The organism is Ignavibacteriales bacterium, assembly GCA_015709675.1.
Taxonomy (GTDB): Bacteria; Bacteroidota; Ignavibacteria; order Ignavibacteriales; family Ignavibacteriaceae; genus H2-BAC3.
In genome coordinates, this window is the sequence record CP054182.1 from 3,171,927 (window position 1) to 3,229,597 (window position 57,671).

General features: G+C 43.9%; 43 protein-coding genes and 1 tRNA gene (2 of these 44 cut by a window edge). 25 read left to right on the plus strand and 19 right to left on the minus strand.

The genetic code is table 11. The features are described from left to right. The 4 genes in view from HRU80_12340 to HRU80_12355 are tightly spaced (at most 4 nt apart) and all read left to right on the plus strand, a layout consistent with a single transcriptional unit that may run on beyond the window. Positions 1-1,440 carry the 3' end of a HAMP domain-containing protein gene (locus tag HRU80_12340; GenBank protein ID QOJ29620.1) on the plus strand. It extends 2,436 nt beyond the left edge of the window, so 1,440 of the gene's 3,876 nt are visible here — the last part of the coding sequence; the start codon falls outside the window, past its left edge; it ends in the stop codon at positions 1,438-1,440. Continuing rightward, entirely contained in the window at positions 1,433-4,849 is a 3,417-nt protein-coding gene (locus HRU80_12345; GenBank protein QOJ29621.1) for a UvrD-helicase domain-containing protein, read from the plus strand. Before HRU80_12340 ends, HRU80_12345 begins: the two co-directional genes overlap by 8 nt. Further along, positions 4,818-5,858 carry an N-acetylmuramoyl-L-alanine amidase gene (locus tag HRU80_12350; protein ID QOJ29622.1) on the plus strand — a complete coding sequence of 347 codons (1,041 nt, stop codon included), beginning with the start codon at positions 4,818-4,820 and terminating at the stop codon, positions 5,856-5,858. The genes HRU80_12345 and HRU80_12350 overlap by 32 nt, the downstream gene beginning before the upstream one ends. A gap of 4 nt (positions 5,859-5,862) precedes the next feature. Further along, positions 5,863-7,479: a spore maturation protein gene (locus HRU80_12355; protein ID QOJ29623.1), complete on the plus strand. Its 1,617-nt coding sequence runs from the start codon at positions 5,863-5,865 to the stop codon at positions 7,477-7,479. Between the two features lie 246 nt (positions 7,480-7,725). Here HRU80_12355 and HRU80_12360 read toward each other — a convergent pair whose 3' ends face one another. After that, positions 7,726-8,688 (minus strand): OmpA family protein, encoded by a 963-nt coding sequence (locus HRU80_12360; GenBank protein ID QOJ29624.1) that lies wholly within the window; start codon positions 8,686-8,688, stop codon positions 7,726-7,728. Between the two features lie 470 nt (positions 8,689-9,158). Here HRU80_12360 and HRU80_12365 point away from each other — a divergent pair. The 3 genes from HRU80_12365 to HRU80_12375 all read left to right on the plus strand — a co-directional run bounded on the left by HRU80_12365 (position 9,159) and on the right by HRU80_12375 (position 10,681). Beyond that, a tRNA-Pro gene (locus HRU80_12365) sits at positions 9,159-9,233 on the plus strand. 67 nt (positions 9,234-9,300) lie between these two features. Beyond that, positions 9,301-9,798 carry a YajQ family cyclic di-GMP-binding protein gene (locus HRU80_12370; GenBank protein ID QOJ29625.1) on the plus strand — a complete coding sequence of 166 codons (498 nt, stop codon included), beginning with the start codon at positions 9,301-9,303 and terminating at the stop codon, positions 9,796-9,798. Between the two features lie 4 nt (positions 9,799-9,802). Beyond that, the gene (locus HRU80_12375) at positions 9,803-10,681 is read left to right on the plus strand and encodes an aldo/keto reductase (protein ID QOJ29626.1); all 879 of its coding nucleotides are present in this window, start codon (positions 9,803-9,805) and stop codon (positions 10,679-10,681) included. On the opposite strand, the gene HRU80_12380 is transcribed toward HRU80_12375, so the two are convergent. Next, positions 10,674-11,144, minus strand: coding sequence for a septal ring lytic transglycosylase RlpA family protein (locus HRU80_12380; protein ID QOJ29627.1), 471 nt, complete (start codon positions 11,142-11,144; stop codon positions 10,674-10,676). The two genes, HRU80_12375 and HRU80_12380, sit on opposite strands and share 8 nt — an antisense overlap. Before the next feature lie 97 nt (positions 11,145-11,241). Here HRU80_12380 and HRU80_12385 point away from each other — a divergent pair, with 97 nt between their 5' ends. Genes HRU80_12385 through HRU80_12395 form a run of 3 tightly spaced genes read left to right on the plus strand, consistent with a single transcriptional unit; the run spans position 11,242 to position 17,474 of the window. After that, positions 11,242-14,337 (plus strand): family 10 glycosylhydrolase, encoded by a 3,096-nt coding sequence (locus tag HRU80_12385; protein QOJ29628.1) that lies wholly within the window; start codon positions 11,242-11,244, stop codon positions 14,335-14,337. A 34-nt stretch (positions 14,338-14,371) separates the two neighbouring features. Next, the gene (locus HRU80_12390) at positions 14,372-16,567 is read left to right on the plus strand and encodes an N-acetylmuramoyl-L-alanine amidase (protein ID QOJ29629.1); all 2,196 of its coding nucleotides are present in this window, start codon (positions 14,372-14,374) and stop codon (positions 16,565-16,567) included. A 16-nt stretch (positions 16,568-16,583) separates the two neighbouring features. Then, complete coding sequence (locus HRU80_12395; protein QOJ29630.1) at positions 16,584-17,474, plus strand: hypothetical protein; 891 nt, start codon at positions 16,584-16,586, stop codon at positions 17,472-17,474. A gap of 174 nt (positions 17,475-17,648) precedes the next feature. Here HRU80_12395 and dacB read toward each other — a convergent pair whose 3' ends face one another. After that, positions 17,649-19,103, minus strand: coding sequence for a D-alanyl-D-alanine carboxypeptidase/D-alanyl-D-alanine-endopeptidase (dacB, locus tag HRU80_12400; GenBank protein QOJ29631.1), 1,455 nt, complete (start codon positions 19,101-19,103; stop codon positions 17,649-17,651). 82 nt (positions 19,104-19,185) lie between these two features. On the opposite strand from dacB, the gene HRU80_12405 reads away from it, so the two are divergent. Together HRU80_12405 and HRU80_12410 are read left to right on the plus strand one after the other, a co-directional pair. Next, positions 19,186-20,601, plus strand: a complete 1,416-nt coding sequence (locus tag HRU80_12405; protein QOJ29632.1) for a DUF5009 domain-containing protein — start codon at positions 19,186-19,188, stop codon at positions 20,599-20,601. A 36-nt stretch (positions 20,602-20,637) separates the two neighbouring features. Further along, positions 20,638-22,458 carry a long-chain fatty acid--CoA ligase gene (locus tag HRU80_12410; protein QOJ29633.1) on the plus strand — a complete coding sequence of 607 codons (1,821 nt, stop codon included), beginning with the start codon at positions 20,638-20,640 and terminating at the stop codon, positions 22,456-22,458. A gap of 53 nt (positions 22,459-22,511) precedes the next feature. Here the strand turns inward: HRU80_12410 and bshB1 are convergent, their stop codons facing one another. Further along, positions 22,512-23,234, minus strand: coding sequence for a bacillithiol biosynthesis deacetylase BshB1 (gene bshB1, locus HRU80_12415; GenBank protein ID QOJ29634.1), 723 nt, complete (start codon positions 23,232-23,234; stop codon positions 22,512-22,514). Between the two features lie 162 nt (positions 23,235-23,396). Between bshB1 and HRU80_12420 the strand changes: the two genes are divergently transcribed. From HRU80_12420 to HRU80_12430, 3 genes are read left to right on the plus strand one after another with little or no spacing between them, the layout of a single operon-like run. Continuing rightward, entirely contained in the window at positions 23,397-24,956 is a 1,560-nt protein-coding gene (locus HRU80_12420) for a T9SS type A sorting domain-containing protein (GenBank protein QOJ29635.1), read from the plus strand. An 8-nt stretch (positions 24,957-24,964) separates the two neighbouring features. Further along, on the plus strand, positions 24,965-26,047 hold the full coding sequence (locus HRU80_12425) for a T9SS type A sorting domain-containing protein (protein QOJ29636.1): 1,083 nt from the start codon (positions 24,965-24,967) through the stop codon (positions 26,045-26,047). Next, positions 26,047-27,186, plus strand: a complete 1,140-nt coding sequence (locus tag HRU80_12430; GenBank protein QOJ29637.1) for a T9SS type A sorting domain-containing protein — start codon at positions 26,047-26,049, stop codon at positions 27,184-27,186. Before HRU80_12425 ends, HRU80_12430 begins: the two co-directional genes overlap by 1 nt. 76 nt (positions 27,187-27,262) lie before the next feature. Here HRU80_12430 and HRU80_12435 read toward each other — a convergent pair whose 3' ends face one another. The 8 genes from HRU80_12435 to lon all read right to left on the minus strand — a co-directional run bounded on the left by HRU80_12435 (position 27,263) and on the right by lon (position 37,685). Continuing rightward, positions 27,263-27,994 (minus strand): hypothetical protein, encoded by a 732-nt coding sequence (locus HRU80_12435; protein ID QOJ29638.1) that lies wholly within the window; start codon positions 27,992-27,994, stop codon positions 27,263-27,265. 16 nt (positions 27,995-28,010) lie between these two features. Further along, positions 28,011-29,327: a tRNA (N(6)-L-threonylcarbamoyladenosine(37)-C(2))-methylthiotransferase MtaB gene (mtaB, locus tag HRU80_12440; protein QOJ29639.1), complete on the minus strand. Its 1,317-nt coding sequence runs from the start codon at positions 29,325-29,327 to the stop codon at positions 28,011-28,013. Between the two features lie 128 nt (positions 29,328-29,455). Beyond that, positions 29,456-31,285, minus strand: a complete 1,830-nt coding sequence (gene rpsA / locus HRU80_12445) for a 30S ribosomal protein S1 (GenBank protein ID QOJ29640.1) — start codon at positions 31,283-31,285, stop codon at positions 29,456-29,458. A gap of 97 nt (positions 31,286-31,382) precedes the next feature. Then, positions 31,383-32,279: a 4-hydroxy-3-methylbut-2-enyl diphosphate reductase gene (locus HRU80_12450; protein QOJ30546.1), complete on the minus strand. Its 897-nt coding sequence runs from the start codon at positions 32,277-32,279 to the stop codon at positions 31,383-31,385. A gap of 32 nt (positions 32,280-32,311) precedes the next feature. Beyond that, on the minus strand, positions 32,312-32,992 hold the full coding sequence (locus HRU80_12455) for a (d)CMP kinase (protein ID QOJ29641.1): 681 nt from the start codon (positions 32,990-32,992) through the stop codon (positions 32,312-32,314). 135 nt (positions 32,993-33,127) lie between these two features. After that, complete coding sequence (dnaX, locus tag HRU80_12460) at positions 33,128-34,756, minus strand: DNA polymerase III subunit gamma/tau (protein ID QOJ29642.1); 1,629 nt, start codon at positions 34,754-34,756, stop codon at positions 33,128-33,130. Between the two features lie 3 nt (positions 34,757-34,759). Then, on the minus strand, positions 34,760-35,275 hold the full coding sequence (locus tag HRU80_12465; GenBank protein QOJ29643.1) for a GAF domain-containing protein: 516 nt from the start codon (positions 35,273-35,275) through the stop codon (positions 34,760-34,762). A 1-nt stretch (position 35,276) separates the two neighbouring features. Beyond that, positions 35,277-37,685: an endopeptidase La gene (gene lon / locus HRU80_12470; GenBank protein ID QOJ29644.1), complete on the minus strand. Its 2,409-nt coding sequence runs from the start codon at positions 37,683-37,685 to the stop codon at positions 35,277-35,279. A gap of 175 nt (positions 37,686-37,860) precedes the next feature. Between lon and HRU80_12475 the strand changes: the two genes are divergently transcribed. The 5 genes from HRU80_12475 (at position 37,861) to HRU80_12495 (ending at position 44,849) form a co-directional block, all read left to right on the plus strand. Continuing rightward, on the plus strand, positions 37,861-38,271 hold the full coding sequence (locus HRU80_12475; protein ID QOJ29645.1) for a hypothetical protein: 411 nt from the start codon (positions 37,861-37,863) through the stop codon (positions 38,269-38,271). 86 nt (positions 38,272-38,357) lie between these two features. Then, the gene (locus HRU80_12480) at positions 38,358-41,705 is read left to right on the plus strand and encodes an efflux RND transporter permease subunit (GenBank protein QOJ29646.1); all 3,348 of its coding nucleotides are present in this window, start codon (positions 38,358-38,360) and stop codon (positions 41,703-41,705) included. Beyond that, entirely contained in the window at positions 41,698-42,993 is a 1,296-nt protein-coding gene (locus HRU80_12485) for a TolC family protein (GenBank protein ID QOJ29647.1), read from the plus strand. The genes HRU80_12480 and HRU80_12485 overlap by 8 nt, the downstream gene beginning before the upstream one ends. Beyond that, positions 42,990-44,441, plus strand: coding sequence for an efflux RND transporter periplasmic adaptor subunit (locus HRU80_12490; protein QOJ29648.1), 1,452 nt, complete (start codon positions 42,990-42,992; stop codon positions 44,439-44,441). Before HRU80_12485 ends, HRU80_12490 begins: the two co-directional genes overlap by 4 nt. A gap of 243 nt (positions 44,442-44,684) precedes the next feature. Beyond that, entirely contained in the window at positions 44,685-44,849 is a 165-nt protein-coding gene (locus HRU80_12495) for a YHS domain-containing protein (GenBank protein QOJ30547.1), read from the plus strand. A 44-nt stretch (positions 44,850-44,893) separates the two neighbouring features. Here HRU80_12495 and HRU80_12500 read toward each other — a convergent pair whose 3' ends face one another. Next, positions 44,894-46,090: a PP2C family protein-serine/threonine phosphatase gene (locus tag HRU80_12500; protein QOJ29649.1), complete on the minus strand. Its 1,197-nt coding sequence runs from the start codon at positions 46,088-46,090 to the stop codon at positions 44,894-44,896. Between the two features lie 124 nt (positions 46,091-46,214). Next, the gene (locus tag HRU80_12505) at positions 46,215-47,489 is read right to left on the minus strand and encodes a citrate synthase (GenBank protein QOJ29650.1); all 1,275 of its coding nucleotides are present in this window, start codon (positions 47,487-47,489) and stop codon (positions 46,215-46,217) included. A 75-nt stretch (positions 47,490-47,564) separates the two neighbouring features. Here HRU80_12505 and HRU80_12510 point away from each other — a divergent pair, with 75 nt between their 5' ends. The 3 genes from HRU80_12510 (at position 47,565) to HRU80_12520 (ending at position 50,555) form a co-directional block, all read left to right on the plus strand. Continuing rightward, positions 47,565-48,851: an MFS transporter gene (locus HRU80_12510; GenBank protein ID QOJ29651.1), complete on the plus strand. Its 1,287-nt coding sequence runs from the start codon at positions 47,565-47,567 to the stop codon at positions 48,849-48,851. Positions 48,852-48,920: 69 nt separating this feature from the next. Next, positions 48,921-49,274 (plus strand): VOC family protein, encoded by a 354-nt coding sequence (locus HRU80_12515; GenBank protein ID QOJ29652.1) that lies wholly within the window; start codon positions 48,921-48,923, stop codon positions 49,272-49,274. A gap of 165 nt (positions 49,275-49,439) precedes the next feature. Beyond that, positions 49,440-50,555, plus strand: coding sequence for an ATP-dependent 6-phosphofructokinase (locus HRU80_12520; GenBank protein ID QOJ29653.1), 1,116 nt, complete (start codon positions 49,440-49,442; stop codon positions 50,553-50,555). 48 nt (positions 50,556-50,603) lie between these two features. On the opposite strand, the gene HRU80_12525 is transcribed toward HRU80_12520, so the two are convergent. Together HRU80_12525 and HRU80_12530 are read right to left on the minus strand one after the other, a co-directional pair. Then, complete coding sequence (locus HRU80_12525) at positions 50,604-51,485, minus strand: serine hydrolase (protein QOJ29654.1); 882 nt, start codon at positions 51,483-51,485, stop codon at positions 50,604-50,606. Continuing rightward, positions 51,482-53,161: an endonuclease gene (locus HRU80_12530; protein ID QOJ29655.1), complete on the minus strand. Its 1,680-nt coding sequence runs from the start codon at positions 53,159-53,161 to the stop codon at positions 51,482-51,484. Before HRU80_12530 ends, HRU80_12525 begins: the two co-directional genes overlap by 4 nt. Positions 53,162-53,201: 40 nt before the next feature. Here HRU80_12530 and HRU80_12535 point away from each other — a divergent pair, with 40 nt between their 5' ends. Beyond that, positions 53,202-53,615, plus strand: coding sequence for a hypothetical protein (locus HRU80_12535; protein ID QOJ29656.1), 414 nt, complete (start codon positions 53,202-53,204; stop codon positions 53,613-53,615). A 3-nt stretch (positions 53,616-53,618) separates the two neighbouring features. Continuing rightward, the gene (locus HRU80_12540; protein ID QOJ29657.1) at positions 53,619-54,101 is read left to right on the plus strand and encodes an SET domain-containing protein; all 483 of its coding nucleotides are present in this window, start codon (positions 53,619-53,621) and stop codon (positions 54,099-54,101) included. A 194-nt stretch (positions 54,102-54,295) separates the two neighbouring features. Here HRU80_12540 and HRU80_12545 read toward each other — a convergent pair whose 3' ends face one another. The 3 genes in view from HRU80_12545 to sucC are tightly spaced (at most 24 nt apart) and all read right to left on the minus strand, a layout consistent with a single transcriptional unit that may run on beyond the window. After that, positions 54,296-55,168 (minus strand): shikimate dehydrogenase, encoded by an 873-nt coding sequence (locus tag HRU80_12545; GenBank protein QOJ29658.1) that lies wholly within the window; start codon positions 55,166-55,168, stop codon positions 54,296-54,298. A 24-nt stretch (positions 55,169-55,192) separates the two neighbouring features. Continuing rightward, a complete protein-coding gene (locus HRU80_12550) occupies positions 55,193-56,614 on the minus strand; it encodes a tetratricopeptide repeat protein (GenBank protein QOJ29659.1) in 1,422 nt (473 codons plus the stop codon). Positions 56,615-56,636: 22 nt separating this feature from the next. Beyond that, positions 56,637-57,671, minus strand: partial view of an ADP-forming succinate--CoA ligase subunit beta gene (sucC, locus tag HRU80_12555; GenBank protein ID QOJ29660.1) — the 3' portion only. 132 nt of this gene lie beyond the right edge of the window; the window shows 1,035 of its 1,167 coding nt (coding positions 133-1,167); its start codon lies off the right edge, out of view; it ends in the stop codon at positions 56,637-56,639.

Consider the following 57,671-nt stretch of genomic DNA (forward strand, 5'->3'; position numbering starts at 1 on the left):
CCCCAGTACACGTTCAGAATGCAGCTTCTTATTGCGTTTCTTTTTATAGCTATTATTCCGATGGTTGTTCTTGCAGTCTACAACAGGATAAACATAACGGAAAAGGCTGAAGAGGGACTGAAAAATCTGATACACGAAAAATCATCAGTTGTGGCCAATTATCTCGAACGTGAGGGGGCAGGGAGCAATACAATAAATGATAAGGATGTTTTCAGGAGTGCTTTCAGAAACCTTGATATACATTTTAGTATCTATAAAGAGAATGCACTCGTCTTTACCACTCTTCAACAGCTTGAAACTGCTGAATTGGTGCCGCCCCGGCCAGATCCGGAGACACTTCACATTCTCTACCGTGAAGGAATGAGGGATGATTTCAGAACAGTTTCGTATGGAGGGCAGACTGGATTATCACAGTTCCGTAAACTGACGTTCAAAAGTCAGGAGTATATTCTTGAAGTAAACAGTCTGCTGAACAAAGTCCGGCCGGTTATTTTACCGGTTGAAATTGATATCATCCTGTTCGGCGTATATTCATTGGCAATCCTGCTGGTAATTATTATCAGCAGTTTCATGGCAAATAAAATTTCTCTGCCGATAAAGAAACTGACCAAAGCTACGCACTCAGTAGCCGGCGGAGATTTTGCTTATGATATTCCTGATAACGTCAGAGGTGAGTTAAAAGAGCTGATGAAGGGATTTGAGAATATGACCAGTGAACTGCAGAGGAACCAGAAAGATCTGAGTTCACTTGAGCGAGAAGCCGCCTGGAAAGAAATGGCACGGCAGGTAGCGCATGAAATAAAAAATCCTCTCACTCCCATGAAACTGACTATGCAGCATCTCATCCATGCTTATAAATCAGGAGCAAAGAACTTTGATGCGATTTTTGATAAAGTTTCCGGCACCATTATTAACCAGATAGAAGTGCTGAATCAGATAGCATCAGAATTCTCACGATTCGCAAGGATGCCCGGGATGAATGCAGGGTTGATGAATCCCGCCGAAGTTATTGATGACACTGCAGCTTTGTATAATGACGATCATGTATCACTGAAAGTTGAGCATGAGAATAAAGAAATACTGATAATGATGGACCGATCCCAGTTCCGGAGAATGATGGTTAATCTGATCCGAAATGCCATTCAGGCAAAAGCAACAGTGATCACAATATCAACTTATCAGGAATATAATTCGTTTATTATGACGATTTGTGATAACGGTAACGGTATTCCGGAAGAAATCCGTGAAGTAATTTTCAGGGAAGGATTTACCACCAAAACTGGCGGGATGGGTCTTGGTCTTTCCATGACCAGACGCCTGATTGAAAACGCCGGCGGTTCAATAACACTTGAACAAAAAGAAGATCAGGGTACTTGTTTTAAGATAATTCTTTCTGCAGAATCAAATCAACCTGGGAAAGGGGAAAAATCAAATGGCTGATAAACTAACAGCTTCTCAGCAGGCAGCGCTTAATACGTCAATTCACATATCTCTTGCGGCAAATGCAGGTTCAGGAAAAACCTTTGTTCTAAAAAAACGTTATGCTGAACTGCTGACCAGACGTGATATCTTTCCGCAAAATATAGCGGCAATCACTTTTACCGAAAAGGCTGCTTCTGAACTCTATACAAAAATACGTGAAGAAATTGAAGGCTATATCAGAAATACTGACATTCCTGCCGGTATCAGGAATGACCTGAAGAAGAAAAAAAGACTGCTCAGTTCCGCAAGAATTTCCACTATTCACTCATTTTGCAGCGAAATTCTGCGTGAGTTTGCCATTGATGCAGGGGTGGATCCCGGTTTTATTCCTGTTGATGAAGTTATGTCATCAGAAATTCTTGAGAAAGCGGCAGAGCGGTCACTGCAGAAATCTTTTGATGATCCGGAACTACATGAAGTGCAGGTTTACCTTCAACTCACACTCGGAGGATATAACAAACTAAAATCGGCTTTAATTTCAGCCGTCAGAAAAAGAGGAAAACTGATTCCCTTTTACCGTAATCTTGTTTTACTCCGTGAAGAGGAGTTTCTGAATAACGCAGACCGGTATATGGGGAACATCATGGCAGAAATTCTGAACACCAGTTATGCATCAGAGGATCAGACAGGCAACGCCAGTTTACGTGATGAACAAGCCGTAGCTCTGTATAAAGATATTTCTTCAGAAATTGATAAGGGGAAATCAGGTTCTGCTTCTGAGACCCCTTCAGATTTGGCAACAGTAAGAGAGATGCACAAAAAACTTTACGAATTTAATATTAAATTCAGCAGACTATTCTCTCTGACCACTGAGTACTATGAATCCGGGAAAAGAGAATTGAACTTCCTTGATCATGACGACCTTATCTTAAAAGCAAGAGACATCGTAATGAATCAGGAATCTGAGGTTTCATCACATCTGAATCAGAAGTACCGGTATATTATGATTGACGAGTATCAGGATACTGATGATGCGCAGTTTGATATTTTCGTCTCAAAACTGCGGGAAATGACTGCCCCCGAACCTAATTTGTTTATTGTGGGCGATGAAAAACAGAGTATTTATATGTTCCGGAACGCGGAACCGCAGATATTTCGTGAAACACGGGAGATGATCGGAAATATCAATAAAGAAGGGGTTATTACTCTTGCAGAGTCCTTCAGGATGAGCAGAGAACTTTGCGCATTTAACAATGCATTGTTCGGGCAGGTTTTTGCGGATCAGATGAAGCCATTTAACAGCGTGGCTCCGGAAGAATTGATATACGCAAGGAATGAAGAGCCGGTTATTCCTCCTTCTCACATTGAAATCCTGCTTTCCACTCAGCAAGATGATAAAAAATCATCTATCGCTCAGAAAAAAATGCATCAGGCTGAGCTAATTGCTAAACGAATCAACAAATTATTGCAGGATAAATCTGTTGAACATTTGAGTGATATCGGGATTCTGCTATACGAAAATGAAGATGCACTCTTTCTGCAGGAGGTATTCGGAGCATATGGCATACATCATATTTTTTCAGGCAGAACCACGCAATTCCGGGATCAGGTGACCGCTGATATTATTAATCTCTTCAAGTTCGCTGCCGATCAAAAAAACGATACTGCTCTTACTGGTTTGTTAAGAAGTCCGTTTTTTATGCTTTCAGATGTTGATATATACCAGATCGCTTCCGGATCAGGATTCTACCTTTGGCAACGGTTTGAACAGTTGGATAACTTATCGGCAGCAGCTGCTTTCGCGAGAAGTTATCTGAAAGGATTTCTTAAAAAGGCAAAGGCAATAAGCCCGTCACGGCTGTTGCGAGAAGTTTTATCCGAAACAAGATACATTGAAATCAGTTCTGCAATACTCCCTCACGAAGAACTATTTGCAAGAATCAGATCCGTTTCCGAAAGAATCAGAGTCTTTGAAGATGAACAGAATTTTACTCTGTACGATCTGATTGTTTATCTTGAGGGACTGAGAGAGACCAAAGGAAAAGAGGACCCAGTTTTTTCTCAAAAAGGGTCCGATGCAGTGAACATCATGACGATTCATGCATCAAAAGGCCTCGAATTCAGGGCTGTTTTTCTGTTTAACTCTGCAAAAGAGAGGAAAGGCGGCAGCAGCGATCCATTTATTATTTCTCCGTCATTCGGACTGATTCCAAAATTCCCATCGGGTGAAAATGATATATTTCCTCTTGCCGGATCATTTGAACAATATCTTCGCCGAAGGAGAGAACTGGAAGAAACAAAGCGGATTTATTATGTGGCATGTACCAGAGCCACAGACCAGATTTTCTTCACCGCTGATGCCTCGGATAAAACTGAATCATACAGTCTCTTTGCTTTTCTTACAAGAACATTTGCCCTTAAGCCGGCAGATTCTAAAAAAACGTTTACTCATCCTGTGAAAGTTCTCTCACGCCCTTCAATGGAACACGTTACTGAACAGCAGAATTTTGTGATATCAATCCACACTGATATAACTACCGGCTCTGATTCTCAAACTCCTGAAGAGAAATCTTCTTTCTCAGGCCCGGTAGCACTCGCCGGTGTAACCAGAATTGAATCCACTAAACATCTCTCCACTCGCATGATTCCGGTTTCCGGAATTCTCACTTATGATGAATGCCCGCATAAATACCGGCTGGTAAATGAACTCCGGCTTACCAATGTCACCTCATTGCTTGATGAGGAAATTCCTTTACCTCTGTCACCTGAAGAGAATTCCGACGTGAGTCCCCTGCTCAAAGGAGCATTCTACGGCAGTATTATTCATAAGGCAATCGAACTATATAAGCCCGGGCTGGACGCGGAAGATATCAAGCGGTCAATGACCGGTCAGTTTCACCAACTGCGGATTTCTTCGTCATCAATAAAAGATAAGATTTTCTCTGATGTACTGAGGATAGTTCATTCACCGGAGTTCCAGGATTTCTATTCGGCGGATGGTATATCGGAGTATGAAATCCGGGCGATTATCGGCGGTTATTTTGTGACAGCTAGATTAGATTACCTTCTGCTAAAAGAGAAGAATATCATTATAGCTGATTACAAAACCAACGAACTCAAAAATCTGACTGCCGCAGCAATGAACCGCTACCAGTTTCAGCTTGATATCTACGCTTTACTTGCAGGAAAGCTGTTTCCTGATGCTCAATCCCTTGAAACAATTCTTTACATTACCCGGGATCCTGCCCGTTCGGTCAGAAAACAACACACACGGGACGATTTTATTCGGACTGAACAGAGGGTTTCCCTTATATTGCAGAATATTTTTTCCCGAGAACAGCAGCAGTCCTTTACTGCCTGTTCTGACTGTATCCTAAAAATGGAAGGACTTACTTGTGAACAATTTTTTGATACAGCAATCAGCTAAATTTTTTGTTTTACTGCTGATTGCAGCAGCGTTTACGGGGTGCTCCCCTTCAGTATATTACGATACTCCTCTGGAGTTCAGAAATCCTGAAAAATACACTTCGTTTATGGCTTCCTATTCACCCTATCTCACCGGAAAAAAGTTTTATCTTGATCCTGGCCACGGAGGTGAAGACAGACGCAGCAAGGGACCTGCAGGCGAAGCTGTGGAAGCGGATCTGAATTTGAAAGTAGGGCTCTACCTCCGTGATTTCCTCACCCAGGCCGGAGCTATTGTTTATATGTCCCGCACAAAAGATACCACGGTAAATCTGAGAGACCGTTCCCGGCTGGCAAACGAAAGTGGTGCGGATTTCTTTATCTCAATACACCATAATGCACCGGGAGCCGGGGCTGACCGTTTTATCAACTATACTTCGACCTATTATCATGCCAAGGAAACCGACTACGAATATGAACCGATGGAACGTGACATGGCAAAGTATATTCAGCGCGATCTGGCTTATGCAATGAGGAATTCAGGCGGGCTGGGATCCTTTGACGGTACCTATTCTGACTACTGGATATATCCCGGGGCGGGGTTCTCGGTACTGCGTCACACAACTATACCCTCAGTGCTTGTTGAAGGTTCATTTTTTACGCATGAGTATGAAGAGCAGCGGCTTATCATTGATGAATTTAACAAAGTCCAGGCCTGGGGCATCTTTCGCGGAATAGCGAGATATATCAGTCAGAGTATCCCAAAGGTATCATTAAAGGAGAAGAATCACTCCAATGGTCTCTATACTGCTGTATTCAGCATTAGTGATACGGTACAGATTAACCCGAAATCTATCCGTGTGTTCAGCGACTCACTCGAAACAAGTGATTTTGTTTATCAGAAGGACAATAGGGAAATTACCATTTCATTCAAAACCCCGGGAGAGCGTCTTATTAAAATAATTGCCGCAAACAGCCGCGGTAATCATGCTTTCCCGTACGAAGAAAAGATTCTGTTCACAAAGGACTGACCCTATGCTCAATTATGTCTGGTATGCACTAATCATTCTTGGCCTCTCAGCAGCAATATATACAGATGTTGCCGATCTGGGTTCAGATGCATGGAATAATGATAAATCCCTGAGCATCAGCGTGGAAGGTGCTCCTTCCAGAGCGGATTTATTGAGCCATGCTTCTGATATTAGACTAATTATAACACCTGAGGCGTTTAAGTCATGGAGCGGTAAAGATTTGTCCGACACCCTCAGAATCAGTGCAAAATCTTCTCCTTCAAAGGATGGAGCAAGCGTTTCCCTTTATATGATCCCGGAAAAATCCCTGCATCCCCTTATCACGAAGATGGCTTCTGTCAACGGAAAGGAAAACGATCTCCTTGGGACTCTAACGCTGAACAAGAATTCAGATGCGCTGATTGGATCCGTAAAATTTGAGCGTATATCCTTTGTAAAAATGAAGGAAGTTACCGCCTCAGTATTAAGTTATGCTGAAACTGCGGTAACGATTGCTCTGGGGCTTATCGGCATTATGGCTCTCTGGCTCGGAGTAATGAAGGTTGCTGAAGAGGGGGGACTTATTGCGATAATAGCAAAGGCAGTTAAACCGATTACGAAGTTTCTGTATCCTGACGTGCCCTCTGATCATCCTGCAATGGGTGCAATGATTATGAATTTCTCAGCCAATTTTCTGGGATTGGGTAACGCAGCAACTCCTTTCGGACTGAAAGCAATGGAGGAACTTGACAAGCTAAATCCTGAAAAAGGGACTGCTACAAATGCAATGTGCACTTTTCTTGCGATAAATACCGCTGGAATGACACTGATACCGGCAACCGCCATTGCCATCAGGGCATCAGTAGGGAGCAGTGATCCTGCAATTATCATTGGCACCTCCCTCTTTGGTTCTACTTGTGCAACCACAGTAGCAATTCTCTCAGCTAAACTGTTTGAAAATTTTCCGATGACCCCGACAACATTCTTTGAACGGGCGAAAAAAAATCTCAAGGGCTTTGCTATCTTTTTTGCGGTAATTTTTATGCTGTTCGCGGGGATAATGAGCGGTGCATTTTCTTATCTGTTCAGTTGGGTGAGTGTGGATTTCATCCGTCAGTTTATACAACTATTCTCTATTGCTGCAATTCCCCTGCTAATCCTGATATTCTTAAGCTTTGGTTTTGTTAAAAAAGTTAAGGTTTATGAAACATTTGTTGAAGGTGCAAAGGAAGGATTTAATATCGCGGTACGCATAATCCCCTACCTGGTTGCCATGCTTGCAGCAATTGGTATCTTCAGAGCCGGTGGAGCAATGGAATGGCTTATATACGGCCTTACATTTATTACTGATCCGATCGGTATGCCAGCTGAAGCACTCCCGATGGCACTAATGAGACCTTTATCGGGCAGCGGCTCACTGGGAATTATGACCGAGATCATTACGATTCACGGACCTGATTCCTTTATCGGGATTTTAGTCTCCACATTCTTCGGAAGCTCAGAAACTACTTTTTATGTACTTGCCGTTTATTTTGGTTCCGTTGGAATTAAAAAAACCAGGCATGCTCTCCCCGCTGGTCTACTGGCTGATGCAGCAGGATTCCTGGGCGCACTGTTTATCGTTAAGTTATTGTTTGGTTAAGACGAGAAAGTCTGACAAGGAGTTAAAAACGAAAAAGTAATTCTGGATAATCATGAATAAGTCATATTTTAACAAAAAAGTCCCGGCTTCTGCCGGGACTTTTGGTTTAAAGTCTGTTCTACAATCCAACTACGATAAGTATATAATACAATGTACTTCTTTCAACCAATTAAGGTATACACCCTGCCTTTAAAATAAAAAAACTGTATCAGTAATTCCTGATACAGCTTTTTTTTAACTGATAAATTATTTTCCTAAAACCTTAAATTCAATTCTTCTGTTAAGGAATCTTCCCATTGAAGTCTGATTATCTGCAATTGGTTTTTCAGCTCCGAAGCCGGAGGTAGAAAGACGGTTAGCGGCAATTCCTTTTGAAACCAAATATTGTTTAACAAGGTCAGCTCTGTCACGGGAGAGTTTACGGTTAACCTCACTGCTTCCGATATTGTCCGTATGCCCCTGTATCTCTACTCTCAGGCTTGGGTTTGCCATCAGTATCTGGAATGCGTTGAGCAGAATAGGATAAGATTCCGGGGTAAACCGGGTTGAATTAAATTCAAAATTAATTCCCATCAGAACCCAGTTCGGCGCGTAACCGTCAGTTGCATTTTTATCATTAGTGGGCATACCGTCAAAGTTGATGCTTGGTTTATTCCGCTTAACGATATCTTCAATACGGTTGTAATCTATATTAGCCGGCTCTTTGACGTATCGTTTAATGATATCTTCAATGCGGTTATAGTCAACCAGACCATTGGTAACAGTTGAGTTTGGTTCTGTGTCTTTATTATCCGGATTGGTATTTTTATTATCAGGGCTAGGACTGGAAATACTGTTTATCGTTAGAACTCCGTCATATATATCGCAATAACGGTATTTTTTTCCTTCCGTTATTTTATATATAAGTCCTGCCTTAAAGGTCATATACGTGTCAAGTGAACCGCCAAGCAGCCCGCCCACAGTACCGCCTGCTCCGTCATACCCGTCAGAAGCAACGGTATGATATGCAATTTCGGTATTGTAAGAAAATCCTTCACCGAGTATATCAACCAGGTACTCATCAATTATTCCCCAGTTTACACCTAAAATCAGGTTCGCCTGATAATCAAGATAATTTCCATCCTTCACACTTTGCCCCTTTTCTAAGGAAAAATACAATCCTGAGACCCCGATGCCAAAATACGGATCAAGAATATCGCATGGAGCCATGTGAAATATGTAATCCAGATTTAAGGAGAAGGTATTATTTTTGACAGGAGAATTTAACGAACGGATCATAGCGTAGTGAGCCCCCCATCTGAAATCTGAATGTTCAGAAAAATTATATTGTGCGCTTGCGAAAAGCCCAAAATTAATTTCAGTTCCAGTAACCTCACTACCTGTGAAGCGCGGAATTAACGTTCCGAACGTTGTCGTCCACTGATTTGCTTTCACTTGAGCAAACGAAATTTGTTGTATCAGTAGTAAAAATGCAAAAACCGATAAGATTCTTCTCATGACAGAACCCATGAATAAATTATTGAATTTAGGCAGACTCATTTAACAATCTGATTTAGGTAAATTAGTCTAACTGTAACTACTAAAATAGTTTATATTTATAAAAAAACAAATTTTTTTAATTTTTGAGACCTGAACCCCCTAAAATAAGCGATTTTTACCTATATTTGCAGACCGGTTTTCGGGGTGTAGCGCAGCCCGGTTAGCGCGCTTCGTTCGGGACGAAGAGGTCGGGAGTTCGAATCTCCCCACCCCGACTCAGATTTCCGGTGTTCTTCAGAATATTCTTTCCCATCTGCAGATAAATAAAAGTATAGTATTATTATGGCATCAAATCACTCATTCGATATTGTTTCTGAAATTGATTTTCAGGAAGTTGACAATGCAGTCAATCAGGCCCTTAAGGAAATCCAGCAGCGATATGACCTGAAGGATTCCAAAACAACTCTAGAATTAAACAAAAAAGACAAACTTCTCACCCTTCACTCAAAGGACGATTACTCAAGAAAAGCTGCTATTGATATATTGCAGACAAAATTCATTAAACGGGGGCTATCAATCAAGGTAATGAAGTTTGGTGATCCTGAGGCTGCTTCTCATGAATCCGTCAGGCAGAAAATCACCCTTCAATCGGGCATCTCAAAAGAGAATGGCAAGATTATTACCAAACTGATTAAAGATTCCAAACTTAAAGTCAATGCACAGATTCAGGATGAGCAGGTACGCGTTACAGCACCAAAGATTGATGATCTTCAGGCGGTTCAGAAACTCGTCCGTGAAACTGAACTTGATTTTCCGGTCCAGTTTGTAAATTACAAATAACCGGTTGCAACCGCGTAAATTCGGCCGTACCGGTCTCAGTGTTTCTCCCCTTGGCTTTGGCGCAGGGCAGATAGGTGATGACTCCCTTACTGAACGGGATGCAGAATATCTGCTTCACTCCCTTCCCGATCTTGGCATCAATATGATTGATACAGCCCGCGGATATGGCCTTTCAGAAGAACGGATTGGTAAATACCTCGCTCATCGAAGAGATGAATTTATCCTCTCAACTAAAGTCGGGTATGGAATTGAAGGCACTGAGGACTGGACGTATGACTGTATTATAAAAGGGGTTGACACAGCACGTAAACAGCTTCGCACCGGGGTGATTGATATTGTGCATCTACATTCCTGTTCTGAGTATATACTCAGGAACAACGGAGTACTGGATGCGCTCCTGGAGTGCCGTCATAGGGGCTGGCTTAAAGTTCCGGCGTATTCGGGTGAAAATGAAGACCTTGCATTCGCGCTCAGTTCCGGTATAATACAATCCCTTCAGACCTCGGTCAACATATTCGACCAGAAAAGTCTGCGCATGTATATCCCTGGAGCCAGGGAACTTGGGATGGGGATTATAGGCAAAAGAAGTTTAGCAAATGTCTGCTGGCATCACCAGACACAGCCGCACGGCCACTACTGCGAGCAGTACTGGATTCGCATGAAAGAACTGCAGTACAAAACTGATATCCCCTATCACGAACTGCTCATCCGCTTTGCTGTATTTTCCGGAGGGGCTGATACCTCACTAGTTGGCGGGAAAAACCCTGATAACATTAAGCGAAATATTGCAATCGTTGAAAAAGGACCTCTGCCTGATGAAGTAATTAAGATGATCCTGACCAGATATCAGGAAATAGGCAGCAATTGGGAGGGGCTCATTTAACTGTCTTTCCTTTACCCCATTCAAGAACCTCAATTTTAACATCGGCAACCCCCTCTTTTAACATCTCCAGTTCCACAGCAGTCTGATAGGATAAATCAATAATCCTTCCTTTAAAGTCAGGCATTCTGTCATTAATTCTCAGAATTACGGATTTCCTGTTTTTCAGATTGGTAACCCTTATGATGGTTTCGAGAGGATATTTGGGGTGCGCGGCAGAAATTTTGTACATATCGAATACCTCACCATTGGCGGTCAATTTTCCATGAAATTTATCCGCGTAAAAGGATGCTTTTCCTGATACTTCCTCTAACACTTCAGCATCGGCGTAATCAGCCGGATTGAATGCAACTTCCGGCGCCGGGTTCTTTGGCGGTACGGATGACGTGGAATATCTTACAGCTGAAGAGCAACCCGTAATAAAAAGAGCCAAAACCAGCAGCAGAATGGGTAATTTTTGTCTCACATGAATGTGCCGAAAATCCAGTGTTTTATCCTCTAATTTCTTTAAATTGTATGCTTAATTTTACTCACAAATACCGGCTAACATAAGCAGTAAAGATATGAAAATTCTTGCGCTCCTCTTCATAATGACATTAACCATATTTCCGCAGAGCACGAATCAGGAATTCCGTTCCACCTGGGTTATTACCTGGGAGTACATCAGTTCCTCAAGCAGTGTGGAAACGAATAAAGCACGGATCAGAAGAATACTTGATGATCATAAAGCCGCAAATATGACCTCCGTACTCTGGCAGGTCAGGCAGGCTGGCACGGCGTATTATAATTCTTCCTATGAGCCATGGGGCTCCTATGCCGGCGGCACATACCCTGGCTTTGACCCTCTTGCCTATGCTATTGAAGAGGCCCACAAGCGTGGTCTTGAACTGCATGCCTGGTTCAATGTCTTTGCATCAGGAAGCACCGCTCCGGGTGCACCGGCACAGCAGCATCCGGAATGGATTTGCCGTGACCAGAGCGGGAATCCAATGACCTCAAACATTGCGCTCTCACCAGGACTCCCCGCTGTCAGAGATTATCTGACACGGGTGGGCATGGAAATCGTCAGGAATTATGACATTGACGGATTTCATTATGATTATGTACGGTGGAATGAATATAGCAGTACTGCACCAAGACCCGAACCAAAAACAGAAGATGAAAAGCGTCTTGCCCTGCTTGACGGAATGATTACTGATGATGATGTTCGTTCGCTCGAAGAAAATCAGGCGGGCAGATATCTATATGATGTAGAGCATCCTTACTCAGCAGGAATTCCGGCAGGATATACCTCATGGGAGGAATTCTGGAGAGGCTCTGTAACCAAATTTGTGCAGCAAATGAATGACTCCATTAAGGCGGTTAAGCCATGGATTCGGATTTCCGCTGCAGCCATCGGTAAATATAACTGGTCAGGATGGCAGGGCTATGGCATTGTGTATCAGGATGCTGCTCTCTGGTACAATATGGGCTATATTGACCAGCTCACCCCGATGCATTATCACTGGACTACTGCAGCCGGATTCACCGGTATGCTTAACGGGCAGTGTCCTCAGTGCTGGGGCCAGTTCATCCAGCCGGGTACAACGGCCGGCAGATTATTTACGGTCGGGCCCGGATCATATATACTGGCTGAAAATAACGTCTGGCAGAATCATCCCGATATCATTAACGCAACACGGAATGTTCCTTTTGTTGATGGTTTTCAGTTCTTCAGTTATGGCTCCTGGCGGGATAAAAACTATTTTACTGAAGCAGGCGCAACCTTTTTTAAGCGCAGAACCAAAATTCGCGATACCAGAACAGTAAAAGATACTGTGCCGGAAGCGCCGTCCTTAAGCATTACGAAAATTGACTCGCTGAACTATCGGCTGAAAGTCACGCCGCACGCTTCTTCTCCCCAGAAGATGTGGTATATACTTTACCGGAATGCAGATACCTCGATTAACACCGATCAGGCAGAAATTGTGGACATCTCCTTTGCCAGCGATACTTTTACTGTTACGCAGTCTTTCAGCGGGCTGCAGGATTTTAACGGAATATATCATTACGGAGTGACGGCTGCCGACAGATACTGGAATGAATCTCCTCTTTCAAATCTGGCACTTACTGATTCGGTACCTTCCTTCGCGCCGGTGGTGCTTTCTTCAGTACCAGCAATGAACGATACCGTCGGAGTATCTTCGCAGATAAAGCTGAATTTTTCAAAAAGCATGAACCGGAACAGCGTTATTACTGCCATAGAGACTGATCCGCAGATTACGTTTACCTCTGCTCTCTGGACAGCAGACAGCAAAAGTCTTACTCTGGTTAAACAGGGTAATCTGAGTTTTGCCACCAATTACCGTTTTTCAATTCTTCCTTCAGCCACTGACATTAATGGTAAAAATATTGATGGTGACGCAAATGGTGTCCCTGGTGATACATTCAATCTGTATTTCAGAACCGAGGATATAGATTTGCATGGGCCGGCACTCTTATCTGTGTATCCCGATACATCCGTAACCGGATCTATTGACGCAGAAGATGTTCTTTCTCTTCTGTTTGATGAACTGGTCGCACCTGCAACCGTAACCCATGCCAATATCCAACTCACCAGGAATGGAACCGCGGTTACAAAGGATATGCGCCTGACAACAGAAGATGGAAAATCCCGGCTCTCATTAAAACCGCAGCAGCGCTTTACTATCAGCTCAGATTATGAACTGAAGATTACATCAGGTGTAACTGACCTTGGCGGTAATGGAGTCTCACCTGAAATTGTTATTCCTTTCTCGGTTAATAATATGCAGTATTCCGCTTCTCTGATTATTGACCCCTACAGTGGTGACGGATTATGGTGGAATCCTCAGCAGAGCGGCTCAACTATTGGAATTGTTGACAGCGGAACCGGTTTTGATTATTCAACGGAGATCTTCCTGCCTGCAACCTCTCCGCAGCAGTCCGGTATGCTCCGCTACCAGTGGAATCCTTCCGCGGGAACAAAGCTGCTGAGAAATTACCTTTCCGGCGGGCCACCGCGTGATATCACTTTTGACACATCGTATACATTACAGATGTATATATACGGTGACGGTGGAGGCAGCAGATTCCGCTTTGCTCTTGATGAAGGGAACGGTGGTACTTCCTGGCCGAATCATGAAGTATCCGTCTGGTTTAAGATTAACTGGCGCGGATGGAAACTGGTGGAGTGGCAGCTTAACGACCCTTCTAAGGTCGGAGCATGGCTGGGTAACGGTCAGCTTGACCTTCCTCTCTACCGGATTGACAGCTTCCAGATGACTGATGATGCGGGTGCTGAACCTGCCGGCAGATTGTATCTTGATAATATGCGAATTGTCAAAAAGACAGAAGTAATTGTTACAGATGTCGCTTCAGAAGGAATTACCCCTTCTGTGTTTAACGTCAGGCAGAATTATCCGAATCCGTTTAATCCGGCAACAACTATTACATTTTCTCTGCCTTCATCATCTTTTGTAACGGTTGAGGTATTTAATTCACTTGGAGAACGTTCTGCGGTTCTTTTCGAAGCAGAATCACTTGATGCAGGCGAACACACAACCGTATTTCATGCAGCAGGTCTTCCTTCAGGAACATACTTTGTAAGAGTATCAAGCGCATTTGGCGTTAAAACTATTAAAGCAGTGTTAATGAAGTGATTATATGCTGCTGAGATTAACGGAGAGTTTACCAATGAAACATTTATTAATATTCCTGTTACTGGCCGCATCAGTTTCAGGTCAGTCATTCACCGGAAAAAAGTTTTGTCTTGACCCGGGTCACGGCTTTATACCCGGACAGGCATCTGCATGCAATGACGCAGAAACCAAAAGGTTTGAAAGCTACATCAATCACATCGTGGTACCATACCTGAAAAGATATCTTCAGGCAGAAGGGGCAACGGTAATAACTACCCGTGCAGATTATGACTCGATTGGTCCGTGCATAACCCTTACACAGCGTAAAACCATTGCAAACAATAACAATGTGCATTATTTCCATTCGGTTCATCATAATGCATTTGACGGAACATCAAATTATTCTCTTTCTCTCTTTAAGCAGAATAACTCAAGTATATGCCCGAACGGAAATCCTGCCTGGCCGGGAGTGACGGATGTTGCAGCCAATATTCAGGCAAACCGGATGTTTAATGCACTGCAGACAACCAGCGCGATATACAGAGGTGATCTCTGCTTCCTTGGTTTTAATCTGGGTGTGCTCAGCACGCTCAATATGCCAGGTACATTAAGCGAGGCGTCATTTTTTGATAATGCAAAGGAAAGAGTCCGGCTTGCTGATACCTCTTATCTTAAGACGGAAGCAGAAGCTCTCTACCACTCCTTTCTGCAGCTTTATAGTGCTCCCTTCCCTTCACACGGAAGTGTTACTGGTGTGGTTACTAATATGGCAACCGGACAGCCGGCGACAAATATCACCGTTTCAATTGATTCTCTCGGCCTGACCTACCCTATTGGCAATAACGGCAGCGGAGTATACCGTTTTGATGTAGTTCCTCCGGGGTTTTACCGGGTTACTCTCAGATCTCAGCTTGATACCGTACATACGAATATAACTGTTCAGGCAGGGACGATAAATAAAAGAAATCTCTCACTTACACAGACGGAGTACGTAGGGGATGTCAGGCTTAAAGCCGTACTTTCATCAAACACCAGCCTCTCTCTGCAGTGGGAAAAACCAACCGGCACCATAGATGTATATCATGTATTTCTCTCAGAAGACGGCGTGACCTGGGATACCATCCCTGCGGCAACTCCGGGGGGAGGATCTCTTTCAGCATCTATTGGAGGACTTCAGACCGGCAAGCAGTACTATGTTAAAATTAAGGCAAAGAATGCTGTAAGCGAAAGTCCCAACTTCTCCCGCACATATGGAGCATATACCTCAGCAAGCCAGGAAAAAGTTCTTATCGTTGACGGTTTTAACCGGATAAGCGGATCATCAGCCAATCCGGCTCATAATTTTGCAGCGATCTATGGTGATGCGCTGAGTGCCATGAACTTTAAGTTTGAAACCGTGAGCAATTTTACCGTCACCAGTTCAGCACAGCTATTATCGTATAAATATGTTTTCTGGTTCCTGGGTGATGAGTCGGTAGCTGATGAAACATTCACCGGTCTGGAGCAGACATATATACGGGACTACCTCCGTCAGGGAGGCAAACTTTTTGTAAGCGGATCCGAAGTTGCCTGGGATCTCGATCAGCAGGGTACCACCGCTGATAAAGCATTCATCAACACTTATCTTAAAGCCAGATATATTGCTGATGCACCAACCCCAAACACTCCGGCCGGAACAGCTGTTTCGGGAACACTTTTTGACGGTGTCCCGAATTTCACTTTTGGACAGGTATATCCCGAAGACTGGCCCGACGTCATTGATACCATTGGAGGAAGTTATCCCGTTATGCGTTATAATGCAACTCAGACGGCAGGAATTGCCTTCCGGGGATTGGTTTCAGGAGGTTTTATTGAAAGCAAGCTGGTATATCTTGCCTTTGCGCTTGAAACCATGGGCAATGTAAACCACCGCAGGCAGATTGTGAATAAAATCGTTTCATTTTTTACCGGAGCAACTAATCTTAATGAGAATGATCTGGAATTAACTCCGGCTGACTATTCTGTTTCCGCTTATCCTAATCCTTTTAATCCGTCTACTAATCTGGAGGTGAATCTTCCGGTCCGTGGTGATTATGAGATTACCATAACAGATATCCTCGGTAAAGAAGTCCTCACTCTGAGCAGAGGATTGTTAGAGGCAGGCGTCCACCGGTTCACAGCCGATCTTTCCCCTTATTCTTCCGGAATTTATTTTGCCTCGCTCCGCGGGAACGGAATTGTCAAATCATTTAAACTGATGTTACTGAAGTAGAAGGAATCAGACTGATATGAAAAAATCTTTATATATACTCTTTCTTATTCTGACCGTAACGGTATCAGCACAGGATGCGGTCCGGCTGAACCTTAAGGAGGGCGAACAGTTTCTTATACCAAAGGTTTCAGCAGACGGCAGATATCTTGCACTGAGCAGTGCTGATTATAACAGACTCTTTGTGTATGATATTATCTCTGATGCACTCATTGCAGAGGTCACTGGAGCAGGAATCGGCTGGGGTTTTTCATGGTCCGGGAGCGCAAATTTTATTGCCATGCGTGAAAATATTTTCAGTGAAAATGACCGTACTTCTAGAATAAAGGTGATAAATCCGTTTGGTCAGGTTATTTCTGAGAGCCGTCAGTATCCTGATGCATCCCTCCCTTTCTGGAGCGCGGACGGAAGAGTTCTTAACTATAAACCCTCAAAACTTGAAGCAAAATCCGTTGCTTTGGGTGAAGGAGGCCGTGATGCCGGATTTCTTATTGATGAAGATCTTCTGATAGTAAATTACCCGGAACTCACATTCCCCCCTTCATTCATTGAGACCATGGTATCTGGCAGAGCCCTGTCATTTACTTATTCCCCCGACGGCACCAAAATAGCAGTTGAGTACCTTGGAACCGGTATCCGTGTATATGATCTGAAATATGGTATCATCTATGACTTCGGTGAGGGAGAAGCCCCTGTCTGGATGGATACTGAACATGTGGCATATATGCTGGTAGAAGATGACGGCTATGAAATTACTGCAGGAGAATTGGTTACGAGAAAATATAACGGTGGGGACAGGTCAGTAATAACCGGCAGTTTTGATATACCGGCATTTTATCCATCAGCCGCAGGCAAGACCATTTACTTCACAGACCTGCAGGGACATATTTACAAGATGATTCTGAACTGAAAATCAACTGGTTTTGTAACATATTTACCCGAAAAGCCACGCAGATATGCGTGGCTTTTTTTTGCAAGTTCAATAAACTTGATCTGCTATTTTTACATGTACACACAAGCAGCGGTGTGTATCCGCGAATTCCTTATTTAACAAGAGTGAAAAATTTATTTGAGATATATTTCATTACTCTGCCAGTTTCAGCAGCAGTTCACGGTACCAGCCGTCAACATCTGCTGAGCGGCCGTTATAGTTATTAACCAGAAATGAGAATGCTATCAAATCCCCTTTCTTGTTATGAATATAACCTGAAAATGAGCGGACACCGTTTATGGTTCCTGATTTAATTCTGGCATTTTTTGCAATAACCGTCCCCAGTCCAAACCGCTTAAATCCTCCCGAATCTAATGTATCGCCCGCAACCGGAAATGATTCATAATAATCGGAGAATGTCTTCCCCTTCACAGCCATATAGTGCAGCAGTTCCGAAATAGTTCTTGCCGATATCATATTGCTCCGGGAAAGTCCTGATCCATCCTGAAGGCGGAGTGATTCACTAAAGATATTATTCGCTTTTAAGAATGAATCCACAACGGCGATTCCCTCCTCTGTTCTTCCTCGGCCATTTTTCATGCCGAGTGCAGCCAGAACCTGTTCAGTATAAAGATTGTTGCTTCGCTTGTTAATGATTCTGACTATTTCCCTTAAGGGAGGTGAATAAAAATCTGCAAGCTGATTTTGTTGCCTATCCCCGGTTTTCACGGAATCATATATTATGCTGACGGTAAAAGTTATTCCTCTCCTCTCCAGTTCATTTAGAAAAAGTCCGGTAAAAGCTGCAGCAGGATCAGGAAGGCTTCCTTTTATATCAAACTCTTCTACTCCTGCCGGAATAGTCCCCTGCAATAAATACTCCTCTCTTCCCGGCAGCGGATAAATATACCCATTATCTCCGGAGCCCGCTTTTCCGGTTCTCATTCTGTTGATGAACTTTAAGCCTTCAATTTCCGGTTCTGTCCGCAAAACCTCTGCAGGGTCCCCCGGTTTTAAGCCGGGCTTAAAGAAGAGGAAATACATATTATCGTGAAAGGTGAACTTATGCACCCCGGTACCATAATAATTGCCGATATCTATATATGACCAGTAGTCAGGAAACTGCTGAACAGAAAAGCCGGAAAGATCAACCCGTATTCCTCCGCGGATTTTTTTAATACCCGCTTTTTCAATCCTGAGGAATACCGAATCAAAAATTTCTTCAAAACTCAGTATTCCGGTTATGAAAGTAGAACCGAACGTGGGATCGCCGGAAGGTTCAATGATAACATCTCCTATAAACTCCCCTTCGGGTGTGTTTTCACCGGCAAGTGAAAATGAGGTTTTATATTTGTAATCGCTGCCAAGTATTTCAAGCCCGGCAGCGGAAGTTACAACCTTTAAATTCGAGGCAGGGGCAAGCACTTTCTGTCCATTTTTATCAAGAATAACCCTGCCTTGGGCAATATTGATTGCGTAGATACTAACCGAAGCATTCCTGAGCAGCCGGGATGTATCAGCAAACTGTAATAAACTCTCAAATTGGTTATTCTGCTGTGCGGGCAGTGAAGATGTTAAAAAGAGCAAAATCAGAAGTAAAGGAGCCATCAGAATTTCTTTCAATTTCTCGGAAATTGTCAATAAGTTTCAGCAGAAAAAATTAAACTAAATTTATCTCTGCTAAAATACTATGGCTGAAACAACTGACAGCGGAAGAGATTATTCACTTGATGCATTACGGGGGTTCGCGATTCTGACCATGATATTATCCGGACGGGTCCCATGGGGCGTCCTGCCAGGATGGATGTATCATGTGCAGGTACCTCCTCCGGCGCATAAATTTGATCCCTCCATACCGGGAATCAGCTGGGTTGATCTGGTATTTCCCTTCTTTCTTTTTTCTATGGGAGCTGCCTTTCCTTTTGCTCTTTCAAAAAAGCTGGAGAAAGCAAAATCAGCATGGAATCTTATGTCGGGTGTTCTCTGGAGGGGTGTGCTGCTCATGTTCTTTGCGCTGGTGATATTTCATATAAGGCCTCATATACTTCACAAAACGGAAACCACCGCCACATATATTCTGGCAATCTCCCTTTTTGCGCTCCTCTTTTTGATTTTCCTGCGTTATCCGTCCGGCTGGAGCAAAACGATAGTTTATACTCTCAAAAGCATCTCAGCAGTAATTCTGATACTGTTTCTGGCACTCTTCACATTTTCAAACGGTGAGGGATTCAGTTTCAGGAAATATGATATCATCATTCTGGTTCTTTCGAATGTTGCCGTAGCCGGTTCGGTTATCTGGATATTCACGCGCGCAAACCTGATGAGCAAACTCTTCATCATGGCAGTATTGCTTGGGATACGGCTGGGTTTTAACACGGAGGGGAGCTGGATCGCCCTTGCCGGAAAAGAGTGGCCCGGCTATCTGCTGTTTCAGCTAACTTTTCTGAAGTATCTTTTCATAATTATTCCCGGAATGATTGCCGGTGATATATTATATACACAGAGCAAAGCAAAAACTGTGCCTGAGGAAAAACTGTCTGCGGGCTTAGTAATGATTCTTATCATCTCAGCTTTCGGACTAATACTCATTTCACTCATCGGACTCTACATCAGAGAGGTTTTTCTTACAGTTCTGCTTTCTGCACTGGTGCTTGCAGGTATGTATGCACTTCTGAAGAATTCGGGAGAATATCTGACACAGAAATATCTCCGGTTATTCCTTTGGGGAGCGGCGTGGATTATGGTCGGACTGGTTTTTGAGCCATTTGAAGGGGGGATAAAGAAAGATCCCTCTACAATGAGCTATTATCTCCTGACCTCCGGACTGGCAATCATGATGCTGATCGGGTTTTCTCTGCTATTTAACCATCTGCATCTCACAAAATATTTCTCACTGCTTATTGATTCCGGTAAAAACCCGATGCTTGCTTATGCGGCAGGAACAAATCTGCTCACACCGCTTGTCATGCTGACAGGAATTCAGCCGCTTTTAATTGAACTTCTGCCTGGTATGTGGCCCGGGGTTCTGCGCGGCATCATACTAACACTCCTTCTCGCCCTTATGGTAATGTTCTTCACCAGAAAAAATTTATTCTGGAGAACCTGATCTCATGTATAATCATTCTAAAATAAGGAGCATGGAATGCCTATTTTAAAAGATTTTGTTACCATCCCGGATATTTTTTATTATCTGACTGAAGAATATGGTAAAACAACGGCCAAGCCGCTTATGTACCATAAATCGGAAAACAAGTGGGTTTCTATCTCCTATCCGGAGTTTAAGGAGTCAACTCATCAGTTAAGCGCCGGACTTTCTTCTCTCGGGGTTAAACGTGGTGACAAAGTTGCACTCATTGCGGAAAACGGCCCGAAATGGATATTTTCCGATTTAGCTATTCTTTCGTTAGGGGCGGTTAATGTGCCTCTCTACCCTTCTCTTACCGCTGATAATATTGAATATATCCTGAATAATTCCGAGACCGTAGGTATTATAGTTTCGAACAAGTTTCAGCTAACTAAAGTACTCAAAATAAAAGATAAGTGTAAACATCTGCGGTTTATTATTGTGATGGTTGATCAGGATGCTGTTGCCGGTGACCCGATGATTTATAGTTTCACCAATGTTCAGAAGCGGGGTGAAAAATTCCTCAGGGAAAACCCGAAACTGATCTATGATGCAATCAGTCTCTGCCGGCCTGATGATCTCTGCACAATAATATATACTTCCGGAACCACGGGTGAACCGAAAGGAGTAATGCTCACCCACAAAAATATTATTTCCAATGTTAACGCTGCACTTAAATGCTTCCCGATAGGCGAAACTGATACATTCCTTTCCTTTCTTCCCCTCTGTCATATTTTTGAACGAATGGCAGGATATTATACCGTTTTTGCCTCCGGAAGCACTGTTTACTTTGCGCAGAGCATTGAAAGCGTGGCATCAGATCTGATGGAGGTGAAACCAACTATTATGACCGCAGTTCCACGGCTATTTGAACGGATTTATTCAAAAGTGCTGAAAAACATACAGTCACAGCCGCAAAAGAAACAGAAGATTTTTGAGTGGGCTGTTGAAACCGGAAAAAGTTACTGCGAACAAAAACGTAATGGCTCAGTTTCACCTGCTCTTGCTATCAAACAAAAACTTGCTGATATTCTGGTGCTGAGTAAAATACGTGCGCGCACCGGAGGGAAACTGAGATTTTTTATCTCCGGTGGAGCAGCACTCCCGCGGGATTTAGGTGAATTTTTTGAAGCACTCGGAGTTATTATAATTGAAGGATACGGACTTACCGAGTCCTCCCCGGTTATTGCAGCTAACAGATTAGACGGTTATAAATTTGGAACTGTCGGAAAACCCTTTCCGGGTGTTGATGTGAAGATTGCGCATGATGGTGAAATACTTGCCCGCGGCGCAAATATCATGCTGGGTTACTATAAAAACAAAAAGGAAACTGAAGAAACCATTAAAGATGGATGGCTGCATACCGGAGATATCGGAGTCTTTGATGCAGAGGGATATCTGATGATAACCGACCGGAAGAAACACCTTTTTAAGACTTCCGCAGGTAAATATATAGCACCGACTCCGATTGAAAATATGTTCCTTTCCAGCAGATTTATTGACCAGTTTGTCCTGATAGGCGACAGAAGAATGTTCCTCAGCGCTCTGATTGTTCCTGATTTTGAGGCTCTTCGCGAATATGCAGACTCACACAGCATTAACTATAAGGATAATGCTGATCTCATCAAGAACAAGGATATCTATGATATGATGGAGCGGGAACTGATTACTTTCTCCCGAAGGCTTGCGAATTTTGAGCGTGTCAGAAAATTCGCCCTTCTTGAAAAACCGTTCGCTCTTGAAACCGGTGAGATGACACCTTCTCTCAAATTGAAGCGCAAGGTGATTGAAGAGCGTTACCGGCACTTGATCGAAGAGATGTATCTGGAAATGCAGTAAAAAACTCTATAATGCCGTAGAGACGATGCGTGCATCGTCTCTACCCATATATATTACAATCTATTTAAATAGTGTACCAGATCCAGTTCTAATTCTTCCTCCGTAAAAAATGGTTCACCATATTTCCTGCCGATTTTAAAGCCGTAAAACTCTGCCTTTGCCCTGATAAATTCAACAAATTCAGGTGTGCTTATAAAGGTATTCGGCTCAGTACTGTTCGGATCATAGAACTGGGTCGCATAAGCCATCATCGCCTTCTTTTTAATTTCAAAATAATCTGAAATATCAACAATAAATGAAGGCTCAAAGGTGTAGGTCTGCATATAGTAAAAAAGTTTTGCCGGGCGGTAAGCCTCCTGAGGAGTGTCTTTGTCAAAGGTTTTTATTTTGGTCAGCCCTGAGGAAAAAAACGCCTGTTTAACCAGGGCACTTAGTTTAATGTGATCCGGGTGGCGGTCATTTTTATACGGAGCAAAAATCAGTTTGGGACGGTATTTTCTGATGCAGATAAGCAGTTTGCTCAGATTCTCCTTATTGTCCTCAATTTCACCGTCGGGTATGTAAAGATTCTCTCTTGATGCGATTTTTAAGATTACGGCTGCCTGAAAAGCCTCTTTTTGCCTTGTTTCGGGGGTTCCCCTGGTTCCTAATTCCCCTCTGGTGACATCAATTATGCCGACTTTTTTCCCCTCAGCAACTAACCGTGCTATGGTCCCGCCCATCGTCAGTTCGGCATCATCCGGATGGGCGGCAAATACTATTACGTCTAGATTCATTATTGTTCCGGTAAAGTGTTATGAAATCCTCTGGAAAATTAATTATTTTTTATTTTAAGGACTAATCTTTATTTTAGGGCACTTATTTGAACCATTCCTGCCTTCTTTCCAGGAAGCAGTTCTCAATCAATTCATATTAACTAATCTTTCCGGAATCACTTAATGAAGAGTCTTCAGACGTTTTTCTTGTTCTTTGCTTTTTTTGCCACAACCCTTTTTGCTCAGGACTGGACCTGGTCATTACGCCAGAGTGGTCAGAGTCTGGGTAATCCTATTGCTGTCAGACAGGCTGATGCGAACGTAGTCTATTATGGCTCCGTTGGAACCATTTATATCAGCTACGACAGGGGTGAAACCTTTAGCACCTGGGGTACAACCATTCCGACTTCAACCAGGATCAAGCATATCATCTTAACTTCTAAAGATACTTCATCCATGGTGGTAGCATGTGAAGCAAGCCCGAAAGATATCATTGTAAAAACTACCAACCGGGGACAAACCTGGCAGACGACCGCAGGAAACCTCACTCTTTCTTTTTATGGTATACCTGTTACCGTTGACCATAAAGCCCCCGACACACTTTACTCAATGTCATCTGACTCTGTATTTAAATCAACCAACTTTGGTTCTACATGGCAGACCATTTCAAGATTGAACGGTTTGTTCGATGCTCCCTGCGATATTGAAGTATTCCCTGACAGTAATAACGTAATTCTTGCCGGTGACAATACCCGCGGCATTATGAGAAGTTCTGACGGCGGTATTACCTGGTCACAGGTATTTGTAACCTCAGGAGAAATTCCGACGATCGCAGTGGATCACAGAAGACCGGGAATCGCATACGCTACGAAATGGAGCGGCGGCGGCGGTTTTGCCAAAACCACTGATTACGGCCGTACCTGGTTTCAGATCTCTACAACTCTCTTTAACGGAAGAAATATGTGGGGAGTGCATGTTGACCCGAACAATTCAAACTGGGTAATTACCGGCGAATATTCAGGCGGACGCTCTTATCTTTCAACCGATGGCGGCGAAACCTGGAGAACTATCACCATTTCAAGTTCCAATTATTCATTCGTAATTGCTGATACCAATACAATTTTTGCGGCACAGGGCAACGGCTTCTACAAACTCCGCCTTCCTGTTGTGCCTGTTGAACTTACTTCATTCAGATACTCACTCCAGGGTGCTGATGTTGTGCTCAACTGGGAAACCGCAACTGAAAGTAATAATAAAGGATTTGAAATTGAAGCAGGTACTTCAAAAGAACATATGAATGTCATCGGTTATGTTTCCGGTAACGGAACCACAACTGAAAGAATGCTCTACTCATATAATTTCAGACCGGAAGCCGAAGGCACGTATTTTGTACGTCTGAAGCAGATTGACTATGACGGAACCTTTGAGTATTCATCATATATCGAAGTGGAATATATACAGGAAAAATCCTTTGCTCTCGGGCAGAATTATCCGAATCCCTTTAATCCTTCAACAACCATCACGTTTTCTCTCCCTTCAGAAGGATATGTTACCCTCGCTGTTTATAACGCTCTTGGCCAGCAGGTGAAATCAGTGGTAAACGGTGAACTGAGCGGAGGGAACCATAACTATAGCTTTAACGCTTCAGATTTGAGCAGCGGCCATTACTATTACCGCCTTAACTATACTGATCAAAACGGAAATGAAACAGTTTCAGTAAAAATGATGACACTGCTGAAATAAGGTAAATCATGAAAAAGTTTTATCCGCTCGCGCTTTTTTTACTGTTTGCCGGATTCATTTATAATGAATCGGTTCAGTACCCTCACGGAATTGTCGGACTAACCCGTCTCAACGGAGAGGGGTGTGTCTGTCACACACTTGAGTTTTCAACTGGAGTAAATGTCCGCATAACCGGACCTGATTCACTGGTTCAGGGTACAACCGCCGAATATACCGTCATCATGACCGGCGGTAATGCCCACTCAGGCGGCTTTAATGCTGCTGCACGCACCGGCCTTTTAACTGTTTCTGACACCAGCGCCAGAAAAATAGATACTGAACTCACGCATACAGGTCCAAAGGTATTCACTGCAGATACGGTAAAATGGAGATTCCTCTACACCGCTCCTGCATCACCAATGACCGACACTCTTTATGCAGTCGGTTTGAGTGCTGATGGCAACGGTTTTCCAAGTTCAGGTGATCTCTGGAATTTCAGTCCGAACAAGCCTGTCAGAATCATTGCTGTTATTCCGGTTGAATTATCTTCCTTCTCAGTCACCTCCGAAAACAATATTCCGGTGCTCAGATGGATAACAGCCTCTGAGACCAACAACAGTGGTTTCGCGGTTGAAAGAAGCTCTGATAATCAGCAGACATGGGAGACACTTTCTATTATTCATGGTGCGGGCACCACCACAGAGCCACGTTCATATATCTTCAAAGATGAACTGCCCAAAGGCGCATCACTGCAATACCGGTTAAAGCAGACTGACTATAACGGCGCATTCAGGTATTACGGCCCGGTAGGAATAAATCTCGCCAATACTCCTGATCAGTACCTTGTGGCTTCCAATTTCCCGAATCCTTTTAATCCGGCGACTACAATATCATATACACTCCCCTCTTCAGGAGCTCTTTCGGTAAAGATATATAACGCAGCCGGAGCTTTGGTTCATCAGGAAGCACTGAGAGCCGCCGGTGCGGAATCAGGCCAGATTGTCTGGGATGCAGCTAATAATGCGTCAGGTATTTACTATATCCACCTGAATTTTGCAGGAAGCAGCGGAGTTACACTATCCAAGACCATAAAAAGCATTCTGCTCAGGTAATGGTAACTGATCTAAGGTACAGGAAGCGTTTCAGGGCAATAAACGGACTGATTTTCGGTTTGTTTGTTGCCTTTATTTCCTTTGCTTATACGTGGACTAATCACCCCAACAAGAGAATCGGATGTACTGAACTTAACGGTGACGGCTGCGTGTGCCATAATCTTGACCGGACAACTGATGTAAAAGTATGGGTTCAGGGACCGCTGCAGCTTGAAACCGGAGAGACTGGTATATATAAGATGTTTCTTGCAGGCGGACCAGCTATGGCCGGCGGTGAAAGAATGGCGGGGGCATATAATATCGCCGCGCGCTACGGCACTCTTGCCATCATGGATACTGTTTCAGTTTTATTCTGGGGTGAAATTACACAGCGGATACCATTAATGTTCAATCAGGTCACTGATACACTTTTCTGGGAGTTTGCCTATACGGCACCGGACTCCGCTTGTATGGATACTATATATTCTACCGGCCTGAGTTTTATCCTGGAAGGACTGCCGGACACAGATGACTATTGGAACTTTGGTCCGAAATTTCCTGTAAGGATTGTCCCCAAAGCAGTGCCGGTTGAGCTTACATCCTTTTCGGTAAGCACTCAGCAGGGTTATAATCTGCTGCAGTGGACAACTTCGTCAGAGATGAATAATCAGGGTTTTGAAATAATGAGAAACAGCGATTACGGCAGCGCTGCTCATAACTGGGAAACCGTCGGTTTTGTTGCAGGAAAAGGTACTTCAACGGAACAAAATTCCTATGAGTTCACTGATAATCATCCCGCTCCGATATACGCTGCTTACCGGCTAAAGCAAATTGATCTTGACGGTTCCTATAATTTTTCAGGTGTCATTGTAGCTGAGACAGGCAGTATTAATGAAAATGGTTTCTTCATTAAAGGTGCATATCCAAATCCGTTCAATCCGTCCGCAATAGTTTCACTCCAGATTGGAAAGGATTCGGAGATAAAAGCTGAACTTTATTCCTTCACCGGAGAAAAGGTGCGCGATATTTTTGAAGGTAATCTGCCTTCAGGCAATCACCTTCTCAAAGTAGATGGTGAAGGACTCCCCTCAGGAATGTATCTGCTCAGAGTTGCGAACAATCAATCTGCTGCGGTATATAAAATGATTTTAGCAAAGTAGTCCCCTTTTAAATTAACCTCAATTATCTCTGCAACGGTACATTGCAGAGAGTCATTAAAACTTTCCGGTTACTAGCTTAGAATCCGAACCTTAGTCCGAACGAATACTGATTCGAGCCATCAGGGGCAATTCCCTGTCCCATTTCAAGTAACGTAGTTTCCGCCTGCAGACCTTTATTATGTGCTGAGACAAGGCGGACAGCATTAATTACACTTCCCAGCCTGTTAAGCAGCATTCCTGCTACTACAAATCTCAGGTTATTAAACGCCTGACGGCTTGAAACCCACATTGAACGGTACGTTCTTCTCTCCGTTGTTGAAAACCATGACCAGTAATGAGTTGTCGTATTATACATTTCATCAAACTGGCGGTAGAATGCTCTCTCATCATTAAACTGATGGATATCCCGGTAGTTTCCGATATTAGCAAAAAAGTCTTCATCCTTCCCTTCCGTAACCACACCGCCTCTTGTTTTTGCAAAGGAAAGATAGCTTTCTTCCTGCCACTCACCGTACTGGTTTATGGCAAAATAGGTAAGCCAGAGCGCGCCTTCGGTGATAGTCAGATATTTTCCGCTGGTATAATCCCCTGCGTAAAGTTCTCCCATGCCCGGAATCAGCGCAGAATAAAGTATGGCAAGCGCAGGACTTTTTCTTTCAGGTGAATCACTATTCTTCATCACCGGAGTCTGCAATTCTGAACTGATCTGCAATGTCTGCTGCAATTCAAATATATTCTGTGGAACCGTGTTCTGCGAATATGCAGGAAGGGCGGTCAGGACAAAAAGGAAAAAAACTAAATTTTTCATGCTTCTCTTTAGATGGTTATGCAGTAGCAAGATGCTCTGTAATAATTCCTCTGAATATAGTTCCGTCAAATGAATCAAGACGGACAGCCGTCTTCTTATTTATTAAGGCGTCAAGATAGGGATGTTCAACCCGTATATAGTTTGAAGTAAATCCCTTCATCATTCCTTCATCATTCTCATGCTCAAAAATCACTTCTGCTTCCCGGCCGCTCTGTGAAGAATAAAATGCGGCACGCTTTTTATCACTAAGATTGCGGAGGATATTTGTGCGCATTCTTCTGGTTTCAACTGCAACCGGGCCTTCCATGGATGCTGCTTTTGTATCAGGGCGCTCGGAATAGGTAAACACATGCAGATATGAGACAGGCAGATTCAGAAGAAAATCATGAGTCTCCATAAAATGTTTTTCTGTTTCACCGGGGAATCCTGTAATCACATCAACGCCAATTCCGCAGTCAGGTATCTGTTCTTTAATCAGCGTAATTAATTTTTTATAATCAGCAGAGGTATATCTTCTCTGCATGAGGCGGAGTATATCGGGAGAACCGCTCTGCAGAGGGATGTGGAAATGCCTGCACATCTTTTCATTTTCAGCAGTAAGTTCAATAATTTCTTTTGTGAGCAGGTTTGGTTCAATAGAACTGATCCGGATTCTGAAATCCCCCTCCTGATTAACCAGCATTTTAAGAAGCTGGTAAAAATCAACTGTGTTGTTCCATAAATAATCTCCGGTGTTCACACCGGTTAATACAATTTCTTTATATCCATCCCTGATAAGCTGATTGAAATTATTAATCACATCTTCCGGATTCTGGCTTCTGCTTCCGCCGCGTGCTTTTGGGATAGTACAGAAAGAACACTTGTAATCACATCCGTCCTGAATCTTGAGAAACGCCCGTGTACGGGAGTCAGCATCAGAGGAAAACGCAGGACCAAATGAATCTGACAACTCCCCGTCAGGTGATACAAAAATGCAGCTGAGTTCTTTTTTTTCAAAGTTGTTGAGTATATCAAATACCCGGAATTTCTCTGCCGATCCCAGTACTGCATCAACGCCTTTGATTGAGGAGATTTGCTCGGGTCTGAGCTGGGCATAACAGCCGGTCACGATAACATATGCACCGGGATTGTTCCTGAGTGCACGCCGGACTATTTTCCGGCAGTCTTTCTCCGCGTTTTCGGTAACGGTGCAGGTATTAATAACATACACATCAGCAGGGTTCTCAAAATCGGTGATTTTGAATCCCTGATCCTTAAACTGCCGTCCTATGGCGGATGTCTCCGCGAAGTTCAGTTTACAACCTAATGTATAAAACGCTACTTTTTCAGCCACTTCTAAGATTCTTTAACGTAAAATTCAGATTTTTTTTGAAATAATGTATCCATAAATCGGGTACCAAAAAAAAGGAGCGAATCACAAGATCCGCTCCTCTTTTTAAGATAGTTTTCAGTTTACCGTCATTAGTCGGCAGACTGATCCGGAGCAGCGCTCTTCTGAATATCTTCGATATTTTCATATGAAGGGAAATCAGAGAGATCAACTTTTCCGGTTTCAGCATTCTTTACATCCTGAACGGAAATCTTATCGAGCTTGTGGGCAGCGATATATTCTTCGATTTCGATATCAGGTCTGTATTTCAGATAGTCAAGAGCGCTGAGCACGATCTTCTTGTTTTCTTTATCGAATTCAAGAACGCGCAGTTTAATGTTTGTGTCAACCGGGAAGTGGTTGGCAAGATTCTTAATCCGTCCAGTTGAGAGCTGATTCGTTGGGACAAATCCGTCAACTTTTGACGGCAGTTCAACAATCAGTCCTTTTTCTATGATGCGGACAATCTTTCCTTCTGCTTCGGTTCCGGCAGCATACTGGCTTTCGAAGCTCTCCCAAGGATTGTCATAAATCTGTTTATGACCGAGGGAGATTTTTCTTGAGTCCATATCTACACCGAGAACTACTACTTCCAGTTTATCACCTTTTTTCACAACTTCGCCCGGATGACGGATTTTCTTCGTCCAGGATAGGTCAGAGATGTGAACAAGACCGTCAATACCCGGTTCAAGTTCAACAAACACGCCAAAATTGGTGAGATTTCTGGTGATACCCGTGGTTTTAGTTCCGGCAGGATATTTTGACATCAGTTCATGCCATGGATCCGGCTCAAGCTGCTTCATGCCAAGAGAGATCTTCTTTTCATCTTTATCGAGAGAAAGAATCTGTGCTTCAACAACCTGACCCATTGAAACCATCTGTGAAGGATGTTTAATGTGCTGGGTCCAGCTCATTTCTGAGTTGTGAATGAGGCCTTCTATACCCTTTTCGATTTCAATGAATGCGCCGTAATCAGTAAGAGAAACAACACGTCCGGAAACTTTGTCTCCGATGTTGTATTTCTCTTCGATGTTTTCCCAGGGGTGGGGCATCAGGCGTTTGAGTGAGAGAGAAATTCTCTTCTTTTCTTCATCATAATCGGTAACAACAACGTTGATAACCTGATCAAGTTTAACAACTTCATTCGGATGATTGATTCTGCCCCAGCTCAGGTCGGTAATGTGAACCAGACCATCTACGCCGCCGAGGTCAACGAATACACCGAAATCAGTGATTGCTTTGACGATACCCTCAAGAATCTGACCTTTTTCGAGTTTCTCAAGGATTGCTTTGCGCTGATCATATAATTCTTCTTCAACGAGAACTTTATGGGAGACAACAACATTCTTGGTTGGTTCATTAATCTTAACAACCTTGAATTCCATTTCTCTGCCGACATACGCGTCAAAATCTCTGATCGGACGGACGTCAATCTGTGATCCGGGAAGGAAGGTTTCCATACCCATAAGATCAACCACCATACCGCCTTTGATTCTGCGTACAATTTTACCTTTGAGGATTTCGCCGGTGTTATGTGCACTGACAACACGGTCCCAGATTCTGAGGAAGTCAGCTTCTCTTTTACTGAGCTGAAGATTACCGCCCTGGTCTTCAACACTCATGATAACGACTTCGATTTCCTGACCGATTTTTACTTTTTCGATATCTTCGAATTCGTCTTTAGTTACGGTGCCTTCTGATTTAAAGCCAACATCAATGATGACTGAGTCAGAAAGAACACGGACTACTTTCCCTTTTACGATTTCGCCTTCTTTGAAATTTCTGAATGATTCGGAATATATCTTGGAAAGAGCAGCAAACTCTTCCTGTGAATATTCTGCCTCGTCAAAAAACTTCAGCGATTTGGTGAAATCATCCAATCCGGCTGCTGTTACATTCGGATCATTTTGCATATCGGACATATTGCTCCTGATAGATTTTTTTGCTTCCCTGCCCGGCACACTGTCAGATGTCTGCAGGAACGCATTTGTTTTAGTTTAACATAATGTTTGTGACAGTTTAAACCTGTTCGCTGACGAAGCGTTCTTCAATCAGCTTTTTAATATCATTCATTGCCCACTGAGGTGTTGAAGTTGCACCGGTGATGCCGACGGTTTTTACCCCTTCAAACCAGTTCCAGTCAATTTCAGAAGGATCCTCAACAAAATGAGTGTGAGAGTTTTCTTCTTTGGCAATGTTATACAGAACTTTTCCGTTGCTGCTTTTTCTTCCGGCAGAAAAGATTATCAGATCATTGGTATTAGCAAAATCTCTCAGCTTCTTTTCACGTCCGGAAACCTGTCCGCAGATCGTATCCTTTGCATGAAACTCGACCGCGGTTTCTTCAATGGTGCCTATTTCAAGCGACACAACTTTTTCTCTCAGGGCTTTTGCAATACGGTAAAATGTATCCCTGTCCATGGTTGTCTGCGAAAACAGCACAGTTGGTTTTGAAACATCAACCGCCTCAAGCGCCTCCTCAACCGAGAGAACCACAATTGCTTCATCGTTGGTCACGCCTCTCAGACCGATTACTTCGGCATGATCTTTCTTTCCGAAGATCACAACCTGAAAACTTTTATCCACAAACCGTCTGATTCGCTCCTGCACTTTTGTAACAACAGGACAGGTTGCATCTACCAGTTCAATTCCGTATTCAATTGCCTTCTGATAGGTTGAAGGAGGTTCACCATGAGCACGGATTAAAACTTTACTTCCTCTTGGGATATTCGGAAAATCATCAACCGTAACCGTACTTAATCCTAAATCACCAAGCCGTTTCACTTCAGCCGCGTTATGAATAATATCACCGAGTGAGTATAGAGCCGGAGCAGATTTTAATTCCGCTTCCGCAAAATCTATCGCTCTTACTACTCCCCAGCAGAAACCTGCATTTTTATCAACCGTTACTACCATATTCATTCAGATCTTTTTCTTAATAAAACAAATCAGCTGCTGAATTGTTCCTCTGCACTGCGAATCTTATCAACTATCATCGTAACCTGTTCTTCAAACGTTAAGTTTGAAGTATCAATCTCTATTGCACCGTCAGCTTTTTTTAAAGGGCTGACGCTCCTCCCTGAATCTTTCACATCCCTTTCGGAAAGGTTTTTTCTGATATTCGCTTCATCAACCTTTTCCGTACCTACAACTTCTTTATATCTTCTTTTGGTCCTCTCTTCGAGAGAAGCAGTCAGAAAAAATTTCAAATCTGCATGAGGGAATACAACTGTTCCGATATCCCTCCCCTCCATTACAACGCCTCCATTTCTCCCGATAGATCTCTGCTTGTGAATCAGTTCTTCCCTGACATCAGGTATTGAACTTATTTCGCTCACATTTTCATTAACATCAAGAGAACGAAGTCTGGAAGTAATATCCTCACCGTTCCAGAAGATTTTATTTTCACCGCCGGATGCCTCAATAGAAATCTCCGATGACTTAAGCAGTAATGAAACCTGAGCATGACTCCCGATGATGTTCTCCCTGAGCGCCATAAATGTTACTGCCCTGTACATTGCACCGGTATCAATATAAACGTAACCGATCCGGGAAGCCACCTCCCGGGCAGTCGTACTCTTGCCTGAACCGGCGGGACCGTCGATCGCAATGATTAATTTTTTGGGCATAGTAAGGAAAATTACGGAAAAAAGCGCTAAATTACAATTCTGCTCCCCGTTCCAGACCCCTTTTAATTACTGATATTTACTGGCCCCTTTTTTCCTTAATTGGCAGCAAAAGTGGTTATAATGCAGAACTCCGGCTCAGGCAATTCTTTCTCCCCCTAAAATCTCCGTAATTGCCTTTTCGAACGGGTCATTTTTCATCTGCGAAGCGGTTGATTTGGTGATGTAGGATTCAATATCTGCCGCTTTTTCTTCTGAGGGTCTTCCGGTGAGACTAAAAATTATCCTGAATTCCCTTCCGGTAATCTTTTCAAATTCGGTTGAAAGCTGGCCGGCAAGCCCCTGGAGCATTTCTCTGGTGCGGAAATCAGGAACCTGAATATCTATTTCCCCGCGAAATTCAGAACGGATTTTTGCTCCGGAAAGACTGTCTCCAAAAGCCAGGTGCAGCGATTTATCATAAACCACTTTTTTTCTGATCTGTTCAAAAGCAAAGTTCAGGTCATCAGTTTTTTCAGGCTGAGGCTGTCTGACTGCTTCTGGTTTTTCCACTGTTTCCGGTGAAGCTATGACCGGGGATGGAGCAGGTTCGGATTTTTTTTCAGCTAAGGACTTTTTTTTTTCGCCCCCGGCCGGGGAATCTGACAACTGGCTTATCAGTTCCGAAATCCTTGTAGAGTTTTCAAGAGAGATAAGAAATGACAGAGTCAGTTCAAATTTTATCCGGTGATTCTGGGAGGATTTCATTTCATACAGAGACCGGGTAATAAATGATATCAGCCGGAGAATGTCCCCCTCACTGAATCGGGTTGCGTAAGTTTTGTAAAGTGATTTATATTCATCTGCTGTTTCAAGAAGTGAATCGGAGCCGGTAGCCGTCACGGTCAGCAGATTTCGAAGATGCTCTGTATATCCTTCAAGGTAATCATTAAAACTCCATCCGTGACGATAGACCTCATCCGAAAGCTCAAATGCCACCTTAAAGTCTTTGTCAAGAATTGCTTTGGTCAGCTTAAAGTATGATTCGTCATCAATCAGATTCAGCAGCGAGATTACCGTTGAGTAATCCACCTCTTTGCCGCAAAACGCAACAGTCTGGTCAAAGAAACTCTCCGCATCGCGAAGCCCTCCTTCAGCACGGCGGGCAATCAGCGTAAGTGTTTTGTCATCAATGGTGACCCCTTCGCTGGTTGCTATATATCTGAGCTGATCTTTAATAACATCCACCTTTATCCGGCGGAAGTCATACCGCTGGCACCTTGAGACAATGGTAATGGGGACTTTCTGAATTTCCGTGGTAGCAAAGATAAAGATGATATTTGGCGGCGGTTCTTCGAGAGTTTTAAGGAATGCATTGAAGGATTCCTTCGTGAGCATGTGAACTTCATCAATGATATATACTTTATATTTGCCGTGTGTCGGGGCAAACTTTACCGAATCGCGAAGCGTACGGACGTCATCAATACCGCGGTTGGAGGCAGCGTCAATTTCTATAACATCAACATACTGGCTTGTTTTAAAATTTTCACAGCTTTTGCAAGAGTCGCAGGGTTCAGCCCCCTGGAGATTTTCACAGTTCAGCGTTTTGGCGAGTATTCTTGCCGTTGTGGTTTTTCCAACCCCCCTGGGTCCCGTAAACAGATAAGCATGAGCTACTCTTCCAAGCGTAATAGCATTCTTCAGTGTGGAGGTGATGTGTTCCTGTCCAACGACTTCGGAAAACTTGAGAGGGCGGTATTTTCGCGCTGAAACGGTAAAGCTGCTCATATATCAGTTAATGCTTCCTGATGTTCCTGTTAAAACTTTTTTATTGATAAAATCACACAATTCTTCAAGATATTTCTGATCAGTTTCATTGAATGCGTGATAAAAATAACTGTCAAGATCAAGAACGCCGTAAAGTTCACTCCCCCGGAATACCGGGACCACGATTTCACTTCTTGAACCGTCATCGCAGGCTATATGCCCGGGAAATTTCTCCACATCCGGAACGATCTCGGTTTTCCTGTTCTTTGCTGCTGTACCGCAGACTCCTCTGCCGATGGCAATTGAGGTACAGGCAATCTTTCCCTGAAACGGTCCAAGCCAGAGAGTGTTTTCCCTCAGTATATAAAAGCCGGCCCAGCTGATTTTTGGAAAACTCTGCTTCAAAGCCGCTGTGATATTGGCCAGAGAAGTCATCACGGGTTCCCCGGGAGTGACGAGCGATTGTATCTGGGGGAGAAGTTCTCTATATATCTCCTCATCCTTCAGATTGCTGCCGGAGAATATCAGCTGCTCACTCATATCAGCGTTTCTTTCCAGCCGGTTTCTTTTTAAGATTCATGGTAATTTCAGGGAGTGTTTCACTCACCGCCTGAGGAATGGTTGAAACAGGAGTTATAATCAATCCCTCAAGAATCGGTTTTGGTATTTCCTGAAGGTCAATCTGATTTTCCTTTGGAATAAGAACCTTTTTAATACCATTTTTTCTTGCCGCGAGCAGCTTTTCATTCAGCCCGCCGATGGGAAATACTTCTCCGCGGAGCGTAATTTCACCTGTCATTGCGATATCACCCGCGACCGGTTTACCGGTTATGGCTGAGAGCATGGCAATGGTAAGTGTTATACCAGCCGACGGACCGTCTTTGGGTATGGCTCCGGCAGGAAGGTGGATATGAATTTCCTTCCCCTTAAAATACTCATCTTCAATGCCAAAGAGTGCAGCGTTTGAGCGTATATAACTCAGTGCTGCATGCGCTGATTCGCGCATCACTTCACCGAGTTGTCCGGTCAGCGTCAGTTTTTCTGCTCCCGGCATAATGGAAACATCCACACTTAATATATCTCCTCCCACACTCGTCCAGGCAAGTCCAGTCACAGACCCGACTTTAGAGGCAGTAGCATGTTTCTGCTGTTTATATTTGGGGATACCAAGAAACTCCGCAACTTTTTTCGAGTCAATCACGAATTGCTTTGGCTTCCTGCTCTTTTTTTCTTTACCGCCGTTTTTCTCAAGAATATTCTTTGCAGTCTTCCGGAGAACAGACGCAATCTCTCGTTCAAGATTTCTTACACCGGCTTCCCGTGTATAATTATTGATAACCGAAAGAATAGCATCATCCTTAAAGCTGACATGGTAATCCACCAGACCATGATTCTCTACCTGCTTTGGTATAATGTGACGCTTGGCTATTTCAAGTTTATCCATTTCAAGATAACTTGAAAGCTCAATAATTTCCATCCTGTCCTGCAGCGGCAGAGGAATGGTATATCTCACATTCGCCGTGGTAATGAACATGACATTGGAAAGATCATAATCCACTTCAAGATAATGATCCTGGAAGGTATGATTCTGCTCAGGATCAAGAACTTCAAGCATGGCTGAAGCCGGATCGCCTCTGAAATCAGATGTCAGTTTATCAATTTCATCCAGCAGGATAACAGGATTAACCGTCCCTGCTCTTTTCATTGCCATGATAATCTTACCCGGCATCGAACCGATATATGTTCTTCTGTGTCCGCGGATTTCTGCTTCATCACGGACACCGCCGAGACTGATCCTTACAAACTCTCTTCCGAGGGCCCGTGCAATTGATCTGCCAAGTGAGGTTTTTCCAACACCGGGAGGACCTACCAGACAGAGTATCTGTCCCCTCATCTTCTTCACCATATTCAGAACTGCAATATGTTCTGCAATTCTCTCTTTGGGCTTGTCAAGTCCGTAATGATCCTCATTAAGAACCTTCATAACGTTATGTATATCAAGACGGTCTTCACTCTTTTTACTCCACGGGAGAGAGATGAGGACATCCAGATAATTTCTTATTACAGTGTATTCCGGAGAGAGTGGCGGAATTTTCTTTAATTTATTCAGTTCTTCGGTTGCCTTATCAAATGCAACCTGCGGCATACCCGCTTCTTTAATTGCCTCACGGAGTTTCATTACTTCTGGTGATGAATCTTCATCCTCCCCGAGTTCATCCTGAAGAATTTTTATCTGCTCAGAGATAATAAACTTTCTCTGTGTTTTGGCGATATTCTCCTGAACTTTGCCGTCAATTTCAATTTCAATCTTCAGAATATCAATCTCGGTATTCAGCATTTTAATCAGCTCAAAATACTGTTCTCTCAGACTGTAAATTGAAAGAAGACGCTGTTTATTTTCAATTGACTGGGTGATATTGGCAGCAATGAAAAAGAGTTTTTTCTGCGGGTCATCAATCAGGTCAATTGAGGCAGCTAAATCCTGATTGCCCGTTTTGCTCAGTTTCAGATACTCCTTAAAAAGCGTGGTAGACTGCCTGACCAGAGCATCAATTTCGTTGGTATTGGTTACCCCCGGAAGCAGGAAATCAACGGTTGCCTCAAAAAATTCTTTTCTCTCGGTAAAAGAGACAATTTTTCCCTGTACCAGACCATCAACCAGAACTTTCATCAATCCGTTTGGCAGACGTACCATCTGCTGAATCCTGGCAATTGTACCTTCCAGATACAGGTCTTCCTTCGTTGGGTTTTCAACTGAGGAGCGGATTTGCGTGGTAAGGAAAAGTATCTTACCTGCTTCCATGGCATGATTTGCAGCGGTGATGGACTGCTCCCTGCCTACCAGCACCGGATAAATCATAAACGGAAAAATTACCATATCCCTGAGGGGAAGTACCGGCATTACCCGGGGGATTTCTATTTCCCCGGTCTGTTCTGCCTTATTTTTCATAAAGTATCAGCTTTCCAAGTCATCGAAAATTCAAACCTAAAAGTTACCAAAATTCCGCCCGTCCTTCAAGATAAAAGACCTCAGACCCCCTGAATGGCATTGACACTCAGGGTAATATGGCTGGTAAAACTCCCCCCGTTTTGAGATTTAGAAATTTTTTCTGTATGTTTGCGATATGAAAGTCTTACGATTTGCCATTTTAACAATCTATCTGACCGGAGTACTCAATATTCCGGTACTTGCACATTACTGTGCGATGGAGGAATCGTTTAGTCTTCAGGAGTGCGCAATGTGCTCCGAACCGGAAGAAATTACCTGCTGCTCTGAGTCAGGAGAGTCACCAGTTAAGGAAAAGTTTGAATCTTCCTTACTGGAATGCTGTTCAACAGAAATTACTGATTCCAATCTTGATAATCAGATCGCAGTTTCACAGAAGAATTTTCTCACTTCTGAACTTTCTGCTGTTGCTCTGCTGAGCGAAATCCCTGGCAAGGTAATTCTTTCCTACAGTTCCTGTGATTCTGATACTTCTCCCCCGGACCGGGGAATTCCCATCTACTTATTTCATAATATTCTTCTGATCTGAGAATCTCCAAGGATTAATGTAATTCTGAGAAGGCCTTATTAATTCAGGCTCTTCTCCGTTATTTTATTAACTTAAGTAGATTCATCATGATTGAAAAAATTATTGACTGGTCGGCTAAAAACCGTTTCCTGGTCATCATCCTTTATATACTTCTGACGGCAGCCGGATTGTATTCTCTTTACAATCTGAATATTGACGCCATTCCTGATCTTTCTGAAAATCAGGTAATTGTATATACAGAATGGATGGGGCGGTCAGCCGAAATTGTTGAGAACCAGCTCACATTCCCTCTTGTTTCAGCATTGCAGGGGCTCTCTGACGTAAAAGATATCAGAGGAAGCTCCATGTTCGGAATGTCATTCATCTTTGTCATATTTGAAGAAGATGTTGATTTAAAGCGGGCAAGATCTCAGGTTCTCGAAAAACTTTCATCTATCCAATCCTCCCTCCCCCAGGGAGCAAAACCTGTGCTCGGTCCGGACGGAACCGGTGTTGGGCACATTCTCTGGTACACGCTGCGGAGCGAAAAACACGACCTGGCAGAACTTCGTTCACTGCAGGACTGGTTTGTTAAACTGCGGCTTTCATCCGTTCCCGGCGTCGCAGAAGTAGCAAGTATCGGAGGATTCGTAAAGCAGTACCAGATTATCCTGAATCCTGAAAAACTTTCCTATTTTGGTATAGCTCCGGCGTTAGTCACTGATGCACTCAGGAAAAGCAACAGTGAGGCAGGTGGCCGGATTCTGGAAATGACTGATACTGAATACTACGTCCGTGGCAAAGGTTATTTCACCAGCCTTGATGACATAGCGAACGTTGTGGTCACCACACTCCCCGGAGGAAGAGCAGTATATGTTAAAGATATTGCAGATGTCAGCTTTGGCACCGAACTTCGGCGCGGGCTGCTGGATGCTGATGGTGAGGGGGAGGTTACCGGCGGTATCATCGTCATGCAAAATGGTGAAAACGCAAAAGAGGTAATTGACCGGGTCAAAGAAAAAATGGAGGAGATTACGCCCGGACTGCCCGAAGGCGTTTCCATTCATATAGATTATGACCGCAGCGAACTGATTGTTGCTGCTGTTTCCACCCTGGAGCGTGCGCTGCTTGAAGCCGCTATAACGGTCTCTCTTATGGTTGCCATATTCCTCCTCCATTTCAGAAGTATCGTCAGAATTCTGATCGAGATTCCGGTGGCTGTCATTCTTTCCTTTATTCTGATGTATATATTTGACATCACGACCAACATTATGAGCCTTGGCGGTATTATCATTGCTATAGGAGTTATTGTTGACTCTTCTATCGTGATGGTGGAAAATGCCTACCGAAATATTGCTGCCAAGATAAAAGAAAAGGGAGTGCTATCTGATCAGGATTATAAAGAGATTTCCGTTAATTCAGCCAAACAGGTTGGCAGGGCAATCTTTTTCTCCGAACTGATGATCTTCATCTCATTTGTACCGGTGTTCTTGCTTACCGGACAGGAAGGAAAACTCTTTACACCGCTGGCGTTTACAAAATCTTTTGTCATGCTAAGTTCAGCGGTCATTTCCATCTCTCTGATTCCGGTGATGATGACCTTCCTGATGAGGGGTAAATTCCGGTCTGAGTCAGAAAATCCGGTAACCGGATTTTTTATGAAGCTTTATCAGCCGGTTATCAGATTCGCGCTTAAGTACCGGAAGACCGTACTGGCAGTTAATATCATCGCCCTGCTTGCTGCCGTTCCGGTATATATGAATACCGGCTCGGAATTTATGCCCTCACTTGATGAAGGCTCACTTCTATTTATGCCTGTAACACTCCCCAACGTATCAATCACCGAGGCAAAAAGAATACTCACCTTGCAGGATAAAATCATTAAATCGGTACCGGAGGTGTCAACTGTTCTTGGTAAAGCAGGCCGGGGAGAAACAGCAACTGACAATGCTCCCCTTAGCATGATTGAGACCATCATCATCCTCAAACCCCATGATCAGTGGAGACCCGGACTCACGAAGAACGATATCATAAATGAACTTGACGCAAAACTGAGAATGCCCGGCGTCAGAAATGGCTGGACTCAGCCCATTATAAACAGGATAAATATGCTTTCAACCGGAGTACGTTCCGATCTGGGTCTCAAGATCTACGGCACAAATCCTGATACGCTGGATTTTTATGCTGTTAAAGCAGAGAACCTCCTCAAAAACGTTGAAGGAATCAGCCAGCCATTTGCTGAGAGAAATCTGGGCGGGCTATATGTTGATATCAAACTCAAACCCGAAGCAGCTAGGTATGGCTTAACATCAGGTGAACTTAACTTTATAATCGAATCCCTGATCGGAGGAGAAAAAATCTCTGAGGTAATAAACGGGAGAGAACGATTCCCGGTAAACGTAAGATATTCCCCTGCATCTCGGGATGATATAGATGCTTTAAGGAATCTGCTCATTCCTGTCTCAGTTGGCGGCACTGCTTCTTTGCAGCCGCAAGGCGCAGCTGTTTCAGCAGCCTCAGCACCCATGGGAGGGATGAACGGCATGAGTGGCGGTTCTTCAGTCCCTCAGGCAAAGAATGTGCAGGAAACCGGATCAGATGCATCATCTTTGCTTAATTCCGGTGCATCTTCTCAGTGGGTTACTCTTTCATCCATAGCCGAAATTTCAATTGTTCCGGGAGCATCTATGATCAATAGTGAAAACGGATTTTTGCGCTCTATTGTATATACAAACGTCAGCGGCCGCGACCTTGGAAGCACGGTAGAGGATGCGGACGAAGTTATCTCTGCCGGGCTAAAACTGCCCCCGGGATATACTTATGAATGGGGCGGACAGTATGAAAACAAGATGAACGCGCAAAAACGGCTTCAGTATATCGTTCCCCTCGTACTGGTTGTTATTTTTATGCTCCTTTATATAACACTGCGGGATTTCAAGGAGGCATTTGTCGTAATGCTTTCAGTCCCCTTTGCCCTTATCGGAGGTATTTTCATGATTTATCTGCTCGACTATAACTTCTCCGTTGCTGTCTGGGTCGGCTTTATCGCTCTCTATGGAATAGCGGTAGAAACGGGTGTGGTAATGGTAGTCTACCTGCACGAAGCGCTTGATAAGAGAATTAAGGCAGCCAGAAAGGAAGGGAGAGCCGTTACAAAATCTGATATATATGAAGCTGCCGTGGAAGGTTCCGTACTCCGGCTTCGCCCGAAGCTCATGACAGTATTTACCAGCATGATAGGGCTTGTTCCTATTATGTGGGCAACCGGTACCGGAGCTGATGTGATGAAACCCCTGACCGCCCCGATGATAGGAGGCTTGTTTACATCAGCAGTGCATGTGCTGATTGTTACTCCGGTAATCTTCATTATGATGAAGGAATATTTGCTAAAGAAGGACAAACTGACAATTTCAAAAATGCACAGTCAGGAAGGAGATGAGAACGAACATGCGTAAGTTATTGTTCATATTGCTTTTACCGGCTTTGCACGTCTATGCTCAGACACTGCCAGAACTGCTGACTCTCACATTCCGTCACAATGATGCCGTAAAATCCTTCGATTTCAGGGCACAGGCAGCAGAATCAAAAGCCGGAACTGCAGGCATATATCCTGATCCGCAGATGATGTTCACCATCAATCAGATTCCATGGCCCGGCGGTAATCCTGTCACTGAAGCCTATTCACAGGAAATATCCGTCAGCCAGATGATTATGACCGGAGGTAAACTGGGGAGCATGCGGAACGCGGAATTGAAAAGTATTCCGATTATTGAAGCACAGAAAAAGGAGTATAAGGCCAGATTAGCTTCTCAAATCGCCGGTTCCTATTATAATCTGTGGATCATGGATCAGGAGATTGAACTGCAAAGACGCTATCATCATCTGATAACAAAACTCATTAATCTGTTCAGCGCTCAATCTTCATCCGGTTCACGGACCGCGGAACTGATTTCACTCCGTTCTGAGTCCGCGGTTGCTGAGGTAAATCTGAATAAGATGATTTCTGAAAGAAGGTCAATGGAGCTGATGCTGCTCGGCCAGATGGGTATATCCGATTCACTGCTGAGCGGAATAACACCTTCAATTCTGCCATCTGATACTCTTTCTTCACTTGAAACTGTGATGCAAATTCATGGTAATCCTCAGATATCCGTCATGCACGCAATGGAGGAAATGATAGAAGCGGAAAAAGATGCCCTAAGCCGTGAAATATATCCTGATCTCATGGCTGAACTCATGTTCATGCGGATGCCATTGGGTATGCCGCTGACCACCAAGACAGACCCTGACATGATTCATGATCTGGGTAAGGGAGAAACTGAGTACATGTATGGTCTCCGCTTCAGTCTTACACTCCCCTTTCTGCCCGGCTATTCTGCCAGAGTGAAACACAGTGTGGATGAAAAACATCTGCTTAAGAGCGCTGCTGTGCTTGAAAGAGAAAACATGAAAAGGATGATCGAAAGAGAGTCCGTTTCGCTCCGTGAGGAGTATCTCACCACAGCAGAAATTATTAAAAAATATAAAAATGAAGTTCTTCCCCTGCTCAGGCAGAACATCGGTCTCCTTGAGTCCCTCTTCAGCAGCGGACAGGCCGATCTTAATGCCGTTCTGCGTGAAGAAAAAATGTATATCATGAACGAAATGGAGCTCCTCTCTCTCATAAAGAAACTGCTTTCTTTAAGAGCGAGGTATATACTTTTCACCGATATTGATAAATTGTCTCAGGAGGGACAGTTATGAAACTTTTAAGAATTATTTTACCGTTAATACTGCTATCACTTTTCGCCGGATGCGGAGGAGATGAGCCTGCTAACAATACCGCATCTTCTTATTACTGCCCGATGCATCCGGAGGTTACCTCTGACCGGCCAGGTGCATGCCCCATCTGTCACATGGATCTGGTTCTTACATCAGACACCAAAGGGGCGGAAGAGATGCTTTCAGGAGATTTCAGATTATCTAAAGACGATATCATTAAATCAAATATCATAACCGCTGAAGTTTCTGAGGGAAGTATATCCCCTGCTCTCAGTTTCTCAGGCAAGATTGAAATTCCTGAAGAAAATATTCGCATTGTATCGGCCCGCTTCTCAGGGAGAGTCGAATCTATGAAAGCCTCAAGCACCGGCCTGATGCTTAATTCCGGTTCAGTTTTGTTCACCAGTTACAGTGATGAGATGAGCAGAATATTTGCGGAATACCGATCTGTGCGTAATTCTGGTACCGCAAACGCGGAAATAATAAAATCACTGGAAACTCGCCTGCTGCTCAAAGGAATGACAACCGAACAGATTTCAGCCTTGAAAAACGGAGCATCAGATATTTTTAATGTCATGTCTCCTTATAAAGGTGTCATACTTGAAAAATATATAAGTGAGGGAGAGTACTTCAGTGAAGGCACCCGCCTCTATAAGGTAGCTGACTTGTCATCAGTCTGGGCGGTCGCGGATGTGTATTCTGATGCTCTTGCTTATATCAGAGAGGGCACAGCCGCGGAAGTAAAAAATGAATCAAACGGATATACTGCCCGTGCCAGAGTTTCTTTTATTTCACCTGTTATGGATAATGCAAGCAGATCGGTAAAAGTCAGGGTTATTCTCAGTAATACCGGCTCACTAAGAGCAAATGATTTCGTCACCGTGAAGTTTACCGCATCAGAAAAAACAGGAATCACTGTTCCCGTGAATGCCGTGGTCAGAACCGGAAATGAGGATATTGTCTGGCTGCAGACTGGAGAAGAAACTTTTAAGCCGCGGAAGGTTATTCTTGGTCAGAGGTCCGGCCAGTTCTATTCTGTTGTTTCGGGGCTTTCAAAAGGAGACCGGATTGTTATAAACGGGGTTTACCTGCTTGATTCTGAATCACGTCTGAGGAATTTTACCTCCGTTGAAGATCTGACTCAGATACCGGAACCAAAAACAGAGACGAAAACTGTATCATCAGCCCCGGATAAAAACGGTGATGAAAAAGCAATTTTTCTTGGAAAGACGGACGACGTTCCCTTCAACAAGGTATGTCCTTTGCTCGGTGACGAAGTTGCCAAAAACAGCCCAAAGGTAAAATACAAAGGCAAGATCTGGGGGTTCTGCTGCCCCGGTTGTGATAAAAAGTTTATGGCTGACCCAGCAAAATATAGCCAGAATGTATCCGCAGACGGAAAAACCTATCTGGGTATCTATGAAGACTAAAACTATTTTTGAATTAATCCATCAAATAATCTAAAACCAAAAAAAAAGGAAAAACCTATGCGTTCTTTCATGTTTCTGTTCGTATTTTTCATCCTTGCCGGCAGCATCGCTTTTGCCCAGGATCACTCAAATCACAATCATAACACACATAAAAATGACAGTGTTACTGTGAAGAGCGAAAATCCTGAAGTAAAAAAGGAGGAAACTGATTCCACCAAAATCTTTAACACCGTTTGCCCGGTTATGGGAGATGAAGTGGACCCTGAAGTAAAAACCGTTACCTATAACGGCAAAGTTTATGGATTCTGCTGCAAAGGCTGCATTAAAAAATTCAGCAATAACCCAGAAAAATATGCGGCTAAGCTTTCTGAAGACGGAACAAAACTTATTGAGCCTGAAAAGAAGTAACTCTCTGATTAATAAAGGTGCGGCTGATAAAAATCAGCCGCCCTTTATGTTTTAACACAGATCAGCGTAATGTCATCATCAAACACATCACGCCCGGTGAACCGGTGTAAATCTGATTTAATGGCATTGCAGATAATCTCGGGAGGATTACCCGAGTAATCACTGAATGAGGTCCTTAGCCTCGCCAGTCCAAACTCCTGCCCCTCCTTGTTTCTTGCCTCAATGATGCCGTCAGTATAGAGAAGGAAATAATCTCCCTGTTCAAATGATATGGACTCATGCACATAATTGAAATCCCTCTGCATCCCAAGAGCCAGATTCTGTGTCCGGTAACTTGCTGCAGTTTTTTCTGCAATACGGTAATGAAGAACCGGATGATGCCCGCCGGTGATCACTTTGGCGGATGATGATGCCGGATTGATATATATACCGGCGGCTGTAACAAAATGAGATTTCTGTGTAATCTGCTGAAGCGTTCTGTTCATTTTGCTGAATAATTCTGCAGGATTATCAAGCAAATCCCTGTTTGCGTAAAATGCACTTTTTGTCATTGCGGCAATAATTCCGGAGCCGATACCGTGTCCTGATACATCAGCCGCCAGAACAAAGATATTGCCGTCACCGCAGTCCAGATAATCAAAGAAATCACCTCCGACTTCCTGCGCCGGCATTGCGATTCCGAATACCTCAGTTCTCCCCGAAACCATTCCTTTGCCGGGATTCAGCGACTCCTGAATTTTCCTTGCTACCTGAAACTCCGTTTCAAGCCGTACTCTCTGTTTTCCCTCTCTCTGCAGTGTCACAATGAACATAGTGTACCCTAAAGCAAGAAGAACCACGGAAAAAGTGCCAAGAAGCATTCTTTCATTTTTTACTTCCTGATACTCTTTTCTGTTCAGCAGGATATGCTGCTCCTGTTCCTTGAACATTTTTGCATCCGTTTTACCGGAAAAATACTGTTCGATATCCAGTGCATAGATATTACCTGCCATAAACAAAGCGGTCATCAGGATGAGGAGCAGTTTTTTCCTCGCAAAAAGAATGATACTGCCGGAAATTCCCCCTGAGCTAATGGTAACAATCAGCACGTGCATTATTGATATATGCTTGAGGGGATCATCCATCAAAATGCTCAGCGGCCCCAGTGTGGAAAAGATCAGGAATACTGAAACAGCAAGGAGAATTCTTACCTTCAGGTTCATTTCTTTCCAGATATTATACGCGCGATGATTGTCAGCCATTACTCTGAATTCGGGATCAAATTACTTATTGTTTGACAGATGATGAAAGCAAAACAGAATTTCTTAAGGGACAGGAGAAAACAAAAGAGGCGGTTATTAGCCGCCTCTCTTTAATCAAGAGTAATTATCTCTTCTCAACCGGGACATATTCCCGATTTGTGTGACCGGTGTAAACCTGGCGCGGACGGTAAATCCTGAGTGCCGGATTATCACGCAGTTCTTTCCAGTGAGCCAGCCAGCCGGGTAAACGGCCGATTGCAAACATCACGGTGAACATATTGGTCGGAATGCCGAGTGCTTTATAAATGATTCCGCTGTAGAAATCAACATTCGGGTAGAGCTTTCTTTCAACAAAGTAAGAATCTTCAAGAGCAACTCTTTCAAGATTTTTGGCAACCTCAAGCAGCGGATCATTGATGCCGAGTTCATGAAGAACGCGGTCGCTTGCACCTTTAAGAATCTGGGCGCGCGGATCAAAGTTTTTATATACCCTGTGTCCGAAGCCCATCAGCTTAAAGCCGCTGTTCTTGTCTTTTGCCAGGGAAATATATTTCTTATAATCCATATTATCAGCGGCAATATGATCAAGCATTTCGATCACTTCCTGATTGGCGCCGCCGTGCAACGGTCCCCACAAAGCTGCCACGCCCGCGGAAATGGTTGCATACACATTAGCATGCGAACTTCCAGCCATACGGACAGTTGAGGTGCTGCAATTCTGTTCATGATCTGCATGCAGAATAAGCAGCTTGTCAAGGGCATCCTCAATTACCGGCGAAATTTCATATTTTTCTGAGGGCACGGCGAACATCATGTGCAGAAGATCACCAGTGTAGCTCAGATCATTTCTTGGGTATATATAAGGCTGGCCGAGGGATTTTTTGTAGGAGAAAGCTGCGATGGTTTTGATTTTGGAGATGAGGCGGATGATATTGAGGTTTGCTTCCTGTTTATAATCCGTCTCCGGATAAAATGTTGACAGGGATGCCACCATTGAGGAGAGCACGCCCATCGGGTGCGCCGTGGTGGTAAAGCCCTCGAACATTTTTTTCATGTCTTCCGGCAGAAGGCTGTGATGGGTAAGTTCATGCTTGAACTGATCAAGCTGTTCTTTGCCAGGGAGTTCGCCATAAATCAGAAGGTATGCAACTTCAATGAATGAAGATTTATTAGCCAGTTCTTCAATAGGATACCCTCTGTAGCGGAGGATTCCCTTGTCACCGTCAATAAAGGTGATAGCGCTTTTGCAGGAGCCGGTGTTACCGTAACCGTCATCCAGGGTGATAGCACCTGACTGCGCTCTGAGCTGTGTTATATCTATTGCAACTTCCTGTTCGCTTCCGACCAGCACCGGCAGGGTATAATCCTTGCCATTGAGAGTTAATTTTGCTGAATCCATTTGTTATTCCAATCTGTTAAATTGATTCCAGGAGTTAATTAGAACGATAATTAGTATATAAACTTATGGAATATCGTGATATTTTACAAGAACAAACGGAAGCGGGATATTATGTATTTTGGCAGATATGAAAATCAGAATCTCAGCAAAACCACTGCAGGGGTGCCGGTGAGGGAAACCTGGAGGCGCAACCTCACCACGTTATGGCTGACGCAGTTTTTTGCGATGGTCGGGCTTAGTGCAGTTGTTCCTTTCCTCCCCCTGTTCATCAGGGAGTTGGGTGTGCAGAACCAGCAGGAAGCGGTTACCTGGAGCGGTCTGGTATTCGCAGCGCCTTTTTTCGTAACAATTTTCATCACTCCTTTCTGGGGTGCCGTTGGGGATAAATACGGAATGCGGATCATGGTGATCCGTGCTGTTATCGGTCTGGGCATTGCTCAGATTCTTATGGCGTACGCTCAATCAGTTGAGCAGCTTTTTTTCTTCCGCATCCTTCAGGGCGCATTAAGCGGCTTCTATCCCTCTGCCATGACCCTGATTGCCTCCAATACTCCAGAGGAAAAACAGGGATATGCACTCGGAGCCTTTCAGTCAGCCAATACTTCAGGAAATATTTTCGGTCCGGTCATCGGCGGTTTTCTTTCAGTCATTATTGGATTCCGGTCGGTCTTTGTTGCAAGTGCCATCATCAGTTTCATGATGGCGATTGTGCTCTATTACACTTTGAAAGAGGAAGTGCGGGTACCGCCCAAAACACCCCGTTTCAAGTACCTTGATTACTGGAAGTTTGCTCTCACCTCCCGGTCGCTTATGCTTCTGCTCACGCTGATATTTCTTGCCTCTTTTGGCGTGGCATTCATACGGCCGTTATTCGTTTTTTTTATCGAAACAATGGTCTCGGACAGTAAGACACTACCTGGAACAACCGGCGCGCTGTATAGTCTGATTGGCATTTTTTCCGCTTTCTCTTCCTTCTGGTTCGGAAAAAGAATTGACACTCATGGCTCCCGGCAGGTGCTCTTTGTCGGGACTATCCTGACCGGTACCATGTATATCGCTCATTTCTTTGTGACTTCGGTTTATCTATTGATACCCGTCCGGATACTTCTTGGCCTCGGTTACGGCGTGATTCTCCCCGCGCTTTTCACAGGGATAAGTCATTCCTCCCCTCCTGAAAAGAAAGGAGGGCTTATGGGTATTGCATCAAGCGCTCAGACTCTGGGGAATATGCTCGCTCCCCTGCTTTCCGGTGTCATTGCTTCATTGTTCAGTGTGAGGGCCTCCTTTATTTTTGCCGGTGTGGTGTTTCTTCTGATGCTCCCCTTTGCTCAAATGCAGGAAAGAATTAAAGAAAACCAATAGGTTTGGGCTTTTGTTCTACGCATCTTTTATTGTAATTTTATATACTTTACAAAATTTTTTAGGTTGCCAATGTCAAATCAGGTAATCGGGCATGTTGAAATTCCCAGCCCGGATTTTTCTGTTTCTTCAGCATTTTATAAAAAAGTATTCGATTGGGAGTTCCGCGAGTTCGGAAAGGGATATATGCTCTTTAACACTCATAAGGGAATGACCATCGGTCTCAGAAGTGTGGAATCTGTGGTATCAGGAAACACCACGGTATTCCATATCCATGTGGACGAAGTTGAAAAGTATTGCGATCTTGCGGAAATGGCAGGAGGCAGAGTTTTTAAGTCAAAGTCAACTATCCCCGTTTACGGATGGTATGCTCTCATTGAAGACCCCCATGGCAATAAAATCGGACTATTCCAGTCCCCCAAATAGTTTTAATTCCCGTTTCCGCGGCTTTACCCTGCGGAAACGGGTTTTTTTCTCAGTATCTGACTTGCCCCTTCTTTTTTTCTCTTATCCTGTTTGTAAGAGGCTCCCTGACCTCATATATTTTCATGGCTGAATTTTTGTATTATTCCTGTTAACGAAAAGACGATTATGACTACTAACGCTCCCATTAAAAAGATTGCCATAAACACCGGCGGCGGCGATGCCCCTGGCCTTAACGCTGTTATTAAAGCTGCTACAATTTCTGCTCTGAATAAGGGGTGGGAAGTAGTAGGCATCAAAGAAGGCTATAATGGTTTATTCCTTCCTGAAAAGTTTCCGGAAGGCGGACTGATCAATCTGACCTATGATGTTGTTGCCGATATTACCGGACTCGGCGGTACCATCCTCGGAACCACGAACAGAGGGAACCCGCTCCGCTTCCCTATGAAAGCTGCAAACGGCACCATCGTGGAGGTTGACCGCTCTGACGAAATTATGGCCGCCTTCAAACGAAACAATATTGATGCACTCATTGCAATTGGCGGAGACGGCTCACTTAGCATGGCAAATGTTTTTGCTAAGAAAGGCCTGCGGGTGGTAGGTGTTCCAAAAACCATTGATAATGACCTTGATAAAACCGTCATCACCTTCGGTTTTGACACTGCCCTTTCTTTCTCAACTGAATGTATTGACCGACTTCACTCGACCGCTAAATCTCACAGCAGAATTCTTGTGGTTGAAGTAATGGGAAGATACGCCGGTTGGATCGGGCTTGAGTCGGGTATCTCCGGCTCTGCGGATGTTATTCTGATACCAGAAATCCCTTATGATATTAATAAGGTGGCGGAACACCTCAACAATAAATTCAGGACAACTGATAAAAACTATGCAATAGTAGTTGTTGCTGAAGGAGCTGTACCGGCAGGCGGATCAGTTTCCGTGCTTGAAAAAGAGGCAGGGAAAGCTGAACGGCTTGGAGGCGCCGCGGAGCGAATTGCTGCTCAGCTCAAACCCCTTGTTGAAAATGAAATTAGAACGGTAATCCTCGGTCATCTCCTTCGCGGAGGAAGCCCGACAACATTCGACCGGCTTCTCTCTCTCAGATTCGGCGCTGCGGCAGTCCGCGCGCTCGTTGAAGGACAGAATGGAGTGATGGTTGCTCTGGCACCACCCAAAGTGAATTATGTCCCTCTGGATGAAATTTCGAATAAAATGAAATTAGTGAGAAAGGATTCTGACATCATTCTGACCGCGAGAGATCTGGGTATCTGTTTCGGAGACTGATCCTCGCTGATTTGACAAAAAAAAGCGGCTCCTGATGAGCCGCTTTTTTTATTTTGCGGTGATATGTTTATATACTAATTCTGAAATTCTGCCGTACATCTCTTTAGCACTGCTGATATTTTCAATGTTCTTCCCTAGCAATACCAGAGCATACACTCTTCCATCAGGTAGGAAGACAAGACCTGAGTCATGAGTAACTCCGGTAATTGATCCTGTCTTGTGAGCGACTAAAACATTATCAGGCAGGAATCTGGGAATCTGGTCCCTGAACTTCTGCTGCTTCAGCACGGATAACATCTCCGTGAATAACACCTCATCGGGGTATTTCCTGATATATATCTGCGTAAAGAGCGCCGCCAGACCGTCAGCAGTTACTGTATTATTAAGACCCGCACGGAAAGCCGGAATATCCTCAACACCTCTCAGCACCGTTACTCCCTCAACATCCAGTTCGGAAAGAGTTGCCATTACCCGCTTTGCATCAATCCTGTCAATAAGAATATTCGTCGCAAGATTTGATGAAACGGTAATCATTTCAAAAACCAGTTCACGGATGGTTTTATACTGCCCGAGAAATTTATACAGTCCCTCCCCGCTGTCCTCATCTATATCCATGCGGTAAATACTGCCGTCAACAATGCTCTTGAACTCATTCTTAAGCAGGAGGGTATCTTCAAGAGAGAGCCTTCCTTCTGAGACATCCCTCATAACCTGCACCATAACAGGGGTTTTCATGGTACTTGCAGCATGGAAAATGGTATCTCCGTTCACTGAAAGTTTATCCCCCGGTTCAGATATATTCAGATAGGAAAGGGCAAACACACCTTTATGAGTTCTGAATTCATCCTCAACAAGGGAACGGAGTCTGGAAATATCCTGGCTGTTAATCTGCATTACGAATACAAAGAGGAAAAGTGTTCTGAAAATCATTTCATATAGTGGATTGGGAGCGATTCTGACTTCTGCCCGCTCTGCAGTCTGACAAAATAAATACCGCTCGGCATACCTGACATTTCTATCCGCAGAGTGTGCTCCCCTGCCGTCATCTCTCCCGCAAAGAGATCTTTCACCTTCTCACCGTTCAGGGTATAGAGTTTTGCTGTTACCTCGCCGGCTGTATATATATGGTACCTGAGCGCGGCACTTCCGTTAAATGGATTCGGGTAGCTGCCGATTATTTTGAAATCTTTCCCGGCATTCAGTCCGGGTTCTGCGGCACTTCCCGATACAGCAGTTCCCCTTACCGGTACTCTGAAAATACCATCATTTGTGGAAATAAGCAGTTCCGTCTGATAATAACCCTGTACGGCAGGAGCGAACACAATAAGAAGAGAATCCACTTCACCGAATCCGACCGTATTATCGTTTGTATAAACCCGGAATACTTCAGAGTTAAGTGAACTTGTCTGGTATGTAAGCGAGCCTCTTGAAACATTCGCAAGGTAAAGCCACAGAGTTGAACTGTCTCCCTGTTCTCCAACCCATTCATAACGCAGATGCAGACTGTCAGCGGAAAGCAGCGCAGCCGGTTTCTGAGGTGTGGTAAGCGATGTATTAACGAATGATGCAATCCGGTCAATAAACTCAGGGTGATCTATCAGCGGATTACGTTTCCCCTGATACGATGCAATTTTCGTATTTCTTGCTGCTTCCGTTGCCGATACCGTATCGAACTTGCTCCACTCCTTGAGAACATTTTCCTGCACCGTATCCATATAATTCTGGTAATTCTGATATCGTGTGATGAAGTAAAACATTGCCCGTGCTGCATCCCCTTTATGAACATCACGGGGTTCAAATACAATCACATTACGGTAATCGAGTCCCCTTTTGCTACCGCCCACCTGCCAGTTTATACCTGAAACCACTTTACCAAATGGATAATTGCCTCTTGTGTTATTTGCCGAACTGTTTGTCGGGTAGAGGTGAAAAATATCTGAGCGCATCGGTTCTGCCTGACTGAAAGTACCCTGAGGCCAGGTATGCTCGGTATCAAAACCCTGATTCTGCGCGATGGTACGAGTGGCTGCCTGAATTTTAATTCCGGTATAAACACACTCTATGGTATCACCGGGCTGTTTATCAATATTTTCATACATCCTGTCCCGACCGGTGTTATAGCCAAGCGACGTATGATTAATCACCAGTCCGTTTAGAGCGGTTTTAAGTGCATTATCCCATTTATCAAATGTTGCAGCATCATACTGAGAAAGCGCACCCCCCTCACCCCGAAGAGTGACCGGTACTGATAGCCCCGTCTCAGCAGTGGTTATAAAAAGTGTATTACGGTAGCTTATATTTTGTGCCGGACTAAACGTGACCAACACCTGCACTGAATCATAAATACCCAAAAAGAACTCCTCCTGAGATACAGAAAATCCTGAGCCCTTTCCAAAATTCAGACTAACGGAAACCGGCAGCATGGACATATTTTTAATCTGCACATTTCTTGCGCTTACCGACTTTATCTGCACTTTGCCGAAATTCATTGCAGACTGTGATACAATAATTTGTCCGTTCGTTTTTACCCCAAGGAGGGTGATTAAGACGATGATTAATTGGAGGCTTCTGATTATCTTTTGCGTTTTATTTGTATGTTTTCTCAATCGGAGAGTTTCCTGTTCGATGGTTAAAGTAATGCTTTGCTTGTTTCTGTTTGTTACGGTTTCAAATTTATTCCCTCAAAAGGAGAATCACAAATGGAAACCGCTGATAATTACAGAATCTCAAAAAGTCTGGATAGACCAGTCACAGACAGATACTATTTCCTCACCGGTATTTGATGTCTGGGTTTTAGAACTCCATCAGCCCCTTATTACCATAGACGGCATAAAAGGCAAGATTATGAGATCTAAATCACTTTATCAGGTCAATGTGCTCGAAAAGTGCTATAATCTTAAAGCGGTTGTCTATTACAATGCTGCCAATGTTGAGGTAGCAAGGTTCAGCTACGATCTCTCTCTCATGAATGAAAATAACCGCTTCTCTTTCCCCGTTTATGATGATTCAGTCATAGATAAGGTAATTCGCCTGATTTTTATACCAACCGCCGGACAATAGTCCATGAAACACTACCACCGTCACCTTTTTGTGCAGGAATCACCCATTGAAGGGAAAGGTCTTTATTGTGCTGCATCAGTATTAGAAGACGAAATCATCATGAAAATAGAGGGGGAAATCATCTCCGGTGATGAATGTGAACGCCGTGAAAATGAAGAGGACAATGTATATATCTTCTGGAACGGGGATGAATATGTTGACGTTAAACATACTGATGATATTAAATACATCAATCATAACTGCGATCCGAACTGCTATGTTGACGCGGATGCAAATGGCAACTTGCTTCTTGTGGCTGCAAGAGACATAAATCCGGGTGAAGAACTGACCATTGATTACGGTTACGATGAAATTTATGATATCTGTTCATGTGACGTCTGTTCAGCGGAAGAAAGCAGCGATGAGGAGGAGACCGGCGAATCAGATTCTATACCCGGAGCAACAGCAGTTAAAAGCAGTGAGAATGATGATGCTGAGAAGTGTTAACATGATTCAGAAGACTGCGGCTGCAAAGGGCGCAGCAAAGTAGAGGACACGTTCTGAGTGAAGGTACGGGGCTCAATCATGGAGATAACGGACATTGCAGAGAACAGGGACCCAAAGAAGTACTACGCGACTGGGGGTAAAAGAAAGAAAACACCGCCATCATACCGTGGATGATAACGTTTAAAATTCTCTTATCAGGGATTAAGATATTTTAACAGCGTATCGTAAATCTCATTTACCGGCATCTGTTTCCCCGTCCAGAGCTCAAATGATTTTGCTCCCTGGGCAACCAGCATTTTAATTCCGCCTACCGTAATTGCTCCCTGACTTTCGGCCATCTGCAGAAATTGCGTATTCACCGGATTATATACCATATCAAACACGATCTGATTATCAGTAAACCCTGCCGCACTGCTCACCGGTGAATCTTCCGTCAGCGGGGTCATTCCCAGCGTTGTGGTATTGATGATCAGTTTGCAGCTTTTCATGATATTATCAGTGGTAACCGGTTCCTGTTCATGCGCGACAATTCCGTCATAATGCATCTGCTGCTTAAAGTGAAGCGCAATCTGCTCTGCACGCTGAATCGTTCTGTTTACGATATGAATAACCGAAGGACGGTAATGACGGATAAGTGTATATACGGCAGAACGGCTTGCTCCGCCCGCGCCGAAAATCATGACCGGACTTCCGGTAATCTCTTCACGATAGGTATCAAGTACGTAATGAACCCCGAACGCATCGGTGTTATATCCGTGCAGAGTTCCTCCGTCATTCACCACACAGTTTACCGCGCCGATAATTACCGCTTCCTCTGAAACCGTGTCCAGCAGAGAAAATATTGCTTCTTTGTGGGGTACCGTTACGTTAAAGCCTTTAAATCCGAGCACTTTAAGACCGGCAATACCTTCACTCAGATCCGCGTGTGATATATCAAACGGGAGATAAAGATAATCAAGATCAAGCAGCTGGGATGCAACATTGTGCATCATGGGGGAAAAAGTGTGTTTTATCGGGTGACCGATAAGACCAAGAAGTTCTGTGTGCGTGTGCAGTGCGTTTTTCATAAATAACGGTGTTACTGCGGAAAACTATTCCTCATCTCTTACCGCAAGTCCGTAAAACCATGAGAACCAAAGATCAGGATATCTTTCACGGATGATATTATCAGGTTCCCCTTTTACTTTTGTTTCATACTTACGAAGATAGTTCACTCCCCGCTTAAAATTACCGAGAAGAATTTCAATCTGAGCGAGATAAAAAAATGAATCCGCTTTAAAACGTGACCGCTCCTTTAGTGTCCGGTAACAAGCCCAGGCCCTTTTACGGTTTCCTCTTTTTCTGTAACCGAGAAAAAGAATGAGAAGAAAATCACTTTCAAGAAGATGATAATCTTTGAACTTACCGTCAGAACGGGTAAACTTTATAAAACTCTCTTCCGGAGCAGAGTGTAGTTCCCTCTTCCTGAGTGAAAATGGTTTTTCAAACACTGTCCGTACTGATGCGGCAAAATAATGTAGGGCTTTATCCTTTTCACCTGATTTGTGCAGGCAGTAGGCTTTGAGCATTCTTGCTCTCAGACTTTCCGGCATTATTTTAAGCAGGTGCTCTGTTTCACTTAACGCGGCACGGTACTTTTCCTGATCAAGATATAAGTTAATCAGATTAAGCGGTATCTCTTCCGGGAAATCAGGATCTTCCGGCACTCTTCTGTATGAAAGATACGCGTTTACATAATCCCCCATCTCAGTATAAGTATGCGCCAGTGATATTGCTGCATCCTGATAACCGGGATAGATTTCAAGTGAACGGAGAAATGATTTCACCGCGCTGTTGTATCTCTCATGACGGTGCTGATTAAGCCCGAGCAGATACCAGCCGTATTCATCATCAGGATATTTCACCGTATATGATTTATATACTGCAACGGACTTGCCGCTTTTTTTCATATCTTCGTAGCAGTGGGCAAGGTCTTCGTACAGCTCAATATTATCCGGATGCATCTGAATTGCTTTCCGGTAATAGACAGCGGCTTTTTCTGGGAATTTAAGTTTACGGTAATAGTAACCAATGCCGGCGAGAACATAATCATCCAGAGAGTTGATTCTGTAAGCCTTCAGAAGCATCCTTTTTGCATGGTCATACTTCTGATCATGCAGATAGATGCGGGCACGCTCAACAAGCGCTTCAACATGAACAGGGTTCAGTGTAAGAACCCTGTTCAAAGATGCAATCTGTCCTGTTCTGTTTCCCCGGTGCCCCTGCGCAATACTTCTCTTAAACCATAACTCAGAATCATATCTGAATGTGGAAAGAAGGTTATTCGCGATAAAAAGCGCGCGGGTGAAATGTGCCGTCTCAAGGCATTCATCCAACAACTCTTCCAGATCATCCTTCATGAGAACAACCTGTCCGGCTTCGATGATTTCACGGTAACGGTCGAAACGCTTCTTTAAACGTTCCTCATCATGGAAACCGAAGTTATCTGAAGAGCCCTGATTTGATGATTTCATTATATCTCTGTTTGTTAAACAATCAGGATGCTTTAAGCACCTTGGTAACTTTTTCTGCGGCTTCATGCAGTGAACCGGCAACCTCAAAGGCCAGGCCTGATTCAGTCAGCATAATACCGGCTTCTTTTGCGTTGGTGCCTTCCAGGCGGACAACTATCGGCAGCTTTACTTCAATTTCTCTGGCCGCATCAATAACACCCTGAGCAACACGGTCACAACGGACAATACCGCCGAATATATTGATCAGAATTGCCTTCACATGCGGATCTGAGAGGATGATCTTAAATCCGTTTGCAACGGTAGTTTTGTTCGCTCCGCCGCCTACATCAAGGAAGTTTGCCGGCTCACCGCCTGCAAGTTTGATTATATCCATGGTTGCCATTGCAAGTCCGGCGCCGTTGACCATACAGCCAACATTACCATCAAGCTTGATATAATTCAGATTGAATTTAGAAGCTTCAATTTCGAGCGGATCTTCTTCATCAAGATCACGGTAGGCTTCAATATCCTTATGACGGTACAGAGCATTGTCATCAAAGTTCATCTTCGCGTCAAGCGCGATGACGTTACCTTCTTTGGTCACAACGAGCGGATTGATTTCAGCAAGTGAAGCATCAGTAGCTTCGTATGCTTTATATAAAGCGATCAGGAATTTGGTGGCGTTAGAAACCTGGGTACCTTTGAGTCCTAATGCAAACGCAAGTTCGCGTGCCTGATGAGGCTGAAGTCCGATGAACGGATCAACAGCACACTTGATTATTTTTTCAGGAGACTCTTCAGCAACCTTCTCAATTTCCATACCCCCCTCAGTTGAAACCATCACCACATTTTTTGAGATGGCGCGGTCAAGGGTTATTCCGAGATAGAGTTCGCGGTCTATGTGAACACCCTCTTCAATGAGGAGTTTTTTCACGAGTCTGCCTTCCGGGCCGGTCTGATGGGTAACGAGTGTCATACCCAGAATTTCAGAAGCGAATTTTCTTACTTCCTGAAGTGATTTCGCAACCTTCACCCCGCCGCCTTTACCGCGTCCACCGGCATGAATCTGAGCTTTTAC

Coding starts and splice junctions, on each gene's coding strand:
- HRU80_12495 (QOJ30547.1), top strand. CDS start 44,685: ATGGGAGATGAAGTGGACCCTGAAGTAAAAACCGTTACCTATAACGGC.
- HRU80_12385 (QOJ29628.1), top strand. CDS start 11,242: ATGAAAATTCTTGCGCTCCTCTTCATAATGACATTAACCATATTTCCG.
- HRU80_12410 (QOJ29633.1), top strand. CDS start 20,638: ATGCCTATTTTAAAAGATTTTGTTACCATCCCGGATATTTTTTATTAT.
- HRU80_12545 (QOJ29658.1), bottom strand. CDS start 55,168: ATGAAAAACGCACTGCACACGCACACAGAACTTCTTGGTCTTATCGGT.
- HRU80_12485 (QOJ29647.1), top strand. CDS start 41,698: ATGCGTAAGTTATTGTTCATATTGCTTTTACCGGCTTTGCACGTCTAT.
- HRU80_12520 (QOJ29653.1), top strand. CDS start 49,440: ATGACTACTAACGCTCCCATTAAAAAGATTGCCATAAACACCGGCGGC.
- dacB (QOJ29631.1), bottom strand. CDS start 19,103: ATGGCTCCTTTACTTCTGATTTTGCTCTTTTTAACATCTTCACTGCCC.
- HRU80_12430 (QOJ29637.1), top strand. CDS start 26,047: ATGGTAACTGATCTAAGGTACAGGAAGCGTTTCAGGGCAATAAACGGA.
- lon (QOJ29644.1), bottom strand. CDS start 37,685: ATGAAAAATAAGGCAGAACAGACCGGGGAAATAGAAATCCCCCGGGTA.
- HRU80_12550 (QOJ29659.1), bottom strand. CDS start 56,614: ATGAAATCATCAAATCAGGGCTCTTCAGATAACTTCGGTTTCCATGAT.
- HRU80_12505 (QOJ29650.1), bottom strand. CDS start 47,489: ATGGATTCAGCAAAATTAACTCTCAATGGCAAGGATTATACCCTGCCG.
- rpsA (QOJ29640.1), bottom strand. CDS start 31,285: ATGTCCGATATGCAAAATGATCCGAATGTAACAGCAGCCGGATTGGAT.
- bshB1 (QOJ29634.1), bottom strand. CDS start 23,234: ATGAATCTAGACGTAATAGTATTTGCCGCCCATCCGGATGATGCCGAA.
- HRU80_12420 (QOJ29635.1), top strand. CDS start 23,397: ATGAAGAGTCTTCAGACGTTTTTCTTGTTCTTTGCTTTTTTTGCCACA.
- HRU80_12540 (QOJ29657.1), top strand. CDS start 53,619: ATGAAACACTACCACCGTCACCTTTTTGTGCAGGAATCACCCATTGAA.
- HRU80_12360 (QOJ29624.1), bottom strand. CDS start 8,688: ATGGCTCCATGCGATATTCTTGATCCGTATTTTGGCATCGGGGTCTCA.
- HRU80_12355 (QOJ29623.1), top strand. CDS start 5,863: ATGCTCAATTATGTCTGGTATGCACTAATCATTCTTGGCCTCTCAGCA.
- HRU80_12390 (QOJ29629.1), top strand. CDS start 14,372: ATGAAACATTTATTAATATTCCTGTTACTGGCCGCATCAGTTTCAGGT.
- HRU80_12370 (QOJ29625.1), top strand. CDS start 9,301: ATGGCATCAAATCACTCATTCGATATTGTTTCTGAAATTGATTTTCAG.
- HRU80_12490 (QOJ29648.1), top strand. CDS start 42,990: ATGAAACTTTTAAGAATTATTTTACCGTTAATACTGCTATCACTTTTC.
- HRU80_12345 (QOJ29621.1), top strand. CDS start 1,433: ATGGCTGATAAACTAACAGCTTCTCAGCAGGCAGCGCTTAATACGTCA.
- HRU80_12425 (QOJ29636.1), top strand. CDS start 24,965: ATGAAAAAGTTTTATCCGCTCGCGCTTTTTTTACTGTTTGCCGGATTC.
- dnaX (QOJ29642.1), bottom strand. CDS start 34,756: ATGAGCAGCTTTACCGTTTCAGCGCGAAAATACCGCCCTCTCAAGTTT.
- HRU80_12500 (QOJ29649.1), bottom strand. CDS start 46,090: ATGGCTGACAATCATCGCGCGTATAATATCTGGAAAGAAATGAACCTG.
- HRU80_12435 (QOJ29638.1), bottom strand. CDS start 27,994: ATGAAAAATTTAGTTTTTTTCCTTTTTGTCCTGACCGCCCTTCCTGCA.
- HRU80_12395 (QOJ29630.1), top strand. CDS start 16,584: ATGAAAAAATCTTTATATATACTCTTTCTTATTCTGACCGTAACGGTA.
- HRU80_12515 (QOJ29652.1), top strand. CDS start 48,921: ATGTCAAATCAGGTAATCGGGCATGTTGAAATTCCCAGCCCGGATTTT.
- HRU80_12455 (QOJ29641.1), bottom strand. CDS start 32,992: ATGCCCAAAAAATTAATCATTGCGATCGACGGTCCCGCCGGTTCAGGC.
- HRU80_12525 (QOJ29654.1), bottom strand. CDS start 51,485: ATGATTTTCAGAACACTTTTCCTCTTTGTATTCGTAATGCAGATTAAC.
- HRU80_12450 (QOJ30546.1), bottom strand. CDS start 32,279: ATGGTAGTAACGGTTGATAAAAATGCAGGTTTCTGCTGGGGAGTAGTA.
- HRU80_12475 (QOJ29645.1), top strand. CDS start 37,861: ATGAAAGTCTTACGATTTGCCATTTTAACAATCTATCTGACCGGAGTA.
- HRU80_12480 (QOJ29646.1), top strand. CDS start 38,358: ATGATTGAAAAAATTATTGACTGGTCGGCTAAAAACCGTTTCCTGGTC.
- HRU80_12465 (QOJ29643.1), bottom strand. CDS start 35,275: ATGAGTGAGCAGCTGATATTCTCCGGCAGCAATCTGAAGGATGAGGAG.
- HRU80_12405 (QOJ29632.1), top strand. CDS start 19,186: ATGGCTGAAACAACTGACAGCGGAAGAGATTATTCACTTGATGCATTA.